This is a genomic window from Cellulosimicrobium sp. KWT-B (genome assembly GCF_002127155.1).
In the GTDB taxonomy this organism is placed as follows: Bacteria; Actinomycetota; Actinomycetes; order Actinomycetales; family Cellulomonadaceae; genus Cellulosimicrobium; species Cellulosimicrobium funkei.
The window spans coordinates 1-57,671 of the sequence record NZ_NEDO01000007.1; the positions used below are offsets into that span (position 1 = coordinate 1).

A 57,671-nucleotide genomic window follows, 5' to 3' on the forward strand; every position below is an offset into this window, starting at 1 on the left:
ACAGGTCCTCCCCCGCACCCGTCTCGATCGGCGCACCAAACCCCACACCCCGCTTGCGCGCCCGCGCCGCCACGATGTCGTCCAACCCCGCAAAAGCCCCCGCCACGATGAACAGCACGTTCGAGGTGTCCACCTGGATGAACTCCTGGTGCGGATGCTTACGACCACCCTGCGGCGGCACCGACGCCGACGTGCCCTCGATGATCTTCAACAACGCCTGCTGCACACCCTCACCCGACACGTCCCGCGTGATCGAGGGGTTCTCCGCCTTCCGCGCCACCTTGTCGATCTCATCGATGTAGATGATGCCCGTCTCCGCCTTCTTCACGTCGAAGTCCGCCGCCTGCACCAGCTTCAACAGAATGTTCTCCACGTCCTCACCGACATACCCCGCCTCGGTGAGCGCCGTCGCGTCCGCGATCGCAAAAGGCACGTTCAACATCCGCGCCAACGTCTGCGCCAGATACGTCTTGCCCGTCCCCGTCGGACCGATCAACAAGATGTTCGACTTCGCCAGCTCCACGTAGTCCGCGTCGTCCGGGTTCGAGGGCTTGGCCTGCTCGCCCGCCTGCACGCGCTTGTAGTGGTTGTAGACGGCGACGGCCAGGGCCCGCTTCGCGGCGTCCTGGCCGATGACGTACTGCTCGAGGAACTCGAAGATCTCCTTGGGCTTGGGCAGCTCCGTGAGACCGAGCTCCGTCGCCTCGGCGAGCTCCTCCTCGATGATCTCGTTGCAGAGGTCGATGCACTCGTCGCAGATGTACACGCCGGGGCCCGCGATGAGCTTCTTGACCTGCTTCTGCGACTTGCCGCAGAACGAGCACTTCAGCAGGTCGGCACCGTCTGAGATACGAGCCACTACGCGTCTCCTTGTCCCGGTGACCGGTCCTCCGCCCGTCGGGTTCGACGGCGCGGGGCCCGGGCACGGCCGAGCGGGTCCTGCTCCCCATTCCACACCACGGGGCCCCCGTTGTCAGGTGGGCTCTCCGCACGGGGCGCAACGTGTCGCGCCGCCGACCCCGGCGGGGACGGCGGCGCGGCGCGTGGTCAGGCGGACCGGGTCACGGCTTGTTGACCGCGACGGCCTTGCGGCTCTCGAGGACCTGGTCCACGAGGCCGTACTCCTTCGCCTGCTCGGCGGTGAGGATCTTGTCGCGCTCGATGTCCTGGCGGACCTGCTCGACCGACTTGCCCGAGTGCAGCGCGAGGGTGTCCTCGAGCCACTCGCGCATGCGGATGAGCTCGTTCGCGTGGATCTCGATGTCGGACGCCTGCGCGTAGCCGCCACCCTCCATCGCGGGCTGGTGGATGAGCACGCGCGCGTTGGGGAGCGCGAGCCGCTTGCCCGGCTGGCCCGCGGCGAGCAGCACGGCCGCGGCGGAGGCCGCCTGGCCGAGGCAGACCGTCTGGATCTGGGGCTTGATGTACTGCATCGTGTCGTAGAGCGCGGTCATCGCGGTGAACGACCCGCCCGGCGAGTTGATGTAGAGGATGACGTCGCGGTCCGGGTCCTGGCTCTCGAGCACGAGGAGCTGGGCCATGACGTCGTCGGCGGACGCGTCGTCGACCTGGACGCCCAGGAAGATGATGCGGTCCTCGAACAGCTTGGTGTAGGGGTCCTGGCGCTTGAAGCCGTAGGCCGTCCGCTCCTCGAACTGCGGGAGCACGTAGCGGGCGGACGGCGCACCGCCCGGCAGGGCGATGCCGCCGGGGCGGGCCGCGGGGCCGGCGAGGCGCTGGGCGGTGGACAGGTACTGGGACTCGGCGCTGAAGCTCACGGGTTCTCCTCGGTGAAGTCTGGTGTCCGGTGCGGGGTCAGGAACCCGTGGTGCCGCCGCCGCCGGTCACGGACGACGCGTTGGTGACGACGTGGTCGATGAAGCCGTACTCCAGCGCCTCCTGCGCGGTGAACCAGCTGTCCCGGTCGTTGTCCTTGAGGATCTGCTCGAGCGGCTTGCCGGTCTGCTCGGCCGTGAGCTCGGAGAGCACCTGCTTCATGTGCATGATGAGCTGCGCGTTGATGCGCACGTCGGTCGCCGTGCCGCCGATGCCGCCGGACGGCTGGTGCATCATGACGCGCGCGTGCGGCGTCGCGTACCGCTTGCCCTTGGTGCCGGACGACAGCAGGAACTGCCCCATCGACGCCGCCATGCCCATGGCGATCGTCGCGACGTCGGGCTGGATGTACTGCATCGTGTCGTAGATCGCCATGCCGGCCGTGATCGAGCCGCCGGGCGAGTTGATGTAGAGCCAGATGTCCTTGTCCGGGTCCTCCGCGGCGAGCAGCATCATCTGGGCGCAGATGGCGTTCGCGTTCTCGTCGCGCACCTCCGAGCCGAGCCAGATGATGCGCTCCTTGAGGAGCCGGTTGTAGATGGAGTCGTTGAGTCCGAGGCCCGGACCCTCGGCGCGGTTCACCGGGGCCGTCGCGTCGGACGGCAGGTACAGCTCGTTCACATCCATCTCCTTCGTCGCTCCCGCGGGTCGCCCCCGCCTGCGCTGCCCTGGCCGGCCGGGACGGCGTCCCGGTCCAGCCGTGCTGCAGTGACCCTAACGCGGTCCGTGCCCGCCGTTCGTCCCGGCAGGCCGCGTTTTCGCTGACGGCGCACCAGGCACCACGCCCCTCCCCGACGACGACGGCCCGCACCCTCGCGCGGAGGGTGCGGGCCGTCGTGGGGACCGTCCGGCCGGGGGCCGGCGACGCGTCAGGCCTTCGTCGCGTCCTTCTCGTCGTCCTCGACCGGGGCGTCGGCGGCGGGGGCGGCCGAGTCGTCCACGAGCGCCTCCTGGACCGGCTCGCCCGCGACGTCCTCGAGGGACTCGTCCGCGGCGGCGTCCTCGTCGTCCGAGCCGATGAACTCGGTCAGGTCGACGACGTTGCCGGCGGTGTCCTTGACCTCGATCTGGCGCAGCGCGACGGCGAGCGACTTGGAGCGCGCGACCTCGCCGACCATCGCGGGGATCTGCCCGCCCTGGTCGAGCGACTGGATGAACTGGTTCGGGTCCATCCCGTACTGGCGCGAGGCGCTCACGAGGTACTCGAGGAGCTCGTTCTGCGCGACCTTGATCTCGAGCTGCTCGGCGAGGGTGTCGAGCAGGATCTGGTTGCGCAGGGCGTCCGTCGCCTCGACCGTGACCTCGGCGCGGTGCGTGTCGTCCTCCAGACGGCCCTCGGACTCGAGGTGGCGGTGCACCTCGGCCTCGACGGCGCCCGCGGGGACGGGGATCTCGACGGCGTCGTTGAGCGCCTTGAGGAGCTCGTCGCGCGCGGCGACGGCCTGGTTCGACGTCTTGATGCTCGCGACCTGCTCGCGCAGGTCTGCGGTGAGCTCCTCGAGCGTGTCGAACTCGGAGGCGAGCTGGGCGAAGTCGTCGTCGGCCTCGGGGAGGTCGCGCTGCTTTACGGAGGTGGCGGTGACGGTGACCGCGGCCTCCTTGCCCTCGTGCTCGCCGCCGGCCAGCGGCGCGTTGAACGTGGTCGTCTCCTCGGCCGACAGGCCGGTGAGCGCCTCGTCCAGGCCCTCGAGCATGTTGCCCGAGCCGATCTGGTAGCTCACGCCGGAGACGGAGTCGACCTCCTCGCCGTCGATCTCGGCCTTCAGGTCGAGCACGACGAAGTCGCCCTCGGCCGCGGGGCGGTCGACGCCGACGAGGGTGCCGAAGCGCTCGCGCAGCGCGTCGAGGCGCTCGGTGACGTCCTCGTCCGTGACCTCGGCGGGCTCGACGGTGATCGCGAGCGAGTCGAGCGCGGGCAGCGTGATCTCGGGGCGGACCTCGACCTCGGCGGTGAAGACCAGCTGGCCCTCGCCGGCCTTCGCCGGGATCTCGGTGACCTCGACCTCGGGCTGGCCGAGGGGGCGCAGGTTCTCCTCGCTCGCGGCCTGGCGGTAGAAGCCGGAGAGCGCGTCGTTGACGGCGTGCTCGATCACGGCGCCCCAGCCGACGCGCTGGTCGATGACGCGGGGCGGGACCTTGCCCTTGCGGAAGCCGGGGATGTTCACCTGCTCCGCGATGTGCTTGTAGGCGTGGTCGATGCTCGGCTTGAGCTCGTCGTACTCCACCTCGACGGTCAGCTTGACCTTGGTGGGGTCCAGGGTCTCGACGGCGCTCTTCACTTCGATGATCTCCAACTGATCGGGGCGGGCCGCAGGCGGCCGGGGACGGCACCGCACGCGGGCGTACGGGCAACCGTCCCATCGTACGCGAGCGGTCAAGCGCGCCCGACGCGCGGACCCGACCTCGATCCTGACCCCGGACCCGACCTCGATCCGGGCCGGGGTCGCGGCCTCGGCACGACGAGCAGCACCGCGAGCGCGACGACCGCGGTCGCGACGACGGTCGGCCACCGCAGCCCCACGACGCCGAGCACGTCGAGCAGGACCGCCATGACCATCTGGCCCCCGACGACGGTCAGCGTCAGGACGAACGTGCCGAGGTGGCGCACGGCGAACGCGGCCGCGACGGTGACGACCGTCCCGAGCGGCCCGCCCAGGTAGAGCCACCACTGCGGGGGCAGCACGACGCCGTCGAGCACGCCGAACGGGACGCCGAGCGCGCACACGAGCGTGATCCCGGCGAGCCCGCCCGTGACCGAGGTGAGGGTCGCCACGAAAGGGTCGCCCGTGAGCTGCGTGACGCGGCCGTTGCCCGCCTGCTGCCCGCACAGCACCGCGCCGCCCACGAAGAGCGCCGCACCCGCCGCGACGACCGCCCACCCGGGACCGCCCGCGCTGCTCCCGAGCACCGCGATGCCCAGACCGGCGAGCGCCGCGAGGCCGGCGCCCGCACGACGCGGCGTGAGCCGCAGCGGCGCGGGCAGCCCGACGCCCCGCGCGTCGAGCGCGAGCCCGGCGACAGTCTGGCCGGCCACGGAGCAGACGGACGCGACCGCGACGCCGACGAGAGGGATCCCGGCGGCCATCGCGACGACGATCGGCACGCTGCACAGCCCGACGGCGAACCACCACCACGAGGCGGACGAGCGCACGACGGCGACCGTGGACCGGACGCGGCGGCGGGCGACCACCACGAGCACGGTCGCGAGGAGGGTGCCCACGTAGGAGAGCCACGCGGCGAGGACGGGCCCCGTGCCCGCGGCACCGAGGTCGCCGTTGAGGCGTCCCTGGAGCGAGAGGACCGCACCGCTGCCCGCGGCGACGAGCGCGGCGAGGGTCACGCGGGCTGCCGGACCGGCGGTCGCGGAGGACGGGGTCAACGGGCACCTCCCCGGGGACGGGACCGCCAGGGCGGCCCGGACGTCGACGACGTCCCGCGGCGCCCCGCAGGGCGCCGCGCGAAGGTCGGGGTGACAGGATTTGAACCTGCGACCTTCCGCTCCCAAAGCGGACGCGCTACCAACCTGCGCCACACCCCGTCGTCCGCCACGGCGGGCGGACCAGGGGCAAGTGTACTGGCGGGACGGTGCGCGACCGACGGGCCGCCGCGTGGGGGACGCCGCGGCGCGGGCGGCCCGCCGACGTTTGCTAGGGTGGCGGCCGCAGGTCGGTGGCACGCCGTCCCGGGCGGCCGCACAGGTCGACCGCCGGGCGAGCCGAGGCCCGCGCGGGCGTAGCTCAATGGTAGAGCCCCAGTCTTCCAAACTGGCTACGCGGGTTCGATTCCCGTCGCCCGCTCCGTTCGTCCCACGACCCCACGGGCGCCCCGCCTCCCCGGCGAGGCGCCCGTCGTCGTTCCCGGGCGCCGCGGACGGCGTTGCAGGGCCGCGCCGCGGACCGATAGCCTCGGGGCACGCGCGCCGTCGGCCCGCCCGGAGCTCCGGGCGACTCCCCCGGCGCGACCGACCAGGAGGAGCGAGGAATGACCGCGACGACCGCGCGTCCTGCATCGCTGCACCGCGCCGCGCCGCGCACCTCCTGTTGTCGCTGTCTCGGCTGCCGCTGACGACGGCCGTCCCCGCGTGCCCCCCGGCACGCCCGCGCACGCCCCTCGTCCCGCCCGAGCCCGTCCCGTCGCCCGCGCGCGCCCGCGCCGCCCCCGCGAGACGCTGGACCCCGGCCACCGGGCGCGCCCCGCTCCCCATCGGTACCCCCACCCGGCTCACCCCGAGCCGTCGACAGAAGAGGAAGACATGGCACGCATCTACGACGACGTCACGCAGCTCGTCGGCAACACCCCGCTGGTCCGGCTCAACAAGCTCACCGAGGGCCTCGGCGCCACCGTGGTGGGCAAGCTCGAGTTCTACAACCCCGCCAACTCGGTCAAGGACCGCATCGGCGTCGCGATCATCGACGCCGCCGAGGCGTCCGGCGAGCTGAAGCCGGGCGGGACGATCGTCGAGGCGACGTCCGGCAACACCGGTATCGCGCTCGCGATGGTGGGTGCGGCGCGCGGGTACGACGTCGTGCTGACGATGCCGGAGACGATGTCGAAGGAGCGCCGCGCGCTGCTGCGCGCGTTCGGTGCCGAGCTCATCCTCACGCCGGGCTCCGAGGGCATGAAGGGCGCGGTCAGTCGCGCGGACGAGATCGTCGCCGAGCGCGAGGGCGCGATCCTCGCCCGCCAGTTCGCGAACGAGGCGAACCCGGAGATCCACCGCCGCACGACGGCCGAGGAGATCTGGGCCGACACCGACGGCGCGGTCGACATCGTCGTCGCGGGCATCGGCACGGGCGGCACCATCACGGGCGTCGGCCAGGTGCTCAAGGAGCGCAAGCCCGGCGTGCAGATCGTCGCCGTCGAGCCGGAGGAGTCGGCCATCCTCAACGGCGGCCAGCCCGGCCCGCACAAGATCCAGGGCATCGGCGCGAACTTCGTGCCCGAGATCCTCGACACCTCGGTCTACGACGAGGTCATCGACGTCAACGCCGAGACCGCTGTCGAGTACGCACGCCGCGCCGCCAAGGAGGAGGGCCTGCTCGTCGGGATCTCGTCGGGCGCCGCGATCGCGGCCGCGCTGCAGCTCGCCGCGCGTCCCGAGAACGCGGGCAAGCTCATCGTGACGATCATCCCGTCGTTCGGCGAGCGCTACCTGTCCTCCGTCCTCTACGCCGACCTGCTGGACTGACGTGACCGACCCCCACCCCCGCGCACGGACGGCCGGCCACCGGCTGCGCCGGTTCGTGCGCGTGCTCGGCGAGGACCTCGAGGCGGCCCGACGGCGGGACCCCGCCGCGCGCAGCCGCCTCGAGGTCGCTCTCGCGTACCCCGGCGTGCACGCCGTGTGGGCCTACCGGCTCGCGCACCGCATGTGGCGCGAGCCGCTGCTGCGCCTGCCGGCGCGGCTCGTGTCGCAGGCGGCGCGCGCGCTCACCGGCGTGGAGATCCACCCCGGGGCGCGCATCGGCCGACGGCTGTTCATCGACCACGGGATGGGCGTCGTCGTGGGCGAGACGGCCGTGGTCGGCGACGACGTCGTGCTGTTCCACACGTCGACGCTCGGCGGGCGCTCGATGAAGCGGGGCAAGCGGCACCCCACGCTCGGCGACCGGGTCGTCGTCGGCGCCGGGGCGAAGATCCTCGGCCCGGTGTGGGTCGGCGACGACGTCCAGGTCGGGGCCAACGCCGTCGTCGTCAAGGACGTGCCCGCGGGCGCGGTCGCCGTCGGCGTGCCGGCCACCGTCCGGATGCCGGCGGGCGCGCCCGCCGCGCGGGAGGCCGTCGAGGACCCGTCGCTCCTCATCGAGTACGTCATCTGACGAGGACGCCGAGTGCGACCTCGGATCGGCTAGTGTGGTCGTGGGCGGTACCTGAGACCGCGCGTACCGGATACCCCCTGCCCGGTGCGCCCTCGGGTACCGCCCGCTCACCGCCGGCCGCAGCCGCCCGTCCGTGGCAGCCGGTCCCGGCACCACGACCCTCGACGAGGAGGAGCGCGCATGCGCCTCGGCATCCACACCGGCTACTGGTCCGCCGGTCCCCCCGACGGCATCCAGGACGCGATCGTGGCGGCCGACCGCCTCGGCGTCGACTCGGTCTGGACCGCGGAGGCCTACGGCTCCGACGCGTTCACGCCGCTGGCGTGGTGGGGCTCGCGCACGACCCGCATCCGCCTCGGGACCGCCGTCGCGCAGGTCTCCGCGCGCACCCCGACCGCGACGGCGATGGCCGCGCTGACGATGGACCACCTCTCGGGCGGCCGGTTCGTCCTCGGCCTCGGCGTCTCCGGGCCCCAGGTGGTCGAGGGCTGGTACGGCCAGCCGTACGCGAGGCCGCTCGCACGGACCCGCGAGTACGTGCAGGTCGTGCGCGACGTCCTGCGCCGGGAGGCGCCCGTGACGTCGTCCGGCCCGCACTACCCCCTCCCCCTGCCCGACGGCGTCGGGACGGGGCTGGGCAAGCCGCTGCGCTCGACCGTCCACCCGCTGCGCGCCGACCTCCCGATCCACCTGGCGGCCGAGGGGCCGAAGAACATCGCGCTCGCCGCCGAGATCGCGGACGGGTGGCTCCCGCTGTTCTACTCGCCGCGCATGGACGCGACGTTCCGCGAGCTCCTCGCGGACGGCTTCGCGCGCCGCGCGCCCGAGCGCTCGCCCGAGTCCGCGTTCGAGGTGAGCGCGACCGTCCCCGTCGTCGTGCGCGAGCACGTCGAGCAGGCCGCGGACCAGGTGCGCCCGTTCCTCGCGCTGTACGTCGGCGGGATGGGCGCCAAGGGGGCGAACTTCCACCGCGACGCGCTCGACCGCCTCGGGTACGCCGAGGCGTGCGACGAGATCCAGGCGCACTACCTCGCGGGCCGCAAGGACCTCGCGGCCGCCGCCGTCCCGACGGCGATGGTCGAGGACGTCGCGCTGGTCGGTCCGCCCGAGAAGATCGCGCGCGACCTCGCGGCGTGGCGCGAGACGGCGGTGACGACGCTCCTCGTCCAGGGCGACGCGACGGCCGTGCAGACGCTCGCCCCGCTCCTCGCGGCCCCGACCCCGGGCTGACCGGCCCGGCGCCGCGCGGTCAGCCGTCCGCGCCGGGGAACCACACGGCCCGGCGCAGGTCCACGCGACGCCCGTCTCGCGACAGCGGGCACCCCTCGGCGCGGAGCTCCGCGAGCGCCGCGTCGAGGTGGTGCGCGGGCGGCGACCCCGCCGCGTTGACGATCCGCCACCACGGCACCGGGGCGCCGTCGTCGTCCACCCCGGACGACCCGGCGAGCACCTGCCCGACCTGGCGCGGGCCGCCCCGCCCCAGCGACTCCCCGACGATCTCCGCGACGAGCCCGTAGGTCATGGCCCGTGCGGGCGGGACGCGCCGCACGAGGTCGAGCACCGCGGTCGCGTACTCCTGGGCGAGCGCGCGCGGGTCGGCGCGGTCGTCGTCGCCGCGTCCGGGGGTGCGTCGTGCCATGGCGCCCGACCCTAGCCGTCGCGAATGTCCTGGCGCGAGCACGGCCCGGGACAGGAGGATCGGGGGCATGAGCGACCACCGACCCGCACGCCTCCCCGACGGCTACGAGCTCGTCCCCCTCACGTCCGCCGACCTGCGCGACGTGCTCGACCTCGACACCACCACGTTCCCCTCGCCCGTCGAGGTCGACGAGCTCGTCGACCTCCCGTTTCCGCTCACGTGGGAGCGCGCGCTCGGCGTAACCGTGGAGCACGAGGACGTGGACGCGCCGCCCGTCGACGGCGCGCGCCCCGTGCGGCGCGAGCTCGTGGGGATGCACGCGTCGTACCCGTTCACGCGCTTCCCGGTCCCCGGGGCGACCGCGCCGGTCGCGGGCCTCACCTGGGTGGGCGTCCACCCCGCGCACCGGCGGCGCGGCATCCTCAGCGCGATGATCGACACGCACCTCGCCCGGTGCCGCGAGCGGGGTGAGCCGGTCTCGGCGCTCTTCGCGGCGGAGGCCGCGATCTACGGCCGGTTCGGGTACGGCAAGGCCGCCGACGACGTGCGCCTCACCGTCCCACGCGGCGTCGCGCTGCGCGACGTCCCGGGCGCGGAGCGGCACACCGTCCGCATCGAGCGCGCGGACCGCGCGCGGCACGGCGAGCTCGTCGCGACGATCCACGAGCGCGCGGGCGCCGACCCGACGGGCCAGGGCGCCGGTATCAACCGTCCGGGGTGGGCGACGCGCGAGACCCCCGAGCTCCAGGCGACGTTCTGGGACGACGCCAAGGTCTGGCGCAAGGACCGCGAGCCCACGCGCATCGCCATCGTCGAGCTCGACGGCGAGCCGCGCGGGTACGCGCGCTTCCACCGCAAGCTCTCCTGGGAGGCGACGGGCCCGCGCGGCCCGGTGAGCACGGGCGAGGTCGTCGCGCTCGACGCCGCGGCCGCCCGCGCGCTGTGGGGCGTGCTCACCGACCTCGACCTCACGCACGAGGTGACGCCCTTCATGCTGCCGGTGGACGACGTCGTCACGAGCCTGCTCGTGGACCCGCGCTCCGCGTCGCCTCGCCTCGCGGACAACCTCTGGGTGCGGGTCGTGGACGTGCCCGGCGCGCTCGCCGCGCGCCGGTACGCGGCGGACGTCGACGTCGTGCTGCACGTGACCGACGAGCGCCTGCCCGACAACGCGGGGCGCTGGCGGCTGCGGGCGGAGGCCTTCGGCCCGGCGACGGCCGAGCGGACCGACGACGCGGCGGACGTCTCCCTCGACGTGCGCGAGCTCGGCGCCGCCTACCTCGGCGGGACGTCGCTCGCGGCCCTCGGCGCGGCAGGTCTCGTCACCGAGCACTCCCCCGGCGCGCTCGCGCGCACGAGCGCGGCCCTCGGCTGGCCCGTCGCCCCGGTGTGCAGCTGGGTGTTCTGACCGGTCGGGCGCACCCGGGTCCCGGGTGCGCCCGCCGTCACGTCTGGCAGACGCCGCACCAGAAGAGGTTGCGACCCGCGAGCTCCTTGAGGAGCACCGGCGTGCCGCACACCCGGCACGGCAGCCCGTCGCGGTGGTACACGTAGAACGCCTCGTCCGCGGGCACGGCGCCGGGAGCGACGTCCGTGTTCTGCCGCACGCGCCGCCGCCCGGTCGCCGCCTCGTCGGGGGCCTCCCCCGCGCCGTCGTCGCGGTGCTCGGGGCGCGTCGTGACGATCGCGCCCGTGCGCGCGCCGTCGTGCATGAGCACGACGAGGTCGTCCCACAGGCTCCGCAGGTCCTCCGCGGGCACGTCGCGACCGGGGCGCATCGGGTCGAGCCCGGCCCGGAACAGCGCCTCTGCGCGATAGATGTTCCCCACGCCCGCGACGACGTCCTGGTTCATGAGGAGCAGCCCGACGGGGCTGCGCGAGCGCCGCACCGCGGCGACGAACGCGTCGCGCGGGTCGGGCTCGCCGGGGCCCGGGTCGCGGATCGGGTCCGGCCCGAGCCGGTCCTCGACCGCGCGCTTCTCGTCGTCCGTGACGACCTCGCACGCCGTCGGGCCGGTGAGGTCCGCGACCGCGTGCGCGCCGACGAGCCGGACGCGCACGGCGCCGCGCGGCGGCGGGGGCGACCAGGCGTCGTCGGGCCCTTGCGACGCCGTGTCCCCCGGGCCCGCCGGGACGGTCTCGCGCTCGCCGATCCGGCGCCGCGGCGCGCCGATCGCGTGCACGACGGCGGTGCTGCCGTCGCCCGCGAACGTCCACGCTCCGTAGAGGCCGAGGTGCACACGGAGCCAGCGGACGTCGTCGGACGCGCCGCCCGGCTCCGCGAAGCCGAGGAACATCTGCTTGCCCCACGCCTCGCTCGCGACGAACACGCGGCCGTCGAGCAGGGCGGCTCCCGCGGCGAACCGGCCCTGCGGGCTGCTCACCGCGAGCGGCTCGCCCGTGAACAGCTCGCCGAAGGCGCGCGCGAGGCGGTGGACGGTGTGGCCCTCGGGCACGTCAGGCCGAGGTGCCGCGCGCCGCCTCGTACGCCGCGAGCTGGTCGATGCGGCGCTGGTGGCGCGGGTCGCCGCTGAACGGCTCCGCGAGGAACGCGTCGACGAGCGCGACCGCCTCGTCCACCGAGTGCTGGCGCGCGCCCACCGCGACCACGTTCGCGTCGTTGTGCTGGCGCCCGAGGCGCGCGGTCTCCAGGTTCCAGGCGAGCGCCGCGCGCACGCCGACGACCTTGTTCGCCGCGATCTGCTCGCCGTTGCCCGAGCCACCGATGACGACGCCCAGCGAGCCGGGCTCCGCCGCCACCGCCTCGCCCGCCGCGAAGCAGAACGACGGGTAGTCGTCCTGCGCGTCGTAGGTGTGGGCACCGTGGTCGACGACGTCGTGGCCCGCCGCCCCCAGGTGCTCGACGAGATGGGTCTTGAGCTCGTAGCCGGCGTGGTCCGCGGCGAGGTGAACGCGCATGGGCTCATCATGCCCCAGCGGGCCCCCTCGCCGCCGGGGTGAGGCCGTAGCCTGAGACGCATGACACAGACCTCCCCGACGTCCACGCCTCCGTCCTCGTCCGGCCCGGCCGACGCGGCGCGCTCCGGCATCGACCTCGACGCGCTGGACCCCGCGGTCCGCCCGCAGGACGACCTGTACCGCCACGTCAACGGCCGCTGGCTCGCGACGCACGAGATCCCCGCCGACCGCGCGATGGACGGCGCGTTCCGGGCGCTCTACGACCAGGCCGAGGTGCACGTCCGCGAGATCATCACGGACCTCGGGGAGCAGGTCGCGGCAGGCGGGGCGGACGTCGGGCCGGACGCGGCGAAGGTCGGGGCCCTCTACGCGAGCTTCATGGACACCGAGCGGATCGAGGCGCTCGGCACCACGCCGCTGCAGCCCGACCTCGCGCTCATCGCGTCCGCCACGACGCAGGCCGAGCTCACCGGGGCGCTCGGCGCCCTCCAGCGCACGGGCGGCGCGGGCGCCGTCGGCTTCTGGGTCGACAACGACGCGAAGGACCCCGAGCGGTACGTCGCCTACCTCTACCAGTCCGGGCTCGGCCTGCCGGACGAGGCGTACTACCGCGAGGACCAGTACGCCCCCGTCCGCGAGAAGTACGTGCCGCACGTCGCGCGCATGCTCGCGCTGGCGGGCGTCACGTCCGAGACGTGGGGCGCGACGCCCGAGGACGCCGCCGAGCGGATCATGGCGCTCGAGACGAGGCTCGCCGCGAAGCACTGGGACGTCGTGCGCGACCGCGACGCCGACCTCACGTACAACCCGCGGACGCTCGCCGCGCTCGTCGAGGAGGCCCCCGGGTTCGACTGGCGCGCCTGGGTCCTCGCGCTCGGCGCGCCGCAGGGCTCGCTCGACGACGTCGTGGTCCGCGAGCCGGACTTCGCGGCCGGGTTCGCCGAGCTCTGGGCGAGCGAGCCGCTCGAGGACTGGAAGCTGTGGATGGTGTACCACCTCGTCACCGCCCGGGCGCCCTACCTCTCCGAGGACCTCGTCGAGGCGAACTTCGACTTCTACGGGCGCACCCTGTCGGGCGCGCAGGAGGTCCGCGAGCGCTGGAAGCGCGCCGTCTCCGTCGTCGAGGGCGCGCTCGGCGAGGCCGTCGGCGCGCAGTACGTCGCGCGGCACTTCCCGCCCGCGCACAAGGCGCGCATGGAGGAGCTCGTCGCCTCCCTCGTGGCCGCCTACCGCGAGTCGATCACGACGCTCGACTGGATGACGGACGAGACGAAGGAGAAGGCGCTCGCCAAGCTCGAGGCCTTCACGCCGAAGATCGGCTACCCCGTGCGGTGGCGCGACTACTCGGCGCTCGTCGTCGACGCGCACGACCTCGTGGGCAACGTGCGCCGCGCCCACGCGTTCGAGCAGGACCGCGAGCTCGGCAAGATCGGGCGCCCGCTCGACCGCGACGAGTGGTTCATGACACCGCAGACGGTCAACGCCTACTACAACCCGGGCATGAACGAGATCGTCTTCCCCGCCGCGATCCTGCAGCCCCCGTTCTTCGACCCCGAGGCCGACGACGCCGTGAACTACGGCGGCATCGGCGCGGTGATCGGCCACGAGATCGGTCACGGCTTCGACGACCAGGGCTCCAAGTACGACGGCGCGGGCCGCCTCGAGGACTGGTGGACGGCGCGCGACCGCGAGGAGTTCGAGAAGCGCACGACGGCGCTCGTCGCCCAGTACGACGCGTACCGCCCCGCCCAGCTCGGCGAGGACGGCCCGCACGTCAACGGCGCGCTGACCATCGGTGAGAACATCGGCGACCTCGGCGGCCTGTCGATCGCGCTCAAGGCCTACCGCATCGCGCTCGGCCGTCCGCTGGACGAGGCGCCCGTCGTCGACGGGCTCACGGGCATCGAGCGCGTGTTCCTCGGCTGGGCCCAGGTGTGGCAGTCGAAGGGCCGGGACGAGGAGGTCGTGCGCCGCATCGCGACGGACCCGCACTCGCCCAACGAGTTCCGCTGCAACGGGGTCGTGCGCAACGTGGACGAGTTCTACGACGCCTACGACGTGCAGCCGGGCGACGCGCTCTACCTCGCCCCCGAGGAGCGCGTGCGCATCTGGTGACCCCGGACGCACGAAGGGCCCGCGGCGGGTCGTCCCGCCGCGGGCCCTCCTGCGTGGTGGTCGGGCCGGTCAGAGCGTCCGGATGCCCGCGCGCGCGATCGTGAAGCCCTTGCCCGTGGCGTCGTCGCGGCACGTCATGCCGGTCTCGGCGCTGTCGCACGTGAAGGGGCCGACCGTCTTGGAGGTGCCGTAGTCGAGGATCGCGGTGTCCCCCGGCGCGGGCTGCGGCTGCTCGGCCGCGGGCACGCACGGCTGGTCGACGCTGCCGTCGGCGTCCAGGACGACCTTGTAGCCGACCGTGCCGTCGCACCCGTCGACCGGGGCGGGCTGCGTGCCGAGCTGGGCGATCACGCACGTCGCGCTGACGTCGGTCACCTCGCACGTGATGTTCCGCGACTCCGACGCGAACGTCTCGGACACCGTGGGCTCGGCCGGCGCCGGCTCCTCGGCGCCGTCCGTGGCGGTCGCCGCCGGGGACGTCGACGCCCCGCCGAGCGGTTCCTCGTCGCCTCCGCCGAGCAGCGAGATCGCGAAGACGATCGCCCCGAGGACGAGCAGCGCGTCGACGACGATGAACGCGATCCACCCCGCGCCCAGCCGGTTCGAGCCGCGACCGCCGCCGTCCCCGCCGCGCCCGTCGCGCCGGCCGGCCGACGGGCCGGACGGGGCGCCCGTCCCTCCCGACGAGACTCGCGGGGCGGCGGCGGCCGGGGCCGCCGAGGCCGGCGGGTGGTAGGCGGGCTGCTGCACGGGCGGCGTGGCGGCCGCGTAGGCGGGCTGGGCGGTCGGCTCGTACGCCGCGGTCGCGCCCGCGTACGGACCGGCCGCAGCGTGACCGGCGGCCGTGTCACCCGGCGCGTAGCCGGGACGGCCCGCGGCAGTCCCGACCGGGGCCGCGACGCCGAACCCGTTCTGCTCGGTCGCGTAGCGCACGCGCTGCGGCGGGACCGGCGACGGCGAGGGCGCCGGGACCGCGGGCTGCGCCGCCGTCGGGAGCTGGGTGATCGGCGTCACGTGCTGGACCGTCGTCGCCTGGAAGGACGCCGCCGACGCGACGACGGTCGGCTGGCCGTCCGCGGGCGTCGCGCGCGGCGCCTGGGCCGTCGGGCCGCTCGTCGGGGCGAACGAGGGCGGACCCGAGGTCGCGTGCGCGGGCACGGGGGCGAACGCCGTGGTCGGCTGGGCGTCGTCACGACCGACCGCGGCCCCCGGGACGCCGCCGGGGGGCGGCGGCGGCGGTGGCACGGGTGCGTTCGGGGACATGCTCGGCTCCTCGCGGGCTTCCTCGGCGGACTCGCCCGGCGCGACCGGGCGGCGGGCGCTCCTGGAACCGCCCGCGAACTGACGAAGCATGGCACGAGCCACCCGCACCGGTCGAACCCCGGGAGCCCCACGACGCCCTCGGCCCCGGGGTCTGCACGACGTCCGCACGGCGTCCGCACGACGCCGGCGCCGTGCCCGACGTCAGTCGAAGACCGGGCCCTGCGTGCGCGTGCGCTTGAGCTCGAAGAAGCCCGGCGTGCTCGCGACCAGGACGCACCCGTCCCACAGCCGCCCGGCGGCCTCGCCCTTCGGCGCGGGCGTCACCACGGGGCCGAAGAACGCCGTCCCGCCGAACGCGACGACGGGCGTCCCGACGTCCTCGCCCACGCGGCCGATGCCCTCGGCGTGCGACGCGCGCAGCTGCTCGTCGTAGGCGTCGGAACCCGCGGCGTCGGCGAGCGACGCGGGCAGGCCCACCTCCGCGAGCGCCTCGAGCAGCACCGCGTCGTAGTCCGTGCGGCCGCCCGGGTGCAGGCGCGTCCCGATCGCGTCGTAGAGGGGCTTGACGACGTCCTCGCCGTGCTCGACGCGCGCGGCGGTGACCACGCGCACCGGGCCCCACGCCTTCGCCATGAGCTCGCGGTACTCCTCCGGCAGGTCGCGGCCCTCGTTGAGCACCGCGAGGCTCATCACGTGCCAGCGGACGGTGACGTCGCGCACCTGCTCGACCTCGCCCATCCAGCGGCTCGTCATCCACGCCCACGGGCACACGGGGTCGAACCAGAAGTCGGCGACGCGCAGGTCGTCCTCGGTCGCGGTGGGGTCGGTCGTCGCGGTGAGCGTCACGGGGCGGTCTCCTTCGTCGTCGGGCGCGCCCGGGGTCCGGGTCGCCGGGGCGCGGCGGCCGGGCCGACGGCGTCCCCACCCCGTTCCGACACCGCGCGACCGCAGCGTATTCCCGGGAGCGGGCGCGGGCACGCGTGGGATGATCGTCCGTGGCCCACAGGCCGCCGTCGAGGCCGACCGGCCCGACCACGAGACCGAGGAGATGCAGTGCCCGGAGAGAACCTCACCCGCGCCGAGGCGAGCGAGCGCGCGGCGATCGTCGACGTCCAGTCCTACGAGGTCGACCTCGACCTCACGACGGGGGCGACGACGTTCGCGTCGACGACCGTGGTGCGGTTCACCGCGACCGAGGGCGCGAGCACGTTCGTCGACCTGGTCGCGCCGACCGTGCGCGAGGTCGTGCTCAACGGCCGTGCGCTCGACCCGGCGCAGGTGTTCGCCGACTCGCGCATCGCGCTCGACGGCCTCGCGGCCGACAACGAGCTGCGCGTCGTCGCCGACTGCGCGTACACCAACACGGGCGAGGGCCTGCACCGGTTCGTCGACCCGGTCGACGGCGAGGTCTACCTCTACACGCAGTTCGAGGTCCCGGACTCGCGGCGCGTGTTCGCCGTCTTCGAGCAGCCCGACCTCAAGGCGACGTTCGCGTTCACGGTCAACGCACCCGCGGCGTGGGAGGTCGTGAGCAACCAGCCGACGCCCGCGCCCGAGGCGCTCGGCACGAAGGCCGACCCGACCGGCACCGGCGCCGGCGACGTCGAGGTCGCGCGCTGGGCGTTCGAGCCGACGCCGCGCATCTCGTCGTACATCACCGCGCTCGTCGCGGGGCCGTACGTCGTGGAGCGCAGCGAGCTCACGTCGTCCGACGGCCGCACGATCCCGCTCGGGGTCTTCTGCCGCGCGTCGCTCGCCGACCACATGGACGCCGACTACGTGTTCGACAAGACGCGCGAGGGCTTCGCGTTCTTCGAGTCCGCGTTCGAGCACCCGTACCCGTTCGACAAGTACGACCAGCTCTTCGTGCCCGAGTACAACATGGGCGCGATGGAGAACGCCGGGTGCGTGACGTTCACCGAGACGTACGTCTTCCGGTCCAAGGTCACCGACGCCGTCAAGGAGCGTCGCGTCGTGACGATCCTCCACGAGCTCGCGCACATGTGGTTCGGCGACCTCGTGACCATGAAGTGGTGGAACGACCTGTGGCTCAACGAGTCGTTCGCGGAGTACGCGTCGACGCTCGCGACCGCCGAGGCGACGGAGTGGCGCGAGGCGTGGACGACGTTCGCCGCGATGGAGAAGTCCTGGGCCTACCGCCAGGACCAGCTGCCCTCGACGCACCCCATCGTCGCGACGATCAACGACCTCGAGGACGTGTTCGTCAACTTCGACGGCATCACCTACGCCAAGGGCGCGTCGGTGCTCAAGCAGCTCGTCGCGTGGGTCGGCAAGGAGCAGTTCCTCGCCGGCGTCGCGGCGTACTTCCGCAAGCACGCGTGGGGCAACACCGAGCTGCGCGACCTGCTCGTCGAGCTCGAGGCCACGAGCGGCCGCGACCTCACCGAGTGGTCCGCGCTGTGGCTCGAGACCGCGGGCGTGAACACCCTGCGGCCCGAGTTCGACCTCGACGCCCACGGCCGTTTCACCACGTTCTCCGTGGTGCAGACGGCGGCGGCCGACCACCCGACGCTGCGCCCGCACCGGCTCGGGATCGGCTTCTACGACCTCGTTGACGGCGTGCTCACGCGCGTTCACCGCACCGAGGTCGACGTGGCCGGGCCGCGCACCGAGATCCCCGAGCTGCTCGGCCTCGACCGCCCGCAGCTCGTCCTGCTCAACGACGACGACCTCGCGTACGCGAAGATCCGCCTCGACCCCGCGTCGCTCCAGGTCGCGACCGACCACCTCGCGGACCTCGCCGACCCGCTCGCCCGCTCGCTCGTCTGGGGCTCCGCGTGGGACGCGACGCGCGACGGCGAGACGCCGGCGAGCGACTACGTGCGCCTCGTGCTGGGCAACATCGCCCGCGAGACCGAGTCGACGACGATCCGCACCACCCTCAACCAGCTCGCGCTCGCCGCGAAGACGTACGTGGCCCCGGAGCGCCGCGAGGAGACGCTCGCGCACGTCGGCGACGTGCTCTGGTCGCTCGCGCAGGACGCGGCCCCCGGCTCGGACCTGCAGTTCCAGCTCGTGAAGTTCTTCGCGCACCTCGCGTCGACGCCCGCGCACGGCGAGGCGCTGCGGTCGCTGCTCGACGGCTCCGCTGCCCTCGACGGGCTCGAGATCGACACCGACCTGCGCTGGGAGATCCTCGAGGGGCTCGTCCTGCTCGACCTCGCGGACGACGCCGAGATCGAGGCGACGCTCGACGCCGACTCGACCGCGACGGGTCAGCAGTCCGCCGCGCGGGCCCGCGCGACGGTGCCCACCGCCGCGGCGAAGCGCGCCGCGTTCGACCGCCTCGTCGGCTCGGACGACGCCCCCAACGCGATCGTCCGCGCCACCACGCTCGGGTTCCAGCACGTCAACGACCCCGAGTCGCTCGCGCCGCTCGTCGGCGCGTACTTCGACGCGCTGCTCCCCCTGTGGGACCAGCGGTCGTACCACATCGCCGAGGCGCTCGTCACGGGCCTCTACCCGGCCCCGCTCGCGAGCACGGTGCTGCGCGACGCGACCCAGGAGTGGCTCGACGCCAACGCCGACGCCGCCCCGGCGCTGCGCCGGCTCGTGGTGGAGAACCTCGCCGGCGTCGAGCGCGCCCTCGCGGCCCAGGCCGCCGACGCCTGACCCCTCGGTCAGCACCCCTCACGACCGCGCGCCGGGTCGCTCCGTCCGACGGAGCGGCCCGGCGCTCGTCGTCCCGCGCGGGTCCGCGACCAGGCGGTACCGGCGTCGCGAGCAGGTGGTCCCGGCGCGTGCGGCGAGCAGGACGGGCCGGGACGGCCTGCTCGGCCGGTCAGAGAGAGTCGTTCATCGCCTTGGCGAGCGAGCGCAGGCGGGCGGAGTCGAAGAGGTCCTCGAGCAGGACGAGGTTGCCCGACGAGTCGCCGAGCGGCACCTTCCAGTTCGGGTACTCCTGGTCCGTGCCCGGCTGGTTCTGCGAGCGGCGCTCCCCCACGGCGTCGGCCAGCGAGACGCCGAGCAGCACCGCCGGGGTGCTGCGGACGAGGCGGTGCAGAGCCTCGACGAGCTCGCGCTCGGACGGGTCCTCGCCCACGAGCGAGCGCTCGCGCAGGAACGCGATCATCGCGTCCCGCTCGGCGCGCGCGGCCCGCCGCACGTCGGCGACGTCCTCCGTGAGCACGCCCAGACGGTCCCGCAGCTCGACGTGCTCGCCCGCGAGGTACCCGGCCGTGGGCGGCAGGTCGTGCGTCGTGACGGTCGCGAGCGCGAGGCGCCGGTAGTCCTCCGGGGGCAGCGGGCGGCCGTCGTCGGTCTTCTCGAACCACAGGACGGACGTGCCGAGGACGCCGCGGTCCGCGAGGTAGTCACGGACCCAGGGCTCGAACACGCCGAGGTCCTCGCCGATGACCATCGCGCCCGCGCGGTGCGCCTCGAGGCACAGGATGCCGACGAGGGCCTCGTGGTCGTAGCGGACGTACGCGCCCGCGTCGGCACGCGCCCCGCCCGGGATCCACCACAGCCGGAACAGGCCGATGACGTGGTCGATCCGGATCGCGCCCGCGTGCCGCAGGACGGTGCGCAGCATGTCGCGGTACGGGGCGTACCCGGCCCGCGCGAGCGCCCGCGGGTGCCACGGCGGCTGGGACCAGTTCTGCCCCTGCTGGTTGTACATGTCCGGCGGCGCCCCGACGGACACCCCGGTGGCGAGCACGCCGCGGTGCGACCAGACGTCGGCGCCCCCGGGGTGCACGCCGACCGCGAGGTCGTGCATGATCCCCACCGACATCCCCGCCTCGCGCGCGGTGCGCTGCGCGACGCGGAGCTGCTCGTCGGCGACCCACTGGAGCCAGCAGTAGAACTCGACGCGGTCGGCGAGCTGCTCGCGCAGCGCCGCGACGGTCGGGCCGTTCGGGTCGGACGCGCCGGGCGGCCAGTCCCGGTCGCCGTAGTGGTCGGCGAGCGCGCACCACGTGGCGAAGTCCTCGAGCCCCTTGCCCTGCTCGGCGCGGAACGCGTCGAGCGACGCCTGGCGGGCGGTGGACCGGGGCGCGGTGAACACGACCTCCAGCGCCGCCTTCTTGGCCTCCCACGCGGCGTCGCGGTCGATGGGACCGGGGTCCGTGTCGAGGTCGCGCACCGGGTCGAACGCCCACTCGACCAGCGAGCGGTCGGCCGCGGACAGGTACCCCGTCTCGCGGATGTCCTCGACCCTGATGTACAGCGGGTTGACGAAGCGGCGGCTCGTCGGGAGGTAGGGCGAGGGCGTCATCGGCGTGCGCGGCTCGGCGGCGTGCAGCGGGTTGACGAGGACGAAGTCCGCGCCGGCCTCGTGCGCGGCGAGCCAGGCGAGGTCGGCGAGGTCGGCCAGGTCGCCGACGCCCCACGACGCGCGCGAGCGCACCGAGTACAGCTGGGCCATGAAGCCCCACGCGCGCCGTTCCGCGACGGCGGCGGGCAGCTCGAGCCGCTGCGGCGTCACGACGAGCGTCGCGCGCGCGTGGGCGCCGTCGCTCTCGGCGTGCAGGTCGTGCCACCCGAGGGGCAGGTCGGCCGGGATCTCGAACGTCGCGCGGCCGACGCGCCGGCCGTCGACGGTGCGCGGCTCGACGAACACGTCGAGCTGGCCGAGGTGGCGGCGCTCCCGGGGGGCGCGCGCGGCGTGGTGCCCGGCGACGCCGGAGCGGCCCTGCTCCGCCTCGAGCTCGACCCAGACGTCGACGGCGGCGCCGTCCTGCACGTGCACGGGGACCGGCACGGCGTCGCCCTGCCGCACGACGACGGTCGGGGGCAGCATCTGCCGCCACGCGTCGTCGCGCGAGTGCTCGAGGCTGACGGCCACCTTCTCCGGGGACGACGCGGGGACGCCGAGGGCCTCCAGCACGGCGACGAGGGTCGAGGCCCGGACCTGGCGGCGCGTCCCGTCGAAGTCCCAGAAGTCGGACGCGACGCCGTGGGCGTCGGCCAGCTGCACCAACGGCTCGGGCAGGTCCGTCTGCGGGGGTTCGCTCACGCCTGCATCCTGCCAGACCAGGGCCTTGCGAGCAGGACGATCGCCCGGCGTGCCCGGGGCGCTCTCATGTGCCCCGGGTACCCTGCCCGCATGTCCCTCCCCCTTCTCGCTCCTGCCGTGCGCGTGCCCGCGGAGGTCCCGGAAGAGCTGAGCAACGGCTTCGACCCGAGCAACCCCGACGACTGGTTCGAGTGGTTCGTCGGCCTCCCGCTGCGCGTGCTGCTCATCGTCGTGATCGGGGCGCTCGTCCTCGCGGTCGTGCGCCGGCTCATCCGTCGCGTCTCCGAGCACATCGCCGAGGGCACGCCCACGCTCCGCGGCAAGCGGCTCAAGGGCTTCGGCGGGTCCGAGGTCGGCACGGTGCTGCTGCGCGCGAACCCGCTCGCGAGCGCCCGCCGGGCCCAGCGGGCGCGGACCGTGGGCTCGGTGCTGCGCTCGACCGCGAACATCGTCATCGGGGCGACGATCGTGCTCATGGTCCTCACCGAGCTCGGCGTGAACATCGCGCCGTTCCTCGCGTCGGCCGGCATCGCGGGCGTCGCGCTGGGCTTCGGCGCGCAGAGCCTCGTGAAGGACTTCCTCTCGGGGACGTTCATGCTCCTCGAGGACCAGTACGGCGTCGGGGACACGGTCGACTTCGGCGAGGTCACGGGCACCGTCGAGGAGGTCGCGCTGCGCGTGACGAAGGTCCGCGACGGCAACGGCACGCTGTGGTTCGTCCGCAACGGCGAGATCCTGCGGACGGGCAACAAGACCCAGGAGTGGGGTCGCGCGGTGGTGGACGTGCGCGTCGCGTACTGGGCCGACGTCGAGGCCGTGCGCGCGGCGCTGCTCGCGGCCGCCGAGGAGGTCGGGAGCGACCCGGTGCTCGGCACGTACTTCCTCGAGCCGCCCGAGGTCACGGGCATCGAGGCCATGACGGCCGAGGCGCTGCAGCTCAAGGTGCAGGTGAAGACGCAGGCCGCGATGCAGTGGGAGGTGGCACGCGCGCTGCGCTCGCGCGTCCGGCAGGCGCTGTCCGACGCCCGCATCCCGCTGGCCGGGGCGCAGCAGGTGGTCGTCCTCGACCACTCCCCGTCGCTGCCCGACGACCGGGCCGACGACCGAACCGACGCGCGGCCCGACGACCGTCCCGACGACACGGGTGACCGGTCCGCGCAGGCGGCCCGCGAGAGGCGCGGCGCCGCCGCGGCGACCGTGGTGCAGGACGTGGCGGGCGGCCCGGCGTCCTGAGCCGCGCGGCGCCGTCGGGCACGACCGCGACGGCGCCGGTCCCTCCGTACGGAGGGACCCGGGGGGACTCAGCGCAGGCCGTCGAGCTCCGCGGCGAGGTTGTCGGCCTCCGGGCCGACGATGACCTGGACGACGCGGCCCGAGCGCACGACGCCGAACGCGCCCGTCGCCTTGAGGCGCGCCTCGTCGACGAGCTGCGGGTCCGTGACCTCGACGCGCAGGCGCGTGATGCACGGCTCGAGGTCGACCACGTTGCCCTGACCCCCGAGGGCGTCGAGGATGTTCTGTGCCTTCTGGTCCGAGGGGGTGCTCATCGAAAGTGTCTCCTGAGGCGAGTCGCGGGTGGGGATCCGCGCGGGGGATCCGGGGTGTCGGGGTGCCGAGCACCTGGGAACAGCCTAGTCTCCTGGCGAGGTTGTCACCGGATCGACGCGGCCCCGCAACGCCCCCGCAACAGGGACGTGCACGGCGGCCTGGCGGTCGGACCGTGACGGGCACGCGTGCGCACCGGCCCGGGCACCCGGGTCGCACGCCCGAGGCGGACGAGGAGCGAGGGTCGTGACGGGCGGAACCGAGGACGAGGCACGGCAGGTCATCACGGGCATCGGCGTGTGCCCCGGCACGGTCGTCGGGCCGGTGGTGCTCATGCCGGAGGCGATCGACGAGCCGGCGCCCGGGCTGCGCATGGGCCCGCGCGAGGACCACGAGGCACAGGCGCGGCGCGTCGACGCCGCGGCGGAGCAGGTCGCGGGCGACCTCCAGTGCGCCGCGGACGCCGCCGACGGCGACGCGCGCGACGTCCTCGAGGCGACGGCGGCGATGGCGGCCGACCCCACGCTCGCGGCCGACGCGCGGCGCCGCGTGCTCGACGAGCACCTCGTGCCCGAGCGCGCGGTGTGGGAGGCCGCGGAGGAGGTCGTGCGGCAGTTCACCGAGCTCGGCGGGTACTTCGCCGAGCGCGCCCGCGACGTCGCGGACGTCCGCGACCGGCTCGTCGCGGCCCTCACCGACCGTCCCGCGCCCGGCGTGCCCGAGCACACCGAGCCGTTCGTCCTCGTCGCGTACGACCTCGCGCCGTCGGCCACGGCCGCGCTCGACCCCGCGCGCGTGCTGGCGATCGTCACCGACGGCGCCGGGCCGACGTCGCACACCGCGATCGTCGCGAACGCCAAGGGCATCCCCGCGGTCGTCGCTGCCACGGGAGCGAGCGCGGCGCTCGCCCCGGAGGACGTCGTGCTGGTCGACGGCGCGGCCGGGACGGTCGTCGTGCACCCGTCGCCCGAGCAGGTGGCCGCGGCGCGGGCCCGCTCGCAGCAGGTGCGCACGTTCGACGGCACCGGCCGCACGCGCGACGGGCACCGCGTGCAGCTCCTCGCGAACGTCGGCGACCCGGCGGGCGCCGCGGCGGCGGCCGCGTCCGGCGCGGAGGGCGTCGGGCTGTTCCGCTCCGAGTTCTGCTTCCTCGACCGCGAGCAGCCGCCGACCGTCGAGGAGCAGGTCGCCGCCTACCGCACCGTCTTCCGCGAGTTCGGCGGGCGCAAGGTCGTGATCCGCACCCTCGACTCCGGCGCGGACAAGCCGTTGCACTTCCTCACGGTCGACGACGAGGAGAACCCGGCGCTCGGTGTGCGCGGGCTGCGCACCGCCGCGCGCTGGCCGGAGCTGCTCGAGCAGCAGCTCGACGCGATCGCGCAGGCCGCCGCGGCCGAGGAGGCCGAGGTGTGGGTCATGGCGCCCATGGTCTCGACCGTCGGGGAGACCGAGTGGTTCGTCGAGCGCTGCCGCGCGCACGGCCTCGACGTGGCGGGCGTCATGGTCGAGGTCCCGAGCGCGGCCCTGCTCTCCGGGCCGATCCTCGCGCGCGCGGCGTTCGCGTCGATCGGCACCAACGACCTCACGCAGTACACGATGGCCGCGGACCGCCTCCTCGGGTCGCTCGCGGAGCTGAGCGACCCGTGGCAGCCCGCCGTGCTCCGGCTCGTCGAGGCGACGTGCGCGGGCGGGGCCCAGCAGGGCCGGCCCGTGGGCGTGTGCGGCGAGGCGGCGTCCCAACCGGTGCTCGCCGTCGTGCTCGTCGGGCTCGGGGTGTCGTCGCTGTCCATGACGGCGCGCGCGATCCCGGACGTGGCGGCGCTCCTGCGCGAGGTCGACGTCCACGAGTGCCGACGGCTCGCGCGCCTCGCGGTCGAGGCGGAGAGCGCGGCCCAGGCGCGCGCCGTCGTGCGCGAGCACCTGCCGGTGCTCGCCGAGCTCGGGCTGTGACGTGCGCCCGGACCGCCCCGAGCGGCGGCTCCGGGCTCGGGAGCGCGCCGCCGCCGGTGCGATGATGGGCCGGTGACGACCGAGCCCACCCCCCGCCCGACGCTGCCCGTCGCCGGCCTGTCGAACGGCGCGCCGGCCGACCCCGCGGGCGCGACCGCGCCGGTCCGCCCGAGCCGCACGTTCTACGACGAGGTCGGCGGGCACGAGACGTTCGTGCGCCTCGTCGACGCGTTCTACGAGGGCGTCGCGGACGACCCGGTCATGCGGCCCATGTACCCCGAGGAGGACCTCGGCCCGGCGCGCTGGCGGCTCACCGCGTTCCTCGAGCAGTACTGGGGCGGCCCAACGACGTACAGCGAGCAGCGCGGCCACCCGCGCCTGCGCATGCGGCACGCGCCCTTCAAGGTCAACCCCGACGCGCGCGACCGCTGGCTCGCGCACATGCGCGCCGCCGTCGACACCCTGGACCTGCCGCCGATCCAGGAGGCGACGCTGTGGGACTATCTGGAGCGCGCGGCGCACTCCCTCCTCAACACCTTCGAGGACTGACCGACCCGCCGCCCGAGCGAAGGAGCCCCCACCCGTGACCCCCGAGCCCACCCCGCCGTCGACCTCCTCGGCCTCCCCCGGCCCGACGTCGGACGCCGCCCCGCGCGAGCAGGTCCCGAACCCGCTGCACCACCTCCTCGACGTGCTGCGCCTCGAGCGGGTCGGCGACGGCGACGGGTCGGCCGCCGACCCGGAGCACTTCCGCGGCGTCTCCGTGCACCAGCCGACGGGCCGCGTCTACGGCGGGCAGGTGCTCGCGCAGGCGGTCCTCGCCGCGGGCCGCACCGTCCCCGAGGGCCGGCTCCCCCACTCGCTGCACGGGTACTTCCTGCGACCCGGCGGCCTTGACGTACCGATCGACTTCGCGGTCGAGCGGCTGCGCGACGGGCGCTCGTTCAGCGCCCGCCGGACCCACGCGATCCAGCACGGCAAGCCGATCCTGTCGATGATCTCCTCGTTCCAGGAGGAGCAGGGCGGCATCGAGCACGCGTCCGAGATGCCCGACGCCCCGGCCCCCGAGGAGGTGCCGTCCGCGCTCGACGTGCTCGGCGGCATCGACCACCCCATCGCGCGGTTCTGGTCGCACCACTCGGCGTTCGAGCTGCGGCACGTGGGCGGGTCGCTCTACCTGCACCCGGACCACGAGCCCAAGGACCACCAGATGGTGTGGATGCGGGCGCGGGGCGACGTCGGCGACGACCAGCTGCTGCACCGAGCGCTCATGGCGTACGCGTGCGACCAGGTCATGCTCGAGCCGATCCTGCGCCAGGCGGGCACGAGCTGGGTCACGCCCGACATGTCGATCGCGAGCCTCGACCACGCGATGTGGTGGCACCGCGACGTGCGCGTGGACGAGTGGCTGCTCTACGTGCAGTCGGCCCCGAGCGCCCAGGGCGGCCGAGGGCTCGGCGCCGCGCGGGTGTTCGCGCAGGACGGCACGCTCGTCGCGTCGATCGCCCAGGAGGGCATGGTCCGCCTCCCCGCGCTCTGACGGGCGACGGACGCGCGTCGGCCCGACACTGTCCTGGTGCGACTGCGCCGCGTGACCGTGACCTCGCCGGGGTACACCCGCCGCCCGAAGGGCGACGCGTGGGTGTTCCTCGACGTCGAGGGCCTGCCCCTGGCCGACGAGGAGGAGGTCGCACGGTGCGAGCGCCTCGCCGTCCCGCCCGCGTGGTCCGACGTCTGGATCTGCCGGTACCCCAACGGGCACATCCAGGCGTTCGGCCGGGACGTCGCCGGGCGCGGCCAGTACCTCTACCACGAGCAGTGGCAGGTGCGGCGGGCCCGCCGCAAGCACGACCACGTGCTCGACGTCGGCCGTCGCCTGCCCGCCGCCCGGCGCCGGGTCGCGCGCGAGCTCGAGCTCCCCGGCATGCCGCGCGAGAAGGTGCTGGCGCTCGCGTTCCGGCTGCTCGACCTCGCGTACTTCCGGGCGGGCGGCGAGATCTACGCGAAGCAGAACAACAGCTACGGCCTCGCCACGATCCGCAAGGAGCACGCGCGCGTCCGCCGCGACGGGAGCGTGCACTTCCACTACCCGGCGAAGTCGGGCCAGGTGCGTGACGTGGTCGTCGAGGACCCGGTCGTCGCCGAGCTCGTGACGACGCTCAAGCGGCGCCGGGGCGGCGTCGAGCTGCTCGCGTGGCGCGACGTGGACGCGACCGGCAGCGCGGTGTGGCACGACGTCACGAGCGCCGACGTCCAGGCCGGCATCAAGGAGCGCCTGGGCGACGACGCGACGCCCAAGGACTTCCGCACGTGGCACGCGACGGTGCTCGCCGCGCGCGCCCTGGCCGACGCTGGCGCGGCGCCCGCGTCCGAGCGCGCCCGGCGCCGGGTCGTCACGGGGATCGTCAAGGACGTCGCGGAGGAGCTCGGGAACACGCCCGCCGTGGCGCGGTCGTCGTACATCGACCCGCGGCTGTTCGACCTGTGGGAGCGGGGCGAGACCATCGGGTCGACGCGCTCGCAGACGCGCGCCGAGCGCGAGGTCCTGGAGCTCCTCGGATGAGGGCCGCGGTCACCGGGGTCACCGGGTACGTCGGCGGGCGGCTCGTGCCCGAGCTGCTCCGCGCCGGCTTCGAGGTCCGCGCGCTCGCCCGGCACCCCGAGCGGCTCGCGGGCCGCGAGTGGGCGGACGACGTCGAGCTCGTCGAGGCGGACGCGAGCGACCTGGACCAGATCCGGGCGGCGCTCCAGGGCGCCGACGTGGCGTACTACCTCGTGCACTCGCTCGGCACCGGGCGCACGTTCGAGGTCCGCGACCGACGCACCGCGCTGACGTTCGCGCGCGCGGCCCGCGAGGCCGGCGTGCGGCGCATCGTCTACCTGGGCGGGCTGTTCCCCGACGTGCCGGAGGGCGAGCTGTCGCCGCACCTCGCGTCGCGCAAGGAGGTCGGGGAGATCCTGCTCGCGTCGGGCGTCCCGACGACCGTCCTGCGCGCCGCGGTCATCCTCGGCTCCGGCTCCGCGTCGTTCGAGATGATGCGGTACCTCACCGAGCGGCTCCCGGCCATGACGACCCCGAAGTGGGTCGACAACCGCATCCAGCCGATCGCGGTCCGCGACGTGCTGCGCTACCTCGTCGGCTCGGCCTCGATGCCCGACGACGTGTCGCGCGGCTTCGACATCGGCGGCCCCGACGTGCTCACCTACCGCGACATGATGCAGCGATACGCGCGCGTGGCGAACCTCCCCCGGCGGCGCATCGTCAGCGTGCCGGTGCTCACACCGCGGCTGTCGTCGCACTGGGTCGGCCTCGTCACGCCCGTGCCGAGCGGCATCGCCCGCCCCCTCGTCGAGTCGCTCCAGCACGAGGTCGTGTGCCACGAGCACGACATCGCGCAGTACGTCCCCGACCCGCCCGAGGGGCTCATCGGGTTCGACCGGGCCGTCGAGCTCGCGCTGGAGCGCATCCACGACGGCGAGGTCACGACACGCTGGTCGTCCGCGTCGGTGCCCGGGGCGCCGTCGGACCCGCTGCCGAGCGACCCGGACTGGGCGGGCGGCTCGCTCTACGTGGACGAGCGCCGCACCGTCGTGGACGCGCCGCGCGAGGTGCTCTGGCGCGTGATCGAGGAGATCGGCGGGCAGGGCGGCTGGTACTCGTGGTCGCTCGCGTGGCGCGTGCGCGGCCTCATGGACCGGGTCGTCGGGGGGCCGGGCCTGCGCCGCGGCCGGCGCGACGAGCGCTACCTCCGCGTGGACGACGAGCTCGACTGGTGGCGCGTCGAGGCGATCGAGCCCGGACGTCGGCTCCTGCTGCGTGCCGAGATGCGGCTCCCGGGCCTCGCGTGGCTCGAGCTGCGCGTCGACGAGGCGGCGGCCGAGCTCCCCGACGCGACCGACCCCGACGCGCCGGGTCCTTCGCCCGAGGACGCCAGCGGGCCGGGCCGGACCTACTTCGCGCAGCGCGCGCTGTTCCACCCGCACGGGCTCGCGGGCCAGCTCTACTGGTGGGCCGTCAAGCCGTTCCACGGCGTGGTGTTCGGCGGGATGCAGCGCAACGTCGCCGAGGCCGCCGAGCGCGCCGCGCGCAGCGGTCGCCCCTCCGCGGACCGGCCGCGGGACGACCGAGAGGCGGGCTGACCGGAGCGGCGACGCACGCCGCCGCTCCGGGGGCTCAGCGGCGGCGGCGGAACGTCAGCGGCTCCTCGACGAACGGCTCCCATGCCGCGCGCTCGGCCTCGCTGATACGCCGGGGCGAGCCCGTCGCGGCGTCGACCACGACGATCGTCGTCGCGGCCTTCGCGTACGGGGCGCCGCCCGAGGTGGGGCCGGTGCGCTCGAAGCGCGCGGCGCCGTCGTGCACCTCGTAGCAGACCTCGAGGCTGGCCCCGCCGAGGTGCCCGATCCACAGCTCGACGCGGACGGGCGTGCGCGTGAAGCCGAGCGGGCGCAGGTACTCGATCTCCTGGCGCGCGACGAGGGTGTGGCTCGTCGCGTGCGGGCCGGTCTCCAGGACGGCCGTCGGCCAGGCGTCCTCGCCCGCGTCCGGGTGGGTCCAGAACGCGGTGATGCGGGCGTCCTCCAGCAGGCGGAACATCTCGACGTTGTTGACGTGCGCGTACGCGTCGAGGTCCGACCACCGCAGGGAGACGGGGACGTGCAGACGGGTCATGGAGGGTCCTCTCGCTCGACGGTGCGGCCCGGCGCGACCGGCGGGCAAATGCCCCGGTCACCGGACCGGGTCCATTCTCCACCGGCCCGCCGACCATGAGGCTCCTCCGCGCCGAGCACGAGCTTGCTGTCGTCCTGGCGCCCAGGACGACGGCAACCTCGTGCTCGGCGTCAGGAGGTCGGACGGTCAGGACGCGGCGACGAGGGCCGCAGCGCGGCAGCTCGCGAGCGCGGAGAGCTCCTCGCCCACGGGGAGCCGCACGAGCCGGTCGGCCACCTGGCCGACGGCGTCACGCAGCCGCCGTCGGGCGCGCGCCGCCCGCCGTCGTCCGCCCACCGCGGCCGCGGCGCGCGAGACGAGCGCGACGAGCACGCCCACGACGATCCCGCCGAGGGCGAGCAGCGTCGGCCACGGCAGCTCCGGGGCTCCGGGACCGCCGAGCGTGAGGACCGGCGTCGGCGGCTCGGGCAGGCGCAGGTAGGTGAACCCCCACAGCGCGGCGAGCCACAGCAGGCCCACGACGAGCGCCGCGAGCACGAGCCACTGGAACGCGCCGACGACGCGCCACCACACCGGACGGCGGGCCGCCTCGAGCTCGGTCCCCGCGACGGCCTGGTCGAGCGCGTCGGCGAGGTCGGCCGCACCCTCGGACGCCCGACGGCGCACGGCGAGCGCCCAGTCGTCCGGCACGCCCGCGGTGGCCTCGGCCGCGTAGTCGCGCACCGCCGTCTGGGCGCCGGCCCGCAGCGCGGCACCGACCGCCGGGAGCGAGGTCCGCGCGAGCTCGGGCCGGCTCGCGCTCTCGCCCGTGCCCAGCTCCTTCGCCGCCCGCGCGCGGGCCGAGCCCGGCGCAGGCCCGGTGCGCAGCCCGATGCGGCGCAGGGGGTCGGGCCGGAACCGGCCGACCCAGCGCGTCACGGGCCAGCCCGTCGCGGCGCGCGCGTCCCGCACGGCCGAGCCGCGCACGGCGGCGACGACCGTCGGGACGCCCGCCGCGGCCTCCAGGGCGTCGACGAGGCCGTCGCGCGCGCGGCGCGCGGCGCGCTCCGGGACGGGCTCCCCGCACGCCGCCGCGACGCGGCGCGCGACGGCGCGCACGTCGGCCGCGAGCCGGTCGTTCGACGCACGCCGCCGGGCCGCGGCGTCCGCGAGCAGCCCCCGCAGCTCGTCCAGGCCCTGGCCGGTGCGGGCCGAGACGCCGAGCACGCGCGCGTCGGCGAGCCCGTCCTCGGCCGCGAGCCGGCGCAGGTCGGCGAGGCACGCGTCGGCGTCGGCGGGCGTGAGCCGGTCCACCTGGTTGAGCACCAGGACGACGACCGACCCGTGCCCCGCGAGCGGGCGCAGGTAGCGCTCGTGCAGCGCGGCGTCCGCGTACTTCTGCGGGTCGACGACCCACACGAGCAGGTCGGCGCGCTCGACGAGGCGTTCCGCGCGCACGCGGTGCTCGACGACGACCGAGTCGTGGTCGGGCAGGTCGAGCAGCACGAGGCCGCTCGTGAGCTCACCCGCGCGGCGACCACGCAGGAGCGCGCGCAGGCCGCCGCCCGCGCGCGCGTCGCCCGGGTCGCCGGACGTGAGCGGGGTGCCCATCTCGTGGCGCCGCCGCACCTCGAGCCAGTCGAGGAGGGCGGCCGGTCCCGCCGGGCCGGCGGCGGGTCCGGACGCGCCCCACACCGCGGCGAGCGGGTGGGACGTCGTGGGCCGCTGCACCCCGACCGTCGCGAGCTCGGTGCCCGCGAGCGCGTTGAACACCGACGACTTGCCGGAGCCGGTCGCGCCCGCGAGCGCGACGACGGTGTGGTCGGCCGAGAGCCCGGCCCGCTCGCGCGCGCGGGCGACGACGGTCCGCGCATCGGCGAGCAGGTCGGCGTCGACGCGCCCCTCCCCCGCGCGCACGGCGGTCTCCAGCGCGGTCGTGCGCGCCGCGAGGTCGATCGTCATGCCTGCTCACCCCCCAGCAGGCGGCGCCAGAACCCCGGCCGCCGGGCCGGCTCTGCCGCCTCGTCCCCCGGCGCGACCGCGGGCTCGTCCGGAGGCGGGGGCGTCCACCCCGCGCCGCGCAGGAGACGCGCCGCGTGCCGGCCCACGGCGGTCCGGCCGCCGTCCGCACCGGGCGCGACGGCGGGGCGAGCGGACCGCTCGACCCGGGCCGCGGCCTCGACCGCGCGCGCCGCCTCGAGGACCGAGCGGGCGGTCTCGTCGGCGTCGGCCGTCCCGAGGGCGTCGAGCTGCGCGGTGTAGCGCAGCGCCTCGTCGTCGAGCACCACGCGCACCCGCTCCGCGAGCCGCTCGCGCGCGGTCCGGGTGAGGCGCCGCACCGCGTCGTCGCCGAACACGGCCTCCAGGAGCTTCTGCGCGAGGATCGCCGTCCCGCCTGCGATCCCGACCTCGGCGCCCGTCAGGCCGCCGGTCGACGCGAACACGACGACCATGAGGCTCAGCCCCAGCCCGTTGATCCCGAAGGACAGCGCCCGCGCGGCGCCACGCTTGCCCGCGCCCTGCTCGCGCACGAGGTCGAGGACGTCGGACTGCCAGCCCCGGATCTCCTCCGCGACGCGCGCCCGCACGCCCGCGGACGACCGCGCCAGGTCGAGGCCGTCGAGCAGGGCCGACCCCGCCGGGTCCGCGCGCCACCCGCCGTAGGCGCGCTCGGCCGCGACGTCCGTCGCGTCGAGCACCACCGCCTCCAGCCCGTGCGCGATCGCCTGCTCGACCTGCGGCGCCTGCGCCGGGCGCCCGCGGAAGAACGCCGCGAGCGCGTCGCGGACCCGGCCGACGCCCTGCTCGACGGAGCGGAACAGCTCGCTCGTGCCCACGAAGTCCTGCCAGCGCGCGAGCACCTCGCCGCGCAGCAGCGCGCCGTCGCTCGTCGCGGCGTCCACGGTCGTCGCCGCCTCGTCGTACGCGCGCACGACGACGCCGCGCAGGCGCGCGTCCGACGCCGCCTGCGCGTCGGCCGCACCCGCCACGAGGACCGCCCGGCGCACGAGGTCGTCCACGACCCCGTCGCGCGTCGCGGTCGCGACCCGGTCCCGCTCGTCGCCGTCCGCACCCAGCGCGGAGAGCCACGACGCCACCGCGGCGACCGCCCGCTCGGGGAGGAAGCCGTCGACGAGCTCGGACTCCCCCACGACGAAGAGCGTCGCGGCGTCGAGGCCGTTCTCGTCCATCATCCGGCGCAGGTCGTCCGCCACGGCCTCGGTGCCCGGGTCGACCCGGTCGAGGACCATCGCGACCTGCGCGCGGCGCTCGGCGGCACGGTGCAGGAGGTCCCACGGGACGGCGTCGGCGTAGCGGGCGGCCGTCGTGACGAACAGCCACAGGTCGGCCGCGGCGAGGAGCTGCGCGGCGAGCTCGCGGTTCGCCGTCTCCACGGAGTCGACGTCGGGCGCGTCCACGAGCGCGAGGCCCTGCGGCAGCGCGTCGCTCGCGACGAGGCGCAGCGTGCGCGTCGGGTCGGGCGGCGTGGCGGGCTCGCCGGGCCTGGTCCCGGTACCGGGACCGGTCTGGGTGCCGGTCGGGGTGCCGGGGGCGGCGGACCGGGTGCCGTGCTCGCTCACGCGCGCGAGCCCGGGCAGCACGCGGTCGGTCGAGAACCAGCGCTCGTCGAGCGGGTGGTGGACGAGGACGGGCGCGCGCGTCGTCGGGCGGAGCACGCCGGGCGCTGAGACGTGCTCGCCGAGGAGCGAGTTCACGAGCGTCGACTTCCCCGCTCCGGTCGACCCGCCCACGACGACGAGCAGCGGCGCCGCGTGCGAGCGCAGCCGGGGCAGCAGGTAGTCGTCGAGCTGGTGGACCGCGAGGCCGAGGTCCTCGCGCGCCAGCGCCGCGCCGGGCAGGTCGAGCGGGAGCCGCGTGGCGGCGAGCCGCCCTCGCAGGATCTCCAGCGCCGCGACGAGCCCCGTGGTCGCCGAGGCGCTCGCCGCGACCCCACCGGCGCGCGGGCCGTCGGGGTGCGGGCCGTCGGGGCGCGGCGCGTCGGGACGCGGGCCGTCGGGGCGCGGGCCGTCGGGGGTCGACGCGTCCGGACGGACCGCGTCGTCTCCGAAGTCACCGCTGGCTGTCATCCCGTCAGTCTGCCGGAATGCCGCTGGCCAGGCCCGATGGGACACGGCAGGGCCGTCCCCGGCACCCCCGCGAGATCGGGCGTACGGGTCGAGACCGCCCCTGCGAGGGCCGACCGCGACCGCACGAGCCGGTCCCGTGGAAGGTCACTCCCTCAGGCGGTGCCGGAGCCACGCGACCCCGACCTCGGCCTGCGCCCGCTGGAACACGCGCAGGTGCGGGATGCCCGGCGGCGCCGGGTCGAGGGAGGACTTGAGGAAGTAGCCGGTCAGCGCGGCGAGGTAGGAGGTCACGGCGTCGGGCTCGACGTCGCGCGGCAGAGGGTGACGCCGCAGCACCTCCTCGGGCGGCGGACCGCCTTCGACCTGCACGGCCGGGAGCATGCCGACCGCGTCGCAGAACGCGGCACCCCGCGCGGCGCACGGCCAGTCGACCGCGACGGCGGCACGGTCGACGAGCACCGTGTTGTCGCCCCGGAGGTCGCCGTGGACGAGGTGGTCCCCCGCCGTGGCCTCGGGCCACGCCGACGCCAGCACGGCGAGCCGGTCGAGGCGGTCCGCGACCCACGGGTCGTACGTGCCCAGGCCCGCCGGACGACGGTCCGCGAGGTCCTCCCACTCGCGCCACTCCACCGTGTCCGCGAAGCGCGGGAGCGGGGAGTCGGCGGGCACCTCGACCTCGCCGATGCGGCGGGCGAGGTCCGCGACCGCCGCGAGCTCGTCGTCGCGCCACGGCGTGGCGACGGCCCGGCCGGGCACGGCGTCGAACGCCAGCGCGACCCAGGCCCCCGCACCGTCGAGGTCGTCGTCGAGCACCCAGCGGAGCGCAGGCGCCGGCGTCCCGGCGGGCAGCGCCCTCGCGGTCCGCGCCTCGAGCCGGTACAGGTCGGCGGTGAAGGGGTGCTCGGGACCGACCGCCTTGACGAACACGTCGCCCGCGTCGGTCCGGAGCGTCGACGCGAGCCCCTGCGAGTAGCCGCCGTCGTGGCTCGTCCAGCCCGAGACGCCGGCACCCAGCAGGGTCTCGAGGGCGGCGCGGACCGCCGCCGGGAGGTCGGGCCAGGAGGGGCGCACGCGCGAGGGGGCGAGGTCGAGGGTCATGCCGAGGGATCCTCGCGACCTCCGACGGGCGACGTCAACGCCTATCCGCGTCGCCGAGCCGCCACGGACGGCGGGGACGGTCCGTCCCGCTGGACCGCCGAGGTCCTGACGGCGGGGCGCCCGGAGGTCTGGACGGGCCGACGGCTCGCGAGCCCGACGGCACGACCTTCCCGCCGGCTCGGCCGGCCAGGACGGGCCCGGACGCGCCGACGCCGGGCGGGAACGGGTCCCGCCCGGCGTCGTGGCCGATCCGTGCGACGACGGTCGGTCAGTCGCGCGTGAGCTTGCGGTACGTCACGCGGTGCGGGCGGGCCGCCTCCGCGCCGAGACGCTCCACCTTGTTCTCCTCGTAGGAGGCGAAGTTGCCCTCGAACCAGTACCAGCTCGCCGGGTTCTCCTCCGTGCCTTCGTACGCGAGGATGTGGGTCGCCACGCGGTCGAGGAACCACCGGTCGTGGGACACCACGACGGCGCAGCCGGGGAACTCGAGCAGCGCGTTCTCGAGCGAGCCCAGCGTCTCGACGTCGAGGTCGTTCGTCGGCTCGTCGAGCAGCAGGAGGTTGCCGCCCTGCTTGAGCGTCAGCGCGAGGTTGAGGCGGTTGCGCTCACCACCCGACAGGACGCCCGCAGGCTTCTGCTGGTCCGGGCCCTTGAACCCGAACGACGCGACGTACGCGCGCGACGGGATCTCGACGTTGCCGACCTTGATGAAGTCGAGGCCGTCGGACACGACCTCCCACAGCGTCTTCTTCGGGTCGATGCCGCCGCGCGACTGGTCGACGTAGGAGATCGACACGGTCTCGCCGACCTTGAGCTCGCCGCCGTCCAGCGGCTCGAGCCCGACGATCGTCTTGAACAGCGTCGTCTTGCCGACGCCGTTGGGGCCGATGACACCGACGATGCCGTTGCGCGGCAGCGTGAAGCTCAGGCCGTCGATGAGCTGGCGCCCGTCGAAGCCCTTCTGGAGGTTCGACGCCTCGAGGACCAGGTTGCCCAGGCGCGGGCCCGGCGGGATCTGGATCTCCTCGAAGTCGAGCTTCCTCGTGCGCTCGGCCTCGGCAGCCATCTCCTCGTAGCGGGCGAGACGCGCCTTCGACTTGGTCTGGCGGCCCTTCGCGTTCGAGCGGACCCACTCGAGCTCGTCCTTCAGGCGCTTGGCGAGCTTGGCGTCCTTCTTGCCCTGGACCTGCAGACGCTCCTGCTTCTTCTCCAGGTACGTCGAGTAGTTGCCCTCGTACGGGTAGAGGCGCCCGCGGTCGACCTCGCAGATCCACTCCGCGACGTGGTCGAGGAAGTAGCGGTCGTGCGTGACGGCGAGGATCGCGCCCGGGTACGTCGCGAGGTGCTGCTCGAGCCAGAGCACGGACTCGGCGTCCAGGTGGTTCGTGGGCTCGTCGAGCAGCAGCAGGTCCGGCTTCTCGAGCAGGAGCTTGCACAGCGCGACGCGGCGTCGCTCACCACCGGAGAGCACCGACACGTCGGCGTCCGGCGGCGGGCAGCGCAGCGCGTCCATCGCCTGCTCGAGCTGCGAGTCGAGGTCCCACGCGTCGGCGGCGTCGATCGCCTCCTGGAGCGTGCCCATCTCGGCGAGGAGCGCGTCGAAGTCCGCGTCGGGCTCCGCCATGAGCGCGGAGATCTCGTCGAAGCGCTGCTTCTTGGCGAGGATGTCGGCCACGGCCTCCTGGACGTTGCCGAGCACCGTCTTCTCCTCGTTGAGCGGCGGCTCCTGGAGCAGGATGCCGACGCTGTACCCCGGGGAGAGGCGCGCCTCACCGTTCGACGGCGTGTCCAGGCCGGCCATGATCTTGAGGATCGTGGACTTCCCGGCGCCGTTGGGGCCCACGACGCCGATCTTGGCGCCGGGCAGGAAGTTCAGGGAGACGTCGTCGAGGATGACCTTGTCTCCGTGCGCCTTGCGCGCCTTGTACATGGAGTAGATGAACTCAGCCACAGCCTGTCGTTCCACCGTTTCGGTCGGGAGAGGTACGGGATTCGTCGACCACTCAGCCTACGCGGTCGGGCCGCCGGGACGCGCCCGACGGCGCCGCGACCGGTCGAAGGTCACGACGCCGCCCCGTCCCACGGCTCAGGCGGCCGCCGTCACGCTCCCCTTCCGGGCGGTGCGGGCACGCGGCGCACGAGCGCCCGCGGGGCCACCCGCGCCGCGCGGGCCGTCCCCGACGGGCGGGCCTTCCCCGACGGGCACGGCGCCGGGGTCGTCCGCGGCAGGAGGCGCGGCGGCGACGCCCCGGTCGTCGGCGGAACCGGCCACGCCGGGCTCCCCGCCCAGCGCCGCGGCGACGTCCGCCGCCGCCCACGGGTCGTCGTCGGCGGGCTCGTCGAGGACGGGCCCGCCGGGGACGGGCTCACCGCCGCCGACGCCCGGGCCCGGGCCCGCGTCGCCCCCGCCTGCGGCGTCGGGCACGCCGCTCGGGTCGAGCGTGCCGGCCGCAGCGGGCGGGACGCCGTCGACCGCGTCGGCGGGGCCGCCCTCGGTGCGGCGCGTGGCGTCGTCGTCGCGGCGGTGCACCGTGCGCGTGAACCGCGCCTCGCCGAGCGTGAGGTCGGGGCCGAGCGCCGTCGCCTCGACGACGAGGCTCGTGCGCGGGCCGTCCGGGCCGTCCCACTCGTCGAGCGAGAGCCGGCCCGTGACGACGACCGGGTCGCCCTTGTGGAGCGAGAGCGCGACGTTGCGCGCGGTGTTCTTCCACGCCTTGACCGTGAACCACAGCGTGCGGCCGTCGACCCACTCGCCGCGCTCGCGGTCGAGGTAGCGCCGGGTCTGGGCGATCCGGAAGCTCGTGAAGTCGTTGCCCGACTGCGAGCGGAACAGCGTGGGCGTGGTCGCGACGAAGCCGGACAGCGTGACCGTGACGTCACCGGGCATGGTTCCTCCTGAGGTCGACGGCCGGGCTGGTCCCGGCCACCGCCTCAGGGTGCGGTGGGAGCGGCGGTGCCGTCCGGCGTCGGGCCCTCGCCTGTGGACGAGCTTGCGCCGTCCATGCCTGGGGGTAGCCGTAGCGCCCCGGTGAGCGGCGCGGCGGGCGTCTTGTCCCGCGCGGACTGCGCCAGCTCGCGCACCTGCCGGTGCAGGTCGAGGAGCTCCTGGGTGGGCCGCCCCATCGCGTCCTGCACGACGCGCTCGATCGCACCGCGCCCCGAGGCGAGGACCTGCTGCTCCCGGCGTCGGGCGAGCGTGCGCCGCACCTGGAGCGCGACGAGGAACGCGACCACCGCGCCCAGGACGGCGACAGCCGCCACGACCGCGCACACCGTGACGAGCGTGCGCCCGAGGTCGAGCACGCGCAGTGAGCCGAGCACCGCCAGGACCCCCGCCACGACCCCGACCGCGAGCGCCGACCAGGCCGCGCGCCGCGTGGGGCGCGAGGACGACGGCCCGCGCGTGTCGAGGGGGATCTTCGCGAGCGCGGACCGCGTCGCCTCGGCGACGCGCGGAGACGGCGCGACGGCCTCGTCGAGGGCCTTCTGCCAGCCGGACCGCAGCGAGCGCCCCGCGCGCGCGAGCCAGCGCGAGCGCGACAGGGCGACGGCGTCGGGCTGCGGCGGCGAGAACTCGGGCCGCCCGTACCCGTTGCGCACGGCCGCGCCGACCTGGCCCGCGACCGCGGCGAGGCCCGTCGCGTCGGCGAGCGCGTCGACCTCCTCCTCGACGGCCGTGCTCATCGTCCACGGGACGTCGCCCGGGAGCTGCTCCAGCAGGAGCGCCCCGGCGCGGTCGAGCTCGCCCGCGACACGGCTCGCGGCGACGCTGCGTCGCGCGACCGCCTGCTCGAGCAGCGACCGCAGCTCGTCCAGGCCCTCGCCGGTGCGCGCCGAGACGGTGGTGACGTAGACGCCGTCGAGCCCGTCCTCCTGCAGGAGGCGGCCCATGTCCTCGACGAGCGACGCGCGGCGCGCCTCGGGGACGGTGTCGATCTGGTTGAGCGCGACGACCATGGAGCCTTCGAGCCCCGTCGACTTCTGCAGGTAGCCCGAGTGCAGCGCGTCGTCGGCGTACTTCTGCGGGTCGACGACCCACACGAGCAGGTCGACGAGCGGCAGCACCCGGTCGACGACCGCGCGGTGGGCGGGCTCGATCGAGTCGTGGTCCGGGAGGTCGAGCAGGACGAGGCCGCCGAGCGCCGACTCGTCCTCGGCGTCGAGCTCGCCGTCGCGCGTGATACGACGCTCGGGGTCGACGTCGAGCCAGTCGAGCAGCGCCGTCGCGGCGTCGCTCCACGAGCACGCCGTGACCCGGGCCGTCGTGGGCCGCTTGACGCCGACGTCGGCGAAATCGAGGCGCGACACCCGGTTGAAGAGGCTCGACTTGCCCGACCCGGTGCCGCCCGCGAGCGCGACGACGGTGTGGTCGACGCCGAGCGCGAGGCGTTCGCGCACGCCGCCGATCGCGTCGCGGACCTGGGCCGCGACGGCGGGGTCGAGGCGGTCGCCCGCGAGGTCCACCGCGCGCGCGAGGTCGTCGACCCGGGCGCGCAGCTGGGCGTCGTGGGACGTCACATGAGCCTCCTCAGCTCGGCGAGTCGTAGGCGCAGGCCGACGGCGGCGTCCGCGGCGAGCGCGGGGTCGGCGAGCGTCGTGAGGACGGGCTCCGCCTCCCGCTCGACCATGGTCGCGGCCCGGTCAGCGAGGTCGTCGCGCAGCGCGGCGACCGCCTCGTCGCCCTCGTCGGCGAGCACGGTCCGCACGAGCCGGGCGGCGTCGTCGTTCCCTGCCGCGCCGGCGAGGAGCAGCGCCGCGACGCCCGTCTCCCCGAACGCCTTCACCGCGGCACGGCCCGCCTCCGACGCCGACGGCGCCCCGAGCGCGGCCACCACGTGCTCGGCGCGCGTCGCCCACTGCTGCACCTGGGTCGTCGCGGACGCCTCCCGGCGCGCGGCGGCGGCGTCCTCGGCGGGCAGGACGTCGGCCCCGCCGGGCAGCGGGCGGTCGCCGTCGAGCGCCGCGCGCAGCGCCTCGTACGCGAGCACCCCGTCCGCGGCGAGCGTGCGCCGCGCTGCGTCGCGCGTCTCGTCGAGCAGCGGGGCGAGCACCAGGTCGCGCGCGCGGCCCCGGCGACGGGACGACCGCACGACGCCGCCCCGCACCTTGACGCGGTCGACCCGCCCGGCACCCGTCACCTGGGCCCAGCGCGCCTCGAGCGACCCGTGCGCGACGGCGCCGTCCAGCGCGGTGCGGCGCACGGTCTCCTGCACGGGCGGCAGCGCCCGCTCGACGGCGGAACGCAGGTCCGCCGCGGCCTCGACCTGCTCCTCCACCGCGTCCGAGACGCCGGTGACCCAGTCGGGCAGGGCCGCGAGCGACCCCTTGAGCGTGCGCACGATCACCGCGCGGGAGCGGTCCGGACCCGCGAGCATCGTCAGCCAGCGCGCGACCGGCGCGACGACGGAGCGGTCGAGCAGACCCTCGTGCGGGCCGACGTCGGGCACGACGAACAGCGGCACGCCGTCCATGCCGTGGTCGCGCAGCCGCTGGAGCAGGTCGCCGCGGATCGTCGTGAGCGTCTCGCGCGGGACGCGGTTGAGGACCATCGCGACGCTCGCGCCGCGCTCCTTCGCGCGCGACAGCGCCTGCCACGGCAGCGCGTCGCCGTAGCGCGACGCCGTCGTGACGAACAGCCACAGGTCCGCCGCCTCGAGGAGCAGGCTGGCCGTGTCGCGGTTCTCCGACAGCAGCGAGTCGAGGTCCGGGGCGTCGAGCAGGCCCGTGCCGCGCGGCACGCCGTCGTGGTCGATCACGCGCGCCACGCGCGTCACCGGGCCCTCGACGATGACGTCAGCGTCGAGCGGGTTGAACGCGAGCACCGGCTCGCGCGTCGTGGGCCGCAGCACGCCCGCCTGCGACACCTCCTCGCCGAGCAGCGAGTTGTACAGCGTCGACTTGCCCGCCCCCGTCGACCCCGCGATGACCACGATCGCGGGCGACGACAGCTCCCGCAGCCGCGGCAGCAGGTGCTCGTCGAGCTGGGTCAGCAGACGGCGGCGCGAGGCGTCGGCCTCGGTCGCGCCGTCGATCGCGAGCGGGAGGCGCACGTCCGCCACGTCGCGGCGCAGGTCGCGCGCGACGTCGAAGACCGTGACACCGAGCTCCTCGGTCGCCTGAGCGGGACGCCACGAGCCCGGCGCCCGGCCGGCCGAGGTGGCGCTCGCGTCGCTCGTGGCGGCGTCTGGGGTTCTCACTGGTTCATAGTGACCGCTGTCGAGGGCGCCGCCAAACGCACGCGCCGGACGACGCACGACCACCCGACCTGCGGCTCCACCACCGCGGCCCCACCTCCCGAGCACGCCCGGCGCCCACTACGATGGGCGCGCGCCTCGATAGCTCAATGGATAGAGCAACGGCCTTCTAATCCGTAGGTTGCAGGTTCGAGTCCTGCTCGGGGCACCACGCCGGACCTGTCAGAACGCACGTCAGCGGCGCCGGAGCCGCTGCCCTGCTGGGCAAACGCTGGGCAGCACCGCACAATCTCACCTGCTCTTGGCGGGCGGCCGCAACGTGCCCGGCGTCACATAGGCGGCATGGGCCTGGGGAGGGCAAGGTCATCGTCGCGTCGTCGCAGCGATCCTGCACGACGAGCTCGGCGAGTTCGTGTCCGACACATGGCTCGCCTGAGTGGTCGCTGTCGGCGCGGTCCTCGCGGCCGTTGCCGCATCGCTCGCCCGGATCATGGCGATCCCCGCCGTCGACGCGTGGCTGCGCCACCTCGGCCTCTCCTCGACACCGACCTTCCCGGCCGTCGGCCGGGACCGCGCCCCCGCCATCACGGCCCTGACCGCCGACGAGCGCGGCGCGGTGACGCACTTGCGCGAAACCAAGCGCCACGACGACTCTCGATTCACCTGACCTTGCCGCGGCATGACGAAGCGCCCCGCTCTTTCGGGAGGGCGGGGCGCTTCTCGACGTTCACGACCGCGTCAGCCGAAGTAGCTCTCGCACGCGATGCCGTCGTTGTCAGCGTCGAGACCGAACACGTCGCCGTACAGGGAGTAGTAGTGGCGGTACTCAGCCTGGGCAGCTGCCTGGCTCGGGTAGTCCTTGCAGTCCTTGTCGAAGCTCGGCCGCCCCGGCGCGCCGTAGACGATCGGTCGGGGCTGACCCATCGCGGTCCATTCGGCGTAGTTGATCGCACGGTTGAGCCCCGGACCCGCGTAGTACAGCGTCGGCGAGCCGTAGTTCTGGTAGACCTGGTCGCCGTTGACCCGGTTGACGACCTGCGGTGTGGGGAAGCCCTCGGCCTGCCACTCGCCGTAGCTCAGGCGGTAGCCCTGGCCGGCGGAGATGTTGGTCAGCCGCACGATGGTCGAGTCCCAGGAATACTTGACGAAGCCCTCGTTGGCCCGGTTCACGTACGGCTTGAACCCGGTGTCGCGCCACTCGTTGTAGGTGAGCTTGTGGTTCACCCCGCCGTTGGGCTCTTCGATCAAGATCTCGGCGGACGTGCCCCACTTGTACACGTACGAGCCTTCGATCCACCCCGCGTTGCGGGGAGCGGGCTTGCCCGCCCGCGACCAGTCCGCGAAGCTCAGCTCGTCCCAGAGCCACACGTTCGGGTCAGCCGGGTCGAAGAACGTGACCGCGTGGATGCTCGGGGCCCACGAGTACTTCACGTAGTTCGTCGGGGCCGCCTTGGGAGACGGGAAACCCGCATTGCGCCACTCGTCGTACGTGATCGGGTAGATCTCACCCGCGCCGCTGTCGACGTGCCAGATCTCGCCGGTGTACTTCGTGAGGTAGTACCCGTCCGGAACCCATCGTGCGCTCGCCGGTGCCGCCGCTGAGACCGCGACCGCGAGCCCCAGCCCAACCGTGGCGACAGCCGCTGTCGCCCTCTGCCACATTTTCATGTCGTGCCTCTCCGCACGGGTGGAACCGCTCCCCCCGACGCTCGCAGCATCGCCGCCGCGCGTCCTGGTACACCAGTACCTGAGACCAACCTGTGACCAGACTTCACCCGGGCGCGTCGCGTTGATCGCCCGCGGCCACCGGGCCCGTCTCATTGAACAGGCTGCGGCCGGCGCGGGGCCGTGCGAAACACGCCCTCAACCCCAAGCTCGTCCGTCGTTGTCGGAGATATCCTGAACCTCGTCTCCATCTTCCGAACTTGAGAATCCGTAGGGTGCAGGTTCGAGTCCCGCTCGGGGGACCACGCGCGACCCCCCGCGCGAGGCACGTCACGCCCGGGCCAGCCTGGAAGCGCCTGCGGCGCGACGATCCCCCACACGCTCGTGTCGGCCGAGGCGGCCGTCTCGCACCCCGGGTATCAGGAACGGCGCATGTCCCTCTCTCCGCTACGTGGGTCGCTGGGGGCACGCTCGCCGTCGCGCGCTCTGCGCTGCCCTCCTCCTGGCCGTCCCGGCCACGCTCGTCGGCTCGACCGCGAGCGCCGACCTGCCCGCGACCGTCCCGTCCCCGCGCTTCGCCGCCTACTCCCCCGTGACGCCCGGGACGTCGTGCGTGCCCGACGACGTCGCGGGAGTCGTCAACGCGATCGCGTGGGAGGAGATCGAGCGGCTCGGGGAGCGCGGGCTGCCGGTGTGCGACGTGCGGTGGCGGTTCGTCCCGGGCGGCGTCGGGTGGTGGGGCTTCGCCGACGCGACCGTGCGGCCCGGGGAGGCGCCGCGGGTCTGGATCGTCGAGGACGTCGCCGCCTACGGCGACGACGACGCGGTCGAGGGCGAGCTGCTCGAGCAGCACGTCCGCACCACGGTGCGGCACGAGCTCGGGCACGTGCTCGACGCGCTGCTGGGCCTCTCGGAGGACGACCTCCGGGACCTGGTCGTCGTCGAGCTCGACCGCGAGCGGCCGACCCTCCGTCCCGCGCGGGAGGCGTTCGCGGAGGCGGTGACCGTCGCGCTCACCCCCGACGGCGAGGAGCGCACCTGGTTCTACGACGAGCACGTGCCCGAGGAGAACGTGCGCGCGGCGGAGCTCGTGATCGAGGCCTTCACGTCCGACCGGCAGGAGCGGGAGCCTCGTGCCGTCGACGGATCACAAGGACCAGCTCACCGACCCTGAGCGACCGACGATCGCAGGTGGGCCGCGACCAGGGCTCGTCAGCCGTTCGGGTCCCGCTCACGTCCGGCACCGCCGGGCGTCCCCGGAACGTGCCCGCGCGAGCCGACGGCGGAACTCGCCGGCGGCCCGAACGTTGGTCTGACATGGGGAGTTCTCACCCTCCCGATCCCCGGAAAGGGTAAAGATCCGGCCACCGGTCGTAGATATACTCGCCCGACCGGCGCAGGCCGGTTCCACCCGGTTCGCCCGGGTCGAGGGGGAGCCCGCGAGGGCGTCCTCCACCCGCCACCGACGGCGTCCGACGGCACGCACGAGCGAAGGACCGACATGACCGAGGCAGCACCGCTCCAGCCCCCCGCCCCGACGGAGACGCTCACGCTCAGCGCCCCGGAGCCCGTCAAGCCCGTCGCGGCGACCCAGGCGCCGGCGCTCGCGCCGCGCATCGACGAGGCGGCCATCCCGGGTCTCGAGTCGAAGGTGTCGTCCTACCTCGACCAGCTCCTGACCACGGACACCCGCTCCCCCGAGTTCGGCGCGAAGGCGGACGACGTCCGCAAGATGGGCGACAAGGACATCCGCGCCGCGGCCGACGTCTCCAACCGCATGCTGGAGATGCCCGTCAAGGAGCTGCGCGAGGGCGGTGTGTCCGACAGCTCGAAGGTGAGCAAGTCGCTGCTCGAGCTGCGCCGCACCGTGGAGGACCTCGACCCGAGCGAGGCGAGCGTCGGCAAGAAGTTCCTGGGCCTCATCCCGTTCGGCGGGAAGCTCCAGGACTACTTCCGCCGCTACGAGAGCTCGCAGAAGCAGCTCAATGCGATCGTCCAGTCGCTCTACAACGGCCAGGACGAGCTCCGCAAGGACAACGCGGCGCTCAACCTGGAGAAGCAGAACCTCTGGGACACGATGGCGCGGCTCAACCAGTACATCTTCATCGCCGAGCGCCTCGACACCGAGCTGTCCACGAAGATCGCGGAGATCGAGGCGAGCGACCCGGAGCGGGCCCAGGCGCTGCGCGAGGACGTGCTGTTCTACGTGCGCCAGAAGCACCAGGACCTGCTCACGCAGCTCGCGGTGTCCATCCAGGGCTACCTCGCGATGGACATCATCATGAAGAACAACCTCGAGCTCATCAAGGGCGTCGACCGCGCGACGACCACGACGATCTCGGCGCTGCGCACCGCCGTCATCGTGGCGCAGGCGCTCGCGAACCAGAAGCTCGTGCTCGACCAGATCACGGCGCTCAACACGACGACGTCGAACATGATCGCGTCGACCTCGAAGATGCTGGCGGACCAGTCGGCGAGCATCCAGCAGCAGGCCGCGAGCGCGACCGTCGGGCTCCCGCAGCTCCAGCAGGCGTTCGCCAACATCTACGCGACCCTCGACTCGATCTCGACGTTCAAGACGCAGGCCCTCGACTCCATGGCGCAGACCATCGGCGTCCTGGAGACCGAGACGACGAAGGCGAACGAGTACCTGGACCGCGCGCGCCGCTCCGACCAGTCGCAGGCGGGCAGCGGCTCGCTCGACATCGGCCGGCTGTGACGCCCCGTCCCCCGACCACCCCTCCCCGCACCACAGATCGGACCCCGAGCTAGATGGGCTGGTTCTCCGACGTGATCGGCCGCCTCGGCGGCCGGTCCTCCGCGCCCGAGCCCGAGCACGAGCTGCCGGCCCCGCCCACGTCGACCGACATCCTCGCGTCGGTCGAGCGGGTCGAGCAGCAGATCGAGGGGCGCGTGCCGCCCGCCGTGACGGCGCGCGTGCACCGCATCACCGGCACGGTCGAGGAGATGGTCCCGCGCCTCGACCGCCTCGGCGGCGGGTCGCAGCAGGCGCACACGGTCGTCGCGACGGCGACGAGCTACCTGCCCGAGGCAGTGGGCGCCTACCTGCGCCTGCCGCGCGACTTCGCCGACCGGCGGGTCGTCGCGCAGGGCAAGACGTCGCTCATGCTGCTGTGCGACCAGCTCGACCTGCTCGGCGTGACGCTCGACAAGATCTCCGACGCCGTCTCGCGGGCCGACGCCGCGGCCCTCGTCGCGCACGGCGCGTTCCTCGCGGAGAAGTTCCGCGACTCGTCGATCGCGCTCGACCCCGGCGCGGGCCGGGGCACGCCGCAGCCGGGTCCGCCGTCGGAGCCCGGACGACTGGAGGCACCGTGACCACCCCGGACACCCCGACCCTCGCGGCGGCGCTGGACGCGCTGGACGCCGCCGCGCGCGCCGCGGGCGTCGACGAGGAGGCCGCCCGCGACGAGGGCGCGCGCCTCGCCGCGGCCGTCGCCGAGTCCTCCCCCGGCGCCCCGGCGGCGTGGCTCGCCGCGCTGGGCCACGACCCGGCGGCCACGGGCGCGTTCTTCACCGCGGCGTCGAGCGCCCGGCGCTGGCGCACGTCCCCGACCGACGTCCTCGCCGCCCTCGGGGCGGCGCGCTCCAAGCACGCGACCGCGTACGGGCAGGCGCTCGCCGACGTCGCCCGTGCGGCCGCGCGCCTCGGCTCCCCCGGCCCGCACGTCGCCGGGGCCACCGCCTCGACCGCCGCCGTCCAGCAGGCCGGAGCCGGCCCGGTGGCCGCTCCCGCTGTCGGCCACGCGCCGTCGGGCCCGACGCCCGCCGCGGGCGGCCCGCTCGCCGCACCCCGCACGACGGGCGGCGCGGACCCGTTCGACCTCGGCGACCTGCTCGCCGCGCAAGGCTCGCTCGACGCGCTGCGCCGCCCGGCCCCCGAGGTCCCGTCCGTCGCGTCGATCCTCGACGCGCTCGGTGCGCGCGGGACCGGGAGCGGAGCCGCGCCGTCCGGCACGACGCACGCCCCGGCGTCGGGCACGACGGCGGACGCGACCGCCGGGAGCACAGAGACGGCCACGGAGACCGCCGCGGAGGCGGCAGTCGAGGAGGAGCCTGCGCGCTCGATCGAGGAGCTGCTCGCTGAGCTCGACGCGCTCACGGGACTCACGCGCGTCAAGGACGAGATCCACCGCCAGACGGAGCTCCTGCGCGTCGAGAAGCTGCGCACCGAGGCGGGCCTGACCCGCCCCACGCTCACGCGCCACCTCGTGTTCCTCGGCAACCCGGGCACGGGCAAGACGACGGTCGCGCGGCTCGTCGCGGGCATCTACCGCGCGCTCGGTCTGCTCGAGAAGGGCCACCTCGTCGAGGTGGACCGCTCGGAGCTCGTCGCGGGCTACCTCGGGCAGACTGCCGTGAAGACGTCGGAGGTCGTCGCGACCGCGCTCGGCGGCGTCCTGTTCGTCGACGAGGCGTACGGGCTCGCGGAGGACCAGTACGGCGCCGAGGCGATCAACACCCTCGTCAAGGACATGGAGGACCACCGCGACGAGCTCGTGGTCATCGTCGCCGGCTACCCCGGCCCGATGGCCGACTTCCTCGCGACGAACCCCGGCCTCGAGTCGCGGTTCTCCACGACCATCACGTTCGAGGACTACGCCGACGCCGAGCTGCGCGACATCTTCGCGAGCATGGCCTCCCGGGCGGACTTCGAGCCGACCCCCGAGGCGCTCGACGTCTTCGCCCGGCTCGCCGCCGCGCAGCCGCGCACCGAGGGGTTCGGCAACGCCCGCTGGGCCCGCAACGTGCTCGACGCCGCGATCGCGCGCCACGCGTGGCGGCTCAAGGACGTCGACGCCCCGACGATCGACGAGCTGCGCCTGCTCCTGCCCGTCGACCTCGTGGACGGCGAGGGGGCTCCCGCGCTCCTCGCGACGCTCGAGCCGCCCGCACCCGAGGACGCGCCGGCCGACCCGCCTGCCACCGAGACCACCGACGGCACCGGCGGCACCGACGGCACCGACGGCACCGACGACGCACCAGACACCGCACCCTCCAGCGCCGAGGAGAACGCATGACGACCACCCCGGTCCGCCCGGCGGGCCAGCAGATCGTCCCGGCCGGCGGACCCGCGCCGGGCGGTGCCCTGACCGCCCCGGGCGGGGGCGCCGTCGTCCCGCAGGGGTCGCAGAGCGCCGCGGTGTCCCGCGCGCGCGGCGCGCTGCGACGGACGCCCGGCAAGCTGCGCCTCGTCATGGCGCTGTGCGTGCTCGCCGCGCTCGCGCTCGGCGTCCTCGGGTTCCAGGCCGGCAGCCTCCAGTCGCGCGCGCTCGCCGCGGCGAGCGAGGACGCGGCCCAGCTCGTCGGCGTCCAGGAGGTCCGCAACGCGCTCGTCGCCGCGGACGCGACCGCGACCGGGGCGTTCCTCGTCGGGGGCCTCGAGCCCGCCGACCAGCGCGCGCGGTACGACGAGCTCGTCGACCAGGCCGCGAACCGCCTCGCCACGCTCTCGGGCAGCAACGAGGCGGACGCCGCGCTGCTGGGCCAGGTGGCCGCCGACCTCACGGTCTACACGGGCCTCGTCGAGCAGGCACGCGCCACCAACCGGCAGGGCTTCCCCGTCGGGTCCGCGTACCTCGACCAGGCCTCGACGATCCTGCGCGAGCAGATGCTCCCCGCGCTCGACGAGGTCGTGCTCGACGACGCCGACCGCGTCGCCGCGGACTTCTCGGGCGTGCGCAACGCGCTGTGGGTGCTCGCGGCCGGCCTGCTGGCCCTCGCCGTGCTCCTCGCGAGCCAGGTGTGGCTCGCGCGGCGCACGCACCGCGTGCTCAACGTGGGGCTCGCCGTCGCCACGGCCGTGCTGCTCGTCGTGGGCGTCGTCTCGACGGTCCTGCTGTCCCAGGCGAGCGCCCGCGCGCACGACGTGCGGACCGGCCCGTACGCCGCGACGCTCGCCGCGTCGCAGGCGTACTCGCTCGCGAACGACGCGAAGTCCATGGAGGCGTTCACGCTCATCAAGCGCGGCTCGGGCCAGACGTACGAGGAGTCGTTCGTCGCGGCCACGGACGACGCGGCGGCACGCCTCGACACCGCGGCGGCCGAGGGCAACCTCGACGGGACGACGGCGCAGGCGCTCGACGCCTGGGTCGCGCGGCACGCCGAGATCCGCGCGCTCGACGACGCGGGCCAGTGGGACGACGCGGTCGCCCTCGCGACCGCGACCGACCCCGAGAGCCCCAACGCCGCGTTCGACGCGTTCTCGGCAGCGGCGCGCGACGACATCGAGACCCACGCCGCCGCGACGAGCGACCGCCTCGACAGCGCGGCGACGACGGCCACCGTCGCGGGCTGGCTGCTGCTCGCGGCAGGGCTCGTCGCGGCGCTGCTCGCGTGGCGCGGCGTGACGGCACGACTGGAGGAGTACCGGTGACCACGACGCCCGCCCCCCACGCCCGGCCCGCCGGGACCCGCCGCGCCGGCACGCGCGCGCGCCGCGCCGGCGTCGTCACGACCGGGCTGGCCTCGGCGCTCGTCGCGCTGCTGACGCTCGGCGCGTGCTCAGGGCCGTCCGGCGCGGAGGACCTGCGCCTGACGACCACCCCGGAGGACGAGTCGGCCACGGAGTCCCCCGCGGCGCCCGCCGCACCGGCCGAGTGCGCCGACCCGCTCGCCTCGTACGCGCCCGAGGGCGCGCTGCCCGGCCCGGACGCCCTGCCCGGCGGCAGCACCATGGCCGCGATCCGCGACCGCGGCACGCTCGTCGTCGGTGTCTCGGCGGACACGCTGCTCATGGGCGCGCGGAACCCGCTGTCCGGCCAGATCGAGGGCTTCGACATCGACGTGCTGCACGAGGTCTCGCGCGCGATCTTCGGCGACCCCGACCGGCTGCAGTTCCGCGTCATCACGTCGGGGCAGCGGCTCGAGGTGCTCGAGAACGGCGAGGTCGACCTCGTCGCGCGCGCGTTCACCATCAACTGCGAGCGCTGGGAGTCCATCGCGTTCTCCGCGGAGTACTACCACGCGGGGCAGAAGGTGCTCGTCACGCGCGACTCGACCGCGAACGGGATCGCCGACCTCGAGGGACAGCGCGTGTGCGCGCCCGAGGGCACGACGACGCTCACGCGCCTCGAGCAGTTCTCCGGCATCGAGCCCGTCCCGGCGACCACGCACACGCAGTGCCTCGTGCTGTTCCAGCAGGGCAAGGTCGACGCGATCACGGGTGACGACACGATCCTCGCGGGCTTCGCGGCCCAGGACCCGTACGCGAAGGTCGTCGGCGAGGCGATCAGCGACGAGCCCTACGGCATCGGCATCCCCGCGCAGAACGTCGACATGGTGCGGTTCGTCAACGGGGTGCTGGAGCAGATGAAGGCCGACGGGCGCTGGGCCGCGATCTACGGCGAGTGGCTCGGCGGCCTGGGCCCGGCCCCGACCCCGCCGGCCGCGGTGTACGGCCGCACGCCGTGACGCGCTCCCCCGCACCCGAGGCGCCGGGACGGCTCGGCGAGGCGATCCCCGCCGCCGACCTCCTGGCGTACCTCGGCGCGCTCGAGACCTGGCTCGACGAGCGCCGCACCGAGCTCGACCGGCTCGACGCCGCCGCGCAGGCCGCCGCGACGCCCGACGCCTACACCGCCGACCTCGTGCTCGCGCTGTCGCTGTGGCAGGCGATCCGCTCGCGCGCCGACGAGATCCGGCCCGTGTGGGACTCGGGCCGGGCCGACGCCGTCGCGCGCGAGAAGATCTCCCAGCTCCTGTGGGGCCGGCTCGACTCGGGCTCGGGCGCCGCGCTCGTCTCGCTCGTCGAGGCGGTCAAGCTGTGCGACGCGCTCGTCGTGCAGCTGCGCACGCGCCTGTCCTTCGACCCGCACACGGCCGACCAGGTGGCGCGGCTGCGCGGCGTGCGCGCCGAGCTCGTGCGCTGCGAGGACCTCGCCGGCGCGGACGCCGACGCGCGCGGACGCGTCGAGACCCTCCGCGGGCGCCTCGACCACCTCGTCGCGCAGGCCGCGCGCGGCGCCGACGTGTCGGGCCCGCTCGCGGAGCTCGAGACCGAGGTCGCGCGCGCCGAGCGCGACCTCATCGTCGCGTCCGCGCAGCGTCGCGAGCTGCGTCGCGACCGCGCCCGCAGCGAGGAGCAGCGCGCCGCGCTCGAGGCGCGCGAGCCCGCGCTGCGCGAGCTCGTCGCGCGCTGCCGCCGCGAGATCGCGCACCCGCCACGGCTCGCCGTCCCCGACGTCTCGCGCCTCGGCCCCGTGCCCGACTCGCGGTTCGAGCTCGACGCCTACGCGGCCCGGCTCGCGACCGTGGCCCGCGCCGTCGAGACCGTCGAGGACGCCTACACCCGTCCCCTGCGCGCCCGCGCCGAGCTGCGGTACAGCCTGGAGCGGCTCGCCGCGCGGGCCGAGGCCAACGGCCGCTCGGCGTCCCCGACGGTGCGCTCGGGCCTCGCCGAGGCGCGCGAGGCCGTCGAGACGACGCCGTGCGACGTGACGCTCGCGCGGTTCCTCGTCGAGCAGTACCAGTTCCTCACCCGCGACCTGCCCACCCCGGAAGGAGCGTCGTCGTGACGACCACCGCGACCGTCCCGTGCTCGGAGCCCGGCTGCCCGGGCACCATCGAGGACGGCTACTGCAACGTCTGCGGCGCGCCCGCGGGCGGCTCCGGCACCACGCCGACGCCCGCCGCGAGCGGCACCACCGGCGTGCCCGCGCCCGGGAGCGCGGCCGCCGCCTCGCCGTCCGCCATGCTCGGCACCGGGTTCGTGCAGGGCCGCCCGGGCACCGCCGGGGCGGGCGACCCCGACGCCGAGCGCTCCACGCGCACCGGCCGCACGAGCTCGAGCCGCCTCGCGTCGACCGCGCTCGGCTCCGCGCGCACCGCCGCGACCGGCTCCAAGGCGACCCGGCGCGTCGGGACGTCCTCGACGCGGCTGCGTGGCCGCGGCCTCGGCGCGGGCCTCACGACGGTCCCGTCGGTGCCCGTCCGGGACCCGCTGCAGTCCGTCATGGCCGTGCCCGAGGTCGCCGAGCGCAAGCGCTTCTGCCCCGCGTGCGGCGAGAAGGTGGGCCGCGGGCGCGACGGGCAGCCCGGCCGCACCTCCGGGTTCTGCCCCCACTGCGGCAACCGCTTCGACTTCACGCCGCAGCTGAAGCCGGGCGACCTCGTGGGCGGGCAGTACGAGGTCGTGGGCTGCCTCGCGCACGGAGGCCTCGGCTGGATCTACCTCGCGCGCGACCAGAACGTGTCCGGCCGGTGGGTCGTGCTCAAGGGCCTGCTCAACTCCGGCGACCCCGACGCCTACGCGGCGGCGATCTCGGAGCGCCAGTTCCTCGCGGAGGTCGAGCACCCGCTCATCGTCGAGATCTACAACTTCGCGATGCACGACGGCGCCGGCTACACCGTCATGGAGTACGTCGGCGGCGAGTCGCTCAAGGAGATCCTCCAGCAGCGCCGGGAGGACAACAACGGCGTCATCGACCCGATGCCCGTGGACCAGGCCCTCGCCTACGTGCTCGCGATCCTGCCCGCGTTCGCGTACCTGCACGACCACAACCTGCTGTTCTGCGACTTCAAGCCGGAGAACGTCATCCAGCAGGGCGACGGCGTCAAGCTCATCGACCTCGGCGGCGTGCGCCGCACCGACGACCTCACCTCCGCCATCTTCGGCACGGTCGGCTACCAGGCGCCCGAGGTCGCGGAGGTCGGGCCGTCGGTCGCGTCCGACATCTACACGATCGGCCGCACCCTCGCGACGCTCGTCCTCGACTTCCGCGGGAACACGACGACGTACGTCGCGTCGCTCCCGCCCGTCGCGGACACCCCGGTGTTCCAGCAGTACGACTCGTTCTACCGCCTGCTCGCCAAGGCGTGCGCGCTCGACCCGGCCGACCGGTTCGCGACCGCGGACGAGATGCGCACCCAGCTCCTCGGCGTCCTGCGGGAGGTCGTGGCGGCCGACGCCGGCCCGGGCAACCCGGCGCTGCACTCCGCGGCCTCGGTCCTGTTCGAGGCGCCGGTCGCGGACGTCGCGTCCCGCCCGCTCGCCTGGGACGAGCTGCCGACGCTGCGGCGCGACGACCACGACCCCATGGCGAGCTGGCTCGCCGGGGTCAACGTCGTGGACCCGGACGCGCGCCTCGCCGCGCTCGCCGACGCGCCCGAGGACACGGTCGAGGTGCGCCTCGCCCGTGCGCGCGCCGCGATCGAGGCGGAGCGGTTCGACGTGCTGCGCGACACGATCGCGACCATCCTCGCGGACGACCCGTGGGAGTGGCGCGCCGCGTGGATCGGCGGCCTCGGCGAGCTCGCGCAGGGTGACCCGGTCGCGGCGCGCGCGTCGTTCAACGCCGTCTACGGGCAGGTGCCGGGCGAGCTCGCGCCCAAGCTCGCGCTCGCCGCGGCCTGCGAGCTGAGCGGCGAGCCCGACATCGCCGAGTCGCTGTACGTGATCTGCGCGCGCACCGACGCGAACTACACCGCGCCGGCCGCGTTCGGGCTCATGCGCGTGCGCGAGGCCCGCGGCGACCTCGACGGCGCGCTGCACGCGCTCGACCTCGTCGGCCCGACGCGCGGGTCGTACGTCGAGTCCCGCACCCTCCGCGCGCACCTGCTCGCCGCCTCGGGCCGCGGGCTGCCCGCGCTCGCCGACGCCATGGCGAGCGTCTCGACCGTCGCGATCGCACCGCGCGAGCGGGCCGAGCTCGCGGTGGGCGTCCTGCGCTCCGCGCTCGACACCGTGACGACCTCCGGCCCGGAGCCGACCACGCGCATCGCGGGCGTGCCCGCCGACGAGCCCGCGCTGCGCGACGCGCTCGAGGGCGCGTACCGCGAGCTCGCGTCGCTCACCGACTCGCGGGACGAGCGCATCACGCTCGTGGACCGCGCGAACGAGGTGCGCCGGTGGACGATCCGATGAGCGACTCCCCCGCGCCCGCACCCGCGCCCGGCGGCACGGTCGCGGAGCCGAGCGGCGTGCTCGCGTGCCCGGCGTGCGGGGAGCCGTCGCCCGAGGGGGCCCGGTTCTGCGAGGCGTGCGGCACCCCGCTCGCCCCGCTCCCGACGGCGACGGACCCGGCCGCCGGGACCGGACCCGCCGCGGACCTCGCGACCGACGCCGCGACGGACTCCGCAGCAGCCGGGACCGGTGACGGCGGGCCCGGTGCCGACGCCGGGACCGACGCCGGGACCGCCGCGCCGTCGGGCGAGGCCTCCACCGAGACCGGCGGCGACGCGGCCGAGAGCGGCGCGCGCCCCTGCGTGCGCTGCGGCGGCCGGGTCGCCGAGGACGGGTACTGCACCGAGTGCGGCGAGCCCGCGGCGTCCGAGCGCGACCACTGGGCCGAGCGGCCCGCGAGCTGGGTCGCGGGCGTGTGCGACCGGGGCGTGCGGCACTCGCGCAACGAGGACGCGATGGCCCTCGCAGCGAGCCCGTCCGCGACCGCCGAGCGGGCGTTCGCGGCGCTCGTCGTGTGCGACGGCGTGTCCTCCGCCCCCGACTCCGACGTCGCGAGCCTCGCCGCGGCGCGCGCCGCGCGCGACGTGCTCGCGGCCCGCGGCCCCGACGGGCCCGACCCCGTGACCGGCGAGGCGTCGGCGCGCATGGGCGCGTGGTCCGCGCTGCTCGGCGACGCGTCGCGCGCGGCGCAGGACGCGATCCTCACGACCGTGGGCACGATGGCCGACCGCGAGAACCCGCCGTCGTGCACGTTCGTCGCGGCCGTCGTCGACGGGCCGCTCGTCGTGGCGGGCTGGGTGGGCGACTCGCGCGCCTACTGGATCCCGGACGACGGCGACGCGCACCAGCTCAGCGTGGACGACTCGTGGGCGCAGGAGATGATCGCGCAGGGCGTGCCGCGCGCCCAGGCGGAGACGTCGCCGCAGGCGCACGCGATCACGCGCTGGCTCGGCCCCGACGCCCCCGACCCGGTGGCCCGCACGGCCGCGACCCTGCCCGACCGCGACGGCTGGCTGCTCGTGTGCTCGGACGGCCTGTGGAACTACTGCTCCCCCGCGGCCGACCTGGCGGCCCTCGTGCGCAGCACGCAGGACCGTGTCGGCGACGACCCGCAGGTGCTCGCGGGCGCGCTCGTCGACTGGGCGAACGCCCAGGGCGGCCGGGACAACATCACGGCGACGCTCGCCCGGTTCTCCCGGGCGTCGTCCGCGACCCCGCCGCCGCCCCCGGCGGACCCCGCCACGGCCTGACGCGCACCGCGCGTCGGGCCCCGACGACCCGATAGCCTGCACGAACACCCGCACCACCGAAGGAGCCCCCATGGCCGAGTTCGCCGCCGAGGTCTACCAGAACGAGTTCCTGTCCGAGGGCGCGACGGACGTCCACGCGATCGTCACGGTGACGTGCCGTGGCGCCGGGAGCGCGGGGAGCGCCGGCGGCGCGGGCGGGGTGGCCGAGATCATCATGGTCGACACGTCGGGGTCGATGTCGGGGCGCAACATCGAGGCCGCGAAGCACGCGGCCCAGGTCGCGGTCGACCAGATCCTCGACGGCACGTGGTTCGCGATCGTCGGCGGCAGCCACGTCGCGAACCGTGCGTTCCCCTACCCGAACGCCCGCATGGCCATGGTGCAGATGGAGCCGGGCGCGCGCGCCGAGGCGAAGCGCGCGATCTCGATGCTCACGCCCGGCGGCGGGACGGCGATGAGCACGTGGCTGCGTCTCGCGGACCAGCTCTTCGCGACGGTGCCGCAGGCGACGCAGCGGCACGCGATCCTGCTCACCGACGGCAAGAACGAGTCCGAGCCCCGCGCCAACCTCTCGGCCGCGGTGCGGGACGTCACGGGCCACTTCCAGTGCGACGCGCGCGGCGTCGGCTCGCGCTGGCAGGTCGACGAGCTGCGCGAGATCTCCACCGCGCTGCTCGGCACGGTGGACCTCATCGCGGACCCGAACGAGATCGCCGCCGACTTCGAGAAGCTCATGCAGGCGTCGATGGCGCGCGGCGTCGCCTCGGCCGACCTGCGCGTGTGGGCCCCGCAGGGCTCGCAGGTGCTGTTCGTGCGCCAGGTCGCCCCGACCGTCGAGGACCTCACGCACCGCCGCTCCGAGGTCAACCCGCTCACGGGCGCGTACCCGACCGGGTCGTGGGGCGACGAGTCGCGCGACTACCACGTCGCGGTGCGCGTGGCCTCGAAGCCCGTCGGCTCCGAGCAGCTCGCGGCGCGCGTCCAGCTCGCCGTGAACGGCGAGGTCGTGTCCTCGGGCCTGGTCAAGGCCAAGTGGTCCGACGACGAGTCGCTCACCACGCGCATCAACCCCGAGGTCGCGCACTACACCGGCCAGACCGAGCTCGCCGCGGCGATCCAGGAGGGCCTCGCGGCCAAGGCGTCGGGCGACGAGGCGACGGCGACCGTCAAGCTCGGCCGCGCCGTCCAGCTCGCGCAGCAGACCGGGAACGAGGAGGCGACGTCGCGGCTGCGCAAGGTCGTCGAGATCGACGACGAGGAGCACGGCACCGTGCGGCTCAAGCGCAACACCTCGACGCTCGACGAGATGGCGCTCGACACCGCCTCGACGAAGACGACGCGGGTGCGTCGGTGAGCGCCGTCGTCTGCCCCAACGGGCACCCCTCGGAGTCGACCGACTACTGCGACGTGTGCGGCGAGCCCATCGCTGCGACGTCGGCACCCGCGACGCCCGCGGCGGGTGCGTCGTCCCCTGCTCCGGGCGCGGCCTCCGCACCGGCGCAGGCCCTCGAGTGCCCGAACTGCGGCTCGCCCGCTCCTGCCGGCGCGCTGTTCTGCGAGAACTGCGGCTACGACTTCACCACCGGTGCCCTGCCCGACCCGGTGGAGCCCGCGTCCGCGCTCTCGCTCGACCCGCCGTCGCGCCCCACGCCGGCCACCCCGGCCGCCCTCGCCGCTGCCCCGGCCGCCCCGGAGGCGGGCCTCGCGTCGGGCGCGACGCCGCCCTCGCTCCCGGCTCCGGCCGCGTCCCCGGCGTCCGCGGCCAGCCCGCCGCCGGGCGCCTCCGCACCGCTCGAGGCTCCGGCGTCGACGCCGGCCGCCGGGACCGCCGCGGGTGCGCAGCCCACCGGTGCGCCCGCGGACCCGGCCGCGCCGTCGGGCGCGCACCTGCCGACCCCGCCCGTTCCCGGGCCGGACCAGTGGGTCGTCGAGATCTGGATCGACCCGGACTGGTACGCGGCCCAGCAGCCCGAGGACCCCATGCCGTCGGCGGGCCTGCCGGGGCTCGTCGTGCTGCGCGAGCGCAGCGTGCTCGTGGGGCGCCCCTCGGTCTCGCGCGGCATCCACCCGCAGGTCGACTGCGGCGCGGACACCGGGGTCTCGCGACGACACTGCCAGCTCAGCACGGACGGGCAGCGCTGGTGGGTCGAGGACCTGCAGTCCTCGAACGGCACCTACGTGAGCCCCGCGGGCGAACCGCTCCCGACGGACCCGATCCCCGCCGGCCAGCGACGCGAGCTGGCCGACGGGGACCGCGTGTACCTCGGGGCGTGGACGCGCCTCGTCGTCCGCAAGGCGCTCCCGGGCGAGGCGTGAGCCCGGCTCAGCCCTCCGACGTCTGAGGCTCGGCCTCGGCCGTGATCTGGGTCGCCGCGCCGCCCGCGCGGTGCGCGACCTCGATCCGGCGGGGCCGGGCCTCCTCGGCCACCGGGATCGTCAGCGTCAGCACGCCGTCCTCGTACGACGCCGTGATCTTGTCGAGCGCCAGGCCGCGCCCCACCGTGAGCTGGCGCGCGTACGTGCCGGACGGCCGCTCGCGGGCGAGCCACTGGACGTCCGGGTCGGTCCGGGGGCTGCGCTCGGCGCGGATGGTCAGCGTGCGGTCCTCGACGGACACGTCGATCGTGCCCGGGTCGACGCCCGGGAGGTCCATCGTCAGCACGTAGTGGTCCCCGGCGCGGAACAGGTCGAGCGGCATGCCGCCCGAGGCCGCCGAGGCCGCGGTCGCGCGGGCG

At 75.0% G+C, this 57,671-nt stretch carries 47 protein-coding genes and 3 tRNA genes (1 of these 50 running past the window's edge); 27 read left to right on the forward strand and 23 right to left on the reverse strand.

The annotated features are described in order from the left end of the window. The 6 genes from clpX to B9L22_RS18035 form a co-directional block, all read right to left on the reverse strand. On the reverse strand, positions 1-859 hold an 859-nt coding region (gene clpX, locus B9L22_RS18010), incomplete at its 3' end, for an ATP-dependent Clp protease ATP-binding subunit ClpX (RefSeq protein ID WP_143317376.1). Between the two features lie 202 nt (positions 860-1,061). Then, positions 1,062-1,778: an ATP-dependent Clp protease proteolytic subunit gene (locus B9L22_RS18015; protein WP_021482022.1), complete on the reverse strand. Its 717-nt coding sequence runs from the start codon at positions 1,776-1,778 to the stop codon at positions 1,062-1,064. Positions 1,779-1,815: 37 nt separating this feature from the next. After that, entirely contained in the window at positions 1,816-2,463 is a 648-nt protein-coding gene (locus B9L22_RS18020) for an ATP-dependent Clp protease proteolytic subunit (protein ID WP_044144211.1), read from the reverse strand. A 242-nt stretch (positions 2,464-2,705) separates the two neighbouring features. Continuing rightward, entirely contained in the window at positions 2,706-4,115 is a 1,410-nt protein-coding gene (gene tig, locus B9L22_RS18025; RefSeq protein WP_086151402.1) for a trigger factor, read from the reverse strand. Between the two features lie 95 nt (positions 4,116-4,210). Further along, positions 4,211-5,215: a DMT family transporter gene (locus B9L22_RS18030; RefSeq protein ID WP_086151403.1), complete on the reverse strand. Its 1,005-nt coding sequence runs from the start codon at positions 5,213-5,215 to the stop codon at positions 4,211-4,213. Between the two features lie 85 nt (positions 5,216-5,300). Then, positions 5,301-5,374: transfer RNA gene (locus B9L22_RS18035), tRNA-Pro, on the reverse strand. A 188-nt stretch (positions 5,375-5,562) separates the two neighbouring features. Between B9L22_RS18035 and B9L22_RS18040 the strand changes: the two genes are divergently transcribed. From B9L22_RS18040 to B9L22_RS18055, 4 genes are all read left to right on the forward strand, one after another. Continuing rightward, positions 5,563-5,633 (forward strand) — tRNA-Gly (locus B9L22_RS18040). Positions 5,634-6,088: 455 nt separating this feature from the next. Then, positions 6,089-7,024 carry a cysteine synthase A gene (gene cysK, locus B9L22_RS18045; RefSeq protein ID WP_021482934.1) on the forward strand — a complete coding sequence of 312 codons (936 nt, stop codon included), beginning with the start codon at positions 6,089-6,091 and terminating at the stop codon, positions 7,022-7,024. A gap of 1 nt (position 7,025) precedes the next feature. Continuing rightward, a complete protein-coding gene (gene epsC, locus B9L22_RS18050) occupies positions 7,026-7,655 on the forward strand; it encodes a serine O-acetyltransferase EpsC (protein ID WP_051028395.1) in 630 nt (209 codons plus the stop codon). 180 nt (positions 7,656-7,835) lie between these two features. Next, positions 7,836-8,885: an LLM class F420-dependent oxidoreductase gene (locus B9L22_RS18055; RefSeq protein WP_086151404.1), complete on the forward strand. Its 1,050-nt coding sequence runs from the start codon at positions 7,836-7,838 to the stop codon at positions 8,883-8,885. A 19-nt stretch (positions 8,886-8,904) separates the two neighbouring features. Here B9L22_RS18055 and B9L22_RS18060 read toward each other — a convergent pair whose 3' ends face one another. After that, complete coding sequence (locus B9L22_RS18060) at positions 8,905-9,294, reverse strand: MGMT family protein (RefSeq protein ID WP_086151405.1); 390 nt, start codon at positions 9,292-9,294, stop codon at positions 8,905-8,907. 67 nt (positions 9,295-9,361) lie between these two features. Here B9L22_RS18060 and eis point away from each other — a divergent pair, with 67 nt between their 5' ends. Continuing rightward, the gene (gene eis / locus B9L22_RS18065; protein ID WP_086151406.1) at positions 9,362-10,702 is read left to right on the forward strand and encodes an enhanced intracellular survival protein Eis; all 1,341 of its coding nucleotides are present in this window, start codon (positions 9,362-9,364) and stop codon (positions 10,700-10,702) included. 37 nt (positions 10,703-10,739) lie between these two features. Here eis and B9L22_RS18070 read toward each other — a convergent pair whose 3' ends face one another. Beyond that, positions 10,740-11,750 (reverse strand): Fpg/Nei family DNA glycosylase, encoded by a 1,011-nt coding sequence (locus B9L22_RS18070; RefSeq protein ID WP_086151407.1) that lies wholly within the window; start codon positions 11,748-11,750, stop codon positions 10,740-10,742. A gap of 1 nt (position 11,751) precedes the next feature. Then, entirely contained in the window at positions 11,752-12,213 is a 462-nt protein-coding gene (locus B9L22_RS18075) for a ribose-5-phosphate isomerase (protein ID WP_086151408.1), read from the reverse strand. Positions 12,214-12,273: 60 nt separating this feature from the next. Between B9L22_RS18075 and B9L22_RS18080 the strand changes: the two genes are divergently transcribed. Further along, positions 12,274-14,328 (forward strand): M13 family metallopeptidase, encoded by a 2,055-nt coding sequence (locus tag B9L22_RS18080; protein ID WP_086151409.1) that lies wholly within the window; start codon positions 12,274-12,276, stop codon positions 14,326-14,328. A gap of 69 nt (positions 14,329-14,397) precedes the next feature. Here the strand turns inward: B9L22_RS18080 and B9L22_RS18085 are convergent, their stop codons facing one another. Continuing rightward, positions 14,398-15,342: a hypothetical protein gene (locus tag B9L22_RS18085; protein WP_086151410.1), complete on the reverse strand. Its 945-nt coding sequence runs from the start codon at positions 15,340-15,342 to the stop codon at positions 14,398-14,400. On the opposite strand from B9L22_RS18085, the gene B9L22_RS18090 reads away from it, so the two are divergent. Then, complete coding sequence (locus tag B9L22_RS18090; RefSeq protein WP_086151411.1) at positions 15,329-15,673, forward strand: hypothetical protein; 345 nt, start codon at positions 15,329-15,331, stop codon at positions 15,671-15,673. The genes B9L22_RS18085 and B9L22_RS18090 overlap by 14 nt on opposite strands. 119 nt (positions 15,674-15,792) lie before the next feature. Here B9L22_RS18090 and B9L22_RS18095 read toward each other — a convergent pair whose 3' ends face one another. Beyond that, positions 15,793-16,437 carry a DsbA family protein gene (locus tag B9L22_RS18095; protein WP_369824871.1) on the reverse strand — a complete coding sequence of 215 codons (645 nt, stop codon included), beginning with the start codon at positions 16,435-16,437 and terminating at the stop codon, positions 15,793-15,795. 207 nt (positions 16,438-16,644) lie between these two features. On the opposite strand from B9L22_RS18095, the gene pepN reads away from it, so the two are divergent. Continuing rightward, positions 16,645-19,224 carry an aminopeptidase N gene (gene pepN, locus B9L22_RS18100; protein WP_086151412.1) on the forward strand — a complete coding sequence of 860 codons (2,580 nt, stop codon included), beginning with the start codon at positions 16,645-16,647 and terminating at the stop codon, positions 19,222-19,224. Positions 19,225-19,393: 169 nt separating this feature from the next. Here pepN and malQ read toward each other — a convergent pair whose 3' ends face one another. Next, a complete protein-coding gene (gene malQ, locus B9L22_RS18105; RefSeq protein WP_086151413.1) occupies positions 19,394-21,571 on the reverse strand; it encodes a 4-alpha-glucanotransferase in 2,178 nt (725 codons plus the stop codon). A gap of 90 nt (positions 21,572-21,661) precedes the next feature. On the opposite strand from malQ, the gene B9L22_RS18110 reads away from it, so the two are divergent. Further along, positions 21,662-22,804 carry a mechanosensitive ion channel family protein gene (locus tag B9L22_RS18110; RefSeq protein WP_086151514.1) on the forward strand — a complete coding sequence of 381 codons (1,143 nt, stop codon included), beginning with the start codon at positions 21,662-21,664 and terminating at the stop codon, positions 22,802-22,804. A gap of 68 nt (positions 22,805-22,872) precedes the next feature. Here B9L22_RS18110 and B9L22_RS18115 read toward each other — a convergent pair whose 3' ends face one another. Beyond that, positions 22,873-23,154: a glucose PTS transporter subunit EIIB gene (locus tag B9L22_RS18115; protein WP_255181276.1), complete on the reverse strand. Its 282-nt coding sequence runs from the start codon at positions 23,152-23,154 to the stop codon at positions 22,873-22,875. A 208-nt stretch (positions 23,155-23,362) separates the two neighbouring features. Here B9L22_RS18115 and ptsP point away from each other — a divergent pair, with 208 nt between their 5' ends. The 5 genes from ptsP (at position 23,363) to B9L22_RS18140 (ending at position 29,206) form a co-directional block, all read left to right on the forward strand. Next, on the forward strand, positions 23,363-25,066 hold the full coding sequence (ptsP, locus tag B9L22_RS18120; protein WP_086151414.1) for a phosphoenolpyruvate--protein phosphotransferase: 1,704 nt from the start codon (positions 23,363-23,365) through the stop codon (positions 25,064-25,066). Positions 25,067-25,183: 117 nt separating this feature from the next. Next, entirely contained in the window at positions 25,184-25,615 is a 432-nt protein-coding gene (locus B9L22_RS18125; protein WP_086151515.1) for a globin, read from the forward strand. 142 nt (positions 25,616-25,757) lie between these two features. Then, on the forward strand, positions 25,758-26,606 hold the full coding sequence (locus B9L22_RS18130; RefSeq protein ID WP_232322803.1) for an acyl-CoA thioesterase II: 849 nt from the start codon (positions 25,758-25,760) through the stop codon (positions 26,604-26,606). Between the two features lie 33 nt (positions 26,607-26,639). Beyond that, a complete protein-coding gene (locus B9L22_RS18135) occupies positions 26,640-27,629 on the forward strand; it encodes a DNA topoisomerase IB (protein WP_086151416.1) in 990 nt (329 codons plus the stop codon). Further along, a complete protein-coding gene (locus tag B9L22_RS18140) occupies positions 27,626-29,206 on the forward strand; it encodes an SDR family oxidoreductase (protein ID WP_086151417.1) in 1,581 nt (526 codons plus the stop codon). Before B9L22_RS18135 ends, B9L22_RS18140 begins: the two co-directional genes overlap by 4 nt. Positions 29,207-29,240: 34 nt before the next feature. Here the strand turns inward: B9L22_RS18140 and B9L22_RS18145 are convergent, their stop codons facing one another. From B9L22_RS18145 to B9L22_RS18180, 8 genes are all read right to left on the reverse strand, one after another. After that, positions 29,241-29,738 carry a thioesterase family protein gene (locus B9L22_RS18145; RefSeq protein ID WP_043658693.1) on the reverse strand — a complete coding sequence of 166 codons (498 nt, stop codon included), beginning with the start codon at positions 29,736-29,738 and terminating at the stop codon, positions 29,241-29,243. 186 nt (positions 29,739-29,924) lie between these two features. Continuing rightward, on the reverse strand, positions 29,925-31,679 hold the full coding sequence (locus tag B9L22_RS18150) for a GTPase (RefSeq protein WP_086151418.1): 1,755 nt from the start codon (positions 31,677-31,679) through the stop codon (positions 29,925-29,927). Continuing rightward, positions 31,676-33,805 carry a dynamin family protein gene (locus B9L22_RS18155; protein WP_086151419.1) on the reverse strand — a complete coding sequence of 710 codons (2,130 nt, stop codon included), beginning with the start codon at positions 33,803-33,805 and terminating at the stop codon, positions 31,676-31,678. Before B9L22_RS18155 ends, B9L22_RS18150 begins: the two co-directional genes overlap by 4 nt. Before the next feature lie 144 nt (positions 33,806-33,949). Further along, positions 33,950-34,903 (reverse strand): phosphotransferase family protein, encoded by a 954-nt coding sequence (locus B9L22_RS18160; RefSeq protein WP_086151420.1) that lies wholly within the window; start codon positions 34,901-34,903, stop codon positions 33,950-33,952. Between the two features lie 268 nt (positions 34,904-35,171). Beyond that, positions 35,172-36,854 carry an energy-dependent translational throttle protein EttA gene (gene ettA / locus B9L22_RS18165; protein WP_021483138.1) on the reverse strand — a complete coding sequence of 561 codons (1,683 nt, stop codon included), beginning with the start codon at positions 36,852-36,854 and terminating at the stop codon, positions 35,172-35,174. A 135-nt stretch (positions 36,855-36,989) separates the two neighbouring features. Next, a complete protein-coding gene (locus B9L22_RS18170) occupies positions 36,990-37,790 on the reverse strand; it encodes a single-stranded DNA-binding protein (protein WP_086151421.1) in 801 nt (266 codons plus the stop codon). Positions 37,791-37,834: 44 nt separating this feature from the next. Next, positions 37,835-39,421, reverse strand: coding sequence for an ABC transporter (locus B9L22_RS18175; RefSeq protein WP_086151422.1), 1,587 nt, complete (start codon positions 39,419-39,421; stop codon positions 37,835-37,837). Beyond that, positions 39,418-41,100: a GTPase gene (locus tag B9L22_RS18180; RefSeq protein ID WP_143317378.1), complete on the reverse strand. Its 1,683-nt coding sequence runs from the start codon at positions 41,098-41,100 to the stop codon at positions 39,418-39,420. Before B9L22_RS18180 ends, B9L22_RS18175 begins: the two co-directional genes overlap by 4 nt. Before the next feature lie 132 nt (positions 41,101-41,232). Between B9L22_RS18180 and B9L22_RS18185 the strand changes: the two genes are divergently transcribed. Both B9L22_RS18185 and B9L22_RS18190 read left to right on the forward strand, forming a co-directional pair. After that, a tRNA-Arg gene (locus B9L22_RS18185) sits at positions 41,233-41,308 on the forward strand. A 225-nt stretch (positions 41,309-41,533) separates the two neighbouring features. Beyond that, on the forward strand, positions 41,534-41,764 hold the full coding sequence (locus B9L22_RS18190) for a hypothetical protein (RefSeq protein ID WP_086151423.1): 231 nt from the start codon (positions 41,534-41,536) through the stop codon (positions 41,762-41,764). Positions 41,765-41,835: 71 nt separating this feature from the next. Here the strand turns inward: B9L22_RS18190 and B9L22_RS20305 are convergent, their stop codons facing one another. Beyond that, the gene (locus B9L22_RS20305; RefSeq protein WP_198947341.1) at positions 41,836-42,765 is read right to left on the reverse strand and encodes an excalibur calcium-binding domain-containing protein; all 930 of its coding nucleotides are present in this window, start codon (positions 42,763-42,765) and stop codon (positions 41,836-41,838) included. Positions 42,766-43,213: 448 nt separating this feature from the next. On the opposite strand from B9L22_RS20305, the gene B9L22_RS18200 reads away from it, so the two are divergent. The 11 genes from B9L22_RS18200 to B9L22_RS20310 all read left to right on the forward strand — a co-directional run bounded on the left by B9L22_RS18200 (position 43,214) and on the right by B9L22_RS20310 (position 57,252). Further along, positions 43,214-43,936, forward strand: coding sequence for a hypothetical protein (locus tag B9L22_RS18200; RefSeq protein ID WP_086151424.1), 723 nt, complete (start codon positions 43,214-43,216; stop codon positions 43,934-43,936). A 327-nt stretch (positions 43,937-44,263) separates the two neighbouring features. Continuing rightward, a complete protein-coding gene (locus tag B9L22_RS18205; protein ID WP_021482025.1) occupies positions 44,264-45,481 on the forward strand; it encodes a toxic anion resistance protein in 1,218 nt (405 codons plus the stop codon). 53 nt (positions 45,482-45,534) lie between these two features. Continuing rightward, positions 45,535-46,101: a hypothetical protein gene (locus tag B9L22_RS18210; RefSeq protein WP_061268560.1), complete on the forward strand. Its 567-nt coding sequence runs from the start codon at positions 45,535-45,537 to the stop codon at positions 46,099-46,101. Further along, the gene (locus B9L22_RS18215) at positions 46,098-47,804 is read left to right on the forward strand and encodes an AAA family ATPase (RefSeq protein WP_086151425.1); all 1,707 of its coding nucleotides are present in this window, start codon (positions 46,098-46,100) and stop codon (positions 47,802-47,804) included. Before B9L22_RS18210 ends, B9L22_RS18215 begins: the two co-directional genes overlap by 4 nt. After that, on the forward strand, positions 47,801-49,159 hold the full coding sequence (locus B9L22_RS18220; protein ID WP_086151426.1) for a hypothetical protein: 1,359 nt from the start codon (positions 47,801-47,803) through the stop codon (positions 49,157-49,159). The genes B9L22_RS18215 and B9L22_RS18220 overlap by 4 nt, the downstream gene beginning before the upstream one ends. Beyond that, positions 49,156-50,196, forward strand: coding sequence for a glutamate ABC transporter substrate-binding protein (locus B9L22_RS18225; protein ID WP_233140227.1), 1,041 nt, complete (start codon positions 49,156-49,158; stop codon positions 50,194-50,196). The genes B9L22_RS18220 and B9L22_RS18225 overlap by 4 nt, the downstream gene beginning before the upstream one ends. Next, on the forward strand, positions 50,193-51,299 hold the full coding sequence (locus tag B9L22_RS18230) for a hypothetical protein (RefSeq protein WP_086151427.1): 1,107 nt from the start codon (positions 50,193-50,195) through the stop codon (positions 51,297-51,299). Before B9L22_RS18225 ends, B9L22_RS18230 begins: the two co-directional genes overlap by 4 nt. Next, positions 51,296-53,647: a serine/threonine-protein kinase gene (locus tag B9L22_RS18235; RefSeq protein WP_076406678.1), complete on the forward strand. Its 2,352-nt coding sequence runs from the start codon at positions 51,296-51,298 to the stop codon at positions 53,645-53,647. The genes B9L22_RS18230 and B9L22_RS18235 overlap by 4 nt, the downstream gene beginning before the upstream one ends. After that, positions 53,644-54,936 carry a PP2C family serine/threonine-protein phosphatase gene (locus tag B9L22_RS18240; protein ID WP_086151428.1) on the forward strand — a complete coding sequence of 431 codons (1,293 nt, stop codon included), beginning with the start codon at positions 53,644-53,646 and terminating at the stop codon, positions 54,934-54,936. Before B9L22_RS18235 ends, B9L22_RS18240 begins: the two co-directional genes overlap by 4 nt. 70 nt (positions 54,937-55,006) lie before the next feature. After that, complete coding sequence (locus B9L22_RS18245) at positions 55,007-56,290, forward strand: VWA domain-containing protein (RefSeq protein ID WP_086151429.1); 1,284 nt, start codon at positions 55,007-55,009, stop codon at positions 56,288-56,290. Continuing rightward, a complete protein-coding gene (locus B9L22_RS20310) occupies positions 56,287-57,252 on the forward strand; it encodes an FHA domain-containing protein (RefSeq protein WP_198947342.1) in 966 nt (321 codons plus the stop codon). The genes B9L22_RS18245 and B9L22_RS20310 overlap by 4 nt, the downstream gene beginning before the upstream one ends. 7 nt (positions 57,253-57,259) lie before the next feature. On the opposite strand, the gene B9L22_RS18255 is transcribed toward B9L22_RS20310, so the two are convergent. Then, on the reverse strand, positions 57,260-57,671 hold the 3' portion of the coding sequence (locus tag B9L22_RS18255; protein WP_369824872.1) for an Hsp20/alpha crystallin family protein. It continues 74 nt past the right edge of the window; the window shows 412 of its 486 coding nt (coding positions 75-486); its start codon lies beyond the right edge, outside the window; its stop codon occupies positions 57,260-57,262.

Coding starts and splice junctions, on each gene's coding strand:
- B9L22_RS18075 (WP_086151408.1), bottom strand. CDS start 12,213: ATGCGCGTTCACCTCGCCGCGGACCACGCCGGCTACGAGCTCAAGACC.
- B9L22_RS18145 (WP_043658693.1), bottom strand. CDS start 29,738: ATGACCCGTCTGCACGTCCCCGTCTCCCTGCGGTGGTCGGACCTCGAC.
- B9L22_RS18210 (WP_061268560.1), top strand. CDS start 45,535: ATGGGCTGGTTCTCCGACGTGATCGGCCGCCTCGGCGGCCGGTCCTCC.
- B9L22_RS18220 (WP_086151426.1), top strand. CDS start 47,801: ATGACGACCACCCCGGTCCGCCCGGCGGGCCAGCAGATCGTCCCGGCC.
- B9L22_RS18245 (WP_086151429.1), top strand. CDS start 55,007: ATGGCCGAGTTCGCCGCCGAGGTCTACCAGAACGAGTTCCTGTCCGAG.
- B9L22_RS18055 (WP_086151404.1), top strand. CDS start 7,836: ATGCGCCTCGGCATCCACACCGGCTACTGGTCCGCCGGTCCCCCCGAC.
- B9L22_RS18160 (WP_086151420.1), bottom strand. CDS start 34,903: ATGACCCTCGACCTCGCCCCCTCGCGCGTGCGCCCCTCCTGGCCCGAC.
- B9L22_RS18060 (WP_086151405.1), bottom strand. CDS start 9,294: ATGGCACGACGCACCCCCGGACGCGGCGACGACGACCGCGCCGACCCG.
- B9L22_RS18170 (WP_086151421.1), bottom strand. CDS start 37,790: ATGCCCGGTGACGTCACGGTCACGCTGTCCGGCTTCGTCGCGACCACG.
- B9L22_RS18240 (WP_086151428.1), top strand. CDS start 53,644: ATGAGCGACTCCCCCGCGCCCGCACCCGCGCCCGGCGGCACGGTCGCG.
- B9L22_RS18140 (WP_086151417.1), top strand. CDS start 27,626: ATGAGGGCCGCGGTCACCGGGGTCACCGGGTACGTCGGCGGGCGGCTC.
- B9L22_RS18110 (WP_086151514.1), top strand. CDS start 21,662: ATGTCCCTCCCCCTTCTCGCTCCTGCCGTGCGCGTGCCCGCGGAGGTC.
- B9L22_RS18080 (WP_086151409.1), top strand. CDS start 12,274: ATGACACAGACCTCCCCGACGTCCACGCCTCCGTCCTCGTCCGGCCCG.
- cysK (WP_021482934.1), top strand. CDS start 6,089: ATGGCACGCATCTACGACGACGTCACGCAGCTCGTCGGCAACACCCCG.
- B9L22_RS20305 (WP_198947341.1), bottom strand. CDS start 42,765: ATGAAAATGTGGCAGAGGGCGACAGCGGCTGTCGCCACGGTTGGGCTG.
- eis (WP_086151406.1), top strand. CDS start 9,362: ATGAGCGACCACCGACCCGCACGCCTCCCCGACGGCTACGAGCTCGTC.
- B9L22_RS18150 (WP_086151418.1), bottom strand. CDS start 31,679: ATGACGATCGACCTCGCGGCGCGCACGACCGCGCTGGAGACCGCCGTG.
- B9L22_RS18020 (WP_044144211.1), bottom strand. CDS start 2,463: ATGGATGTGAACGAGCTGTACCTGCCGTCCGACGCGACGGCCCCGGTG.
- B9L22_RS18205 (WP_021482025.1), top strand. CDS start 44,264: ATGACCGAGGCAGCACCGCTCCAGCCCCCCGCCCCGACGGAGACGCTC.
- B9L22_RS18155 (WP_086151419.1), bottom strand. CDS start 33,805: ATGACAGCCAGCGGTGACTTCGGAGACGACGCGGTCCGTCCGGACGCG.